Genomic DNA, 57,671 nt, shown 5'->3' with positions numbered 1-57,671 from the left:
GCTGAATGCCGCCTATGCGGCTGATGGCTACGCCCGGTTAGCCGGGGCTGGGGCATTGTTGACCACTTTCGGCGTAGGGGAGTTAAGCGCGCTTAATGGCCTGGCGGGAAGCTACGCAGAGTACGTTCCCGTGCTGCATATTGTCGGCGCGCCATGCAGCGGCGCACAGCGACGGGGCGAACTGATGCATCACACCCTCGGCGATGGCGACTTTCAGCATTTTTACCGTATAAGCCAGGCTGTAACGGCGGCCAGCGCCGTGTTGAATGAACAGAACGCCTGTTATGAAATCGACCGCGTATTACGCGAAATGCTGACGATGCGCAGACCCGGCTATCTGATGTTACCGGCGGATGTGGCAAAACGATCTGCTGTCCCTCCTGTAAACGTTCTCACACCTGACCGTGCCGAAGGGGAAAATGACACGGTGGCGGCGTTTCGCTATCGCGCGCGCCAGCGGCTGATGAACAGCCCGCGTGTGGCGCTGCTGGCAGACTTTCTCGCCCTGCGTTTCGGCTTGCAGCCGGTTTTACAACGCTGGATGGCGGAGACGCCAATAGCGCACGCGACGCTGCTCATGGGCAAAGGGCTGTTTGATGAGCAACACCCGAATTTTGTCGGTACATACAGCGCCGGAGCCAGCAGTGAATCGGTGCGTCAGGCGATTGAAGAGGCTGATACCGTTATCTGCGTTGGCACCCGGTTTGTCGATACGCTAACGGCGGGCTTCACACAGCAACTGCCGCAGGAACGCACAATTGAAATCCAGCCGCATGCTTCGCGTGTCGGGAATAGCTGGTTCAGCGGTCTGTCGATGGAGCAGGCGGTCACTACGTTGCGCGAGTTATGTCTGGAACTTTCATTTTCGCCTCCTCCGACCCCGGCGCATGCGCCCGGCGGCCATATTGAGAAAGGGGCGCTGACGCAAGAAAACTTCTGGCATACGGTACAGGCGTACTTGCTGCCGGGCGATATTATCCTTGCCGATCAGGGAACCGCCGCGTTTGGCGCGGCGGATCTTTCACTGCCTGCTGGCGCGGACGTGCTGGTGCAACCGCTTTGGGGATCAATCGGCTATGCTTTGCCCGCCGCCTTTGGCGCGCAAACCGCCTGCCCGGAACGGCGAGTGATTCTGATTACCGGAGACGGCGCGGCGCAGCTGACGATTCAGGAACTGGGGTCGATGATGCGGGATGGACAGTCGCCGGTCATTCTGCTGCTCAATAACGATGGCTATACCGTGGAGCGCGCCATTCATGGGGCGAACCAGCGTTATAACGATATCGCCGGATGGAACTGGACGCAGGTTCCGCAGGCGCTCAGTGCGAACTGTCAGGCGGAGTGCTGGCGGGTAACGCAGGCTATCCAGCTGGAGGAAGTGCTGGCGCGCCTGAAATCCCCGCAGCGGCTTTCGCTGATTGAGGTCGTGCTGCCGAAAGCCGATTTGCCGGAATTGCTGCGTACCGTCACCCGCGCGCTGGAATCGCGCAACGGGGAGTAAACGCGGTGGCCGGTTATCTGTCGTGGCGGTTGGCGGCCATCATCGGCTTGCCTGCCAGCAGGAGCCAGGCGGGAAGCATAACGATGCACAACAGCGGAAGCAGGGTGGTGTCCGGTACGACGACTGCGGCCATAAACAGACTCAGCCAGCCGTCACGGGTTACGACCAGCATCAGCCCCAGAATCGCGCATGAGACGGTAATTGCCGCCGGAACCGCTTCAACATGCGCGTGCAGCATCAGACCCAGCGCCACGCCCACAAAGACCGCCGGGAAGATACGCCCGCCCCGGAAACCGCAGGCGGCGGCGATAACCAGCGCGCCCAGCTTAACGATCGCCAGCATAAAGTAGTCCGTGGCGCCCAGCGTCTGGCTGAACGCCAGCTGCTGCATCTCGTCCAGTCCTTTAAAGAGGGTCAGCGGCCCGCCCAATACGCCCAGAATCCCCAGCATAAAACCACCGATACCGAGAATAAGTACCGGATTTTTCAGACGATGCACCAACGTATGCAGACGCGGTAAACACCATACCGCCACCATACCCGCCGCAATCGCAATGGCCGCCACCACTGCGCCGCTGAAAATATCGCTCAGCCGCATTTGCGTGTAGTGCGCAATCGGCAAGGAGAAGTGCGGATGGAAGAACAGGCTGGTGGTTAACGATCCTGCGGCTGCCGCCATCAGCGGAGCGAACAGACGATCCCACAAGGGCGTATCGTCAGAACTGTTCAGGGTTTGCGAGAAAATCAGCGCGGCGGCGACAGGGGTGCCGAACAGCGCGCCGATAGTGCCTGCGGAAGCCAGGATCGTCCAGTCCAGCGCCCCTATGCGTGGGAAAAGGCGCGCGCCGATAGCGACGGCCAGCGCGATATTCACCGCCATAATGGGATGCTCCGGCCCTAGGCTTACTCCACCTGCCAGGCCGAGAATGAGCGCGATCAGCAGGCCCGGAAGCGCGACAGGGCTCATCGGCGCTCCGATCAGCGGTTCGGTCGCCGGGTCCGGGCCCGCATGCCCAGGGCTGTAGCGGATGACAAGCCCGACCATGATCCCGGTAAACGTGAGCATGCCGATAATCCAGACGGGGGAATCATGGGCAATGCCCAGGCCGACGGGGATTTGCTCCCACAGCAGGCGCTGTAAAACGGAGGCGACTTTCATCACGGCGATCAATACCAGACTGGAGGCAATGCCAATAATGAGTGCGGGAAGCGATAATAACAGCATCGTTCTGGCTCGCGGATGGAGCATGATCTATTCCTTAATACTGAGTCATATGCTTAGTTTGCACAGCCTGCCCGACGGCATCGCTGCAAATGGTGCTGAAACGATAAAGTAATTATGTGATGCAGATCGATATTTTTGGGGAGCTCGCCTTTCGACCGTTGTTGTTATGCCCCCATGAATTTACAGTGTGGCAAAGATTTATTCTGACTTTAGCGGAGCAGTAGAAGAATGACAAAATATGCTTTAGTAGGTGATGTAGGCGGCACCAACGCGCGTCTTGCTCTGTGCGATATGACCAGCGGGGAGATTTCGCAGGCGAAAACCTATTCCGGGCTGGACTATCCGAGCCTCGAAGCCGTGGTGCGCGTGTATCTGGACGAGCATAGCGCCAGGGTGGAAGACGGCTGTATCGCTATCGCCTGCCCGATCACCGGTGACTGGGTGGCGATGACCAACCACACCTGGGCATTTTCTATTGCGGAGATGAAAAAGAATCTTGGCTTTAGCCATCTGGAAATCATCAACGATTTTACCGCCGTGTCGATGGCGATCCCGATGCTGCGCAAAGAGCATCTGATCCAGTTCGGCGGCGCGGAACCGGTTGCCGGCAAACCGATTGCCGTTTACGGCGCCGGAACCGGATTAGGGGTGGCGCACCTGGTTCATGTCGATAAACGCTGGATCAGCCTGCCGGGCGAAGGCGGTCACGTTGACTTCGCGCCGAACAGCGAAGAGGAAGGCATTATTCTCGAAGAACTGCGTGCGGAAATTGGTCATGTCTCCGCCGAGCGCGTGTTGTCGGGGCCTGGGCTGGTGAATCTGTATCGCGCTATCGTCAAATCTGATGGCCGTCTGCCGGAAAATCTGCAACCGAAAGATATTACCGAACGCGCGCTGGCGGATACCTGCATTGACTCTCGTCGTGCGCTGTCGCTGTTTTGCGTCATTATGGGCCGTTTTGGCGGTAATCTGGCATTGACGCTGGGCACGTTTGGCGGCGTCTACATTGCGGGCGGCATCGTGCCGCGCTTCCTGGAGTTCTTTAAAGCCTCTGGCTTTCGTGGCGGGTTTGAAGACAAAGGCCGTTTCAAAGCCTACGTTCAGGATATTCCGGTTTATCTGATTGTGCATGATAATCCCGGTCTGCTCGGCTCCGGCGCGCATCTGCGCCAGACGTTAGGGCAAATTCTGTAATTGAAGATCGGCAGGCCTGATACGCGTTAGCGCCATCAGGCAGGGCATGACAGTCGTTGCCTGCATTATCCGGCCTTAAACCGCGTCATTGACGCGGTTTTTTTGTGCCCGTCGCCGACCTTTCCGACGCTCGTCACATTTCTGTTTAACGGGATTATTTGTCCAGTAAAAGCATTATTTGTCTGATAACAATGCGCAGGCTCTCACCGCCATAATTTCTCTCGTTAACTATCTGGAGGAGTCTGTTATGGCGAAAAAACTCATTGCTGTTTGCGCATGCCCGATGGGGCTGGCCCACACATTTATGGCGGCTCAGGCGCTGGAAGAGGCGGCGGTTGAAGCGGGATACGAGGTGAAAATTGAAACCCAGGGGGCGGACGGCATCCAGAATCGCCTGACGGCGCAGGATATCGCTGAGGCGACGCTAATCATCCATTCCGTTGCCGTTACCCCCGAAGACAATGAACGGTTTGAGTCGCGCGATGTGTATGAAATTACGCTCCAGGACGCGATAAAAAACGCCGCCGGTATCATTAAAGAAATCGAAGAGATGATTGCGGCAGAGCAACAATAATTTTCGACAGGGATACACATATGGCCATTAAAAAACGCAGTGCAACCGTTGTGCCTGGCGCATCCGGTGCGGCAGCGGCAATAAAAACCCCTCCGGCCTCCCGTAACAGCTTCTGGGGCGAACTTCCGCAGCACGTCATGTCGGGTATTTCGCGCATGGTGCCCACGTTAATCATGGGTGGGGTGATTCTCGCTTTCAGCCAGCTGATTGCCTATAGCTGGCTGAAAATTCCCGCAGATACCGGCATTATGGATGCGCTGAATAGCGGAAAATTCGACGGTTTTAACCTCTCATTACTGAAATTCGCCTGGCTATCGCAATCCTTTGGCGGCGTGTTGTTTGGCTTTGCGATTCCAATGTTCGCGGCGTTTGTCGCTAACTCTATCGGCGGTAAGCTGGCCTTTCCCGCAGGATTCATCGGCGGCTTAATGTCCACCCAGCCAACCCAGATACTGAATTTTGACCCGGCCAGCCTGCAATGGGTAACGACCGCGCCCGTACCGTCAACGTTCATCGGGGCGCTGATTATCTCGATTGTCGCGGGCTATCTGGTGAAGTGGATGAATCAAAAAATCCAGTTGCCTGATTTCTTACTGGCCTTCAAAACCACCTTTTTGCTGCCCATTTTGTCCGCCATTTTTGTGATGCTGGCGATGTACTACGTGATCACTCCGTTTGGCGGATGGATCAACGGCGGTATCCGCACGCTACTGACGGCGGCGGGTGAAAAAGGAACGCTGATGTATGCGATGGGGATCTCGGCGGCAACGGCAATTGACCTCGGCGGCCCGATTAACAAGGCCGCAGGATTTGTCGCTTTTAGTTTCACTACCGATCATGTTTTACCCGTCACCGCGCGTTCTATCGCGATTGTGATCCCGCCGATTGGTCTGGGGCTGGCAACGATTCTCGATCGTCGCTTAACCGGTAAACGCCTGTTTAACGCGCAACTGTATCCGCAAGGCAAAACCGCGATGTTCCTGGCGTTTATGGGGATCAGCGAGGGGGCGATTCCTTTCGCGCTGGAAAGCCCGATCACGGCAATCCCTTCGTATATGGTGGGCGCGATTGTCGGCTCGACAACCGCCGTCTGGCTGGGCGCCGTGCAGTGGTTCCCTGAGTCTGCGATTTGGGCATGGCCGCTGGTGAGCAATCTTGGCGTCTATATGGCGGGGATCGTGTTAGGGGCGGTGATCACGGCGCTGATGGTCGTTTTCCTGCGTCACATGATGTATCGCAGAGGCAAACTGCTGATTGAAAGCCTCTGAAAAAAGGACTGACATCATGACGTTACGTGCATCGCTTCGCCAGTGGCTGGTGGAACAACGCCTGGATGCGGTATTGATTTCATCCCGGCAGAACAAGCAACCGCATTTGGGGATTTCCAGCAGCGCCGGGTTTGTTTTTATCACGCATAAAAGCGCGCATCTGCTGGTGGATGGCCGATATTACGCTGACGTTGAAGCGCGAGCGCATGGCGATCAACTGCATCTGTTGGCCGGGTCGCAGACGCTGACTTCCATTGTGAACCAGATAATCGACGACGAGCAATTGCAGGTCATTGGTTTTGAAGGCGCGCAGGTGAGTTGGGATTGCGCGCAACGCTGGCAGGAAAGGCTGCGGGCGAAGCTGGTGAGCGCGTCGCCGGACGCGCTGCGACAGATCAAAACGGCACAGGAAATAGCGTTGATACGCGAGGCCTGCCGGATTGCCGATTGCAGCGCAGAGCATATCCGCCGTTTTATTCGCCCCGGCCTTCGCGAACGAGAAATTGCCGCGGAGCTGGAGTGGTTTATGCGCCAGCAGGGGGCGGAAAAAGCCTCTTTTGACACCATCGTCGCCAGCGGCTGGCGTGGGGCGTTACCCCACGGTAAAGCCAGCGAAAAAATCGTCGCGGCGGGTGAATTTATTACCCTGGATTTTGGGGCGCAATATCAGGGGTATTGTTCGGATATGACGCGAACATTCCTCGTGAGCGGGCAGGATGCGCCCGTCGCATCTCATCCGCTGTTCGCCGTTTACCAGACGGTTCTTGAGGCGCAGCAGACGGCGATTGCCGCCATTCGTCCGGGCGTGTGCTGCCAGGCGGTGGATGCTGCGGCTCGTCGGGTGATTGAGGCGGCGGGCTATGGCGATTATTTTGGCCACAACACCGGGCACGCTATCGGCATTGAGGTGCATGAAGCGCCGCGCTTTTCACCAACGGATACCACCCGACTTGCCGCAGGCATGTTGCTGACCGTAGAGCCGGGCATTTACCTGCCGGGGCAGGGCGGCGTGCGTATTGAAGATGTCGTACTGGTCACGGAAGACGGCGCGGAAGTGCTCTACACGATGCCGAAAACAGTATTGCTCACGGGAGAAGCATAATGGATTTATCGCTGTTAAAAGCCCTGAGCGAGGCGGATGCCATTGCCTCCTCAGAGCAGGAAGTGCGCCAGATCTTACTGGAGGAAGCGGATCGTCTGCACAAAGAGGTGCGCTTTGACGGGCTGGGATCGGTGCTGATCCGTCTTAATGAGTCCGATGGGCCGAAAGTGATGATCTGCGCGCACATGGATGAGGTGGGGTTTATTGTGCGCAGTATCTCGTCGGAAGGGGCGATCGATGTGTTGCCGGTCGGCAACGTGCGTATGGCGGCCCGCCAGCTCCAGCCCGTGCGTATTACCACGCGGGAAGACAGTAAAATTCCCGGTTTGCTGGATGGCGAGCGTAATGGAAATGAGGTTGGCGCCTTGCGGGTCGATATTGGCGCACGCTCATATGATGAGGTGATCCAGGCGGGCGTTCGACCTGGCGATCGCGTCACTTTTGACTCTGCGTTTCAGGTGCTGCCACACCAGCGGGTAATGGGGAAAGCGTTTGATGACCGACTGGGGTGCTACTTGTTGATCATGCTGCTGCGTGAATGGCATGACGCAGCGCTGCCCGCCGAGGTCTGGCTGGTAGCCAGCTCCAGCGAAGAGGTCGGGTTACGCGGCGGGCAAACGGCCGCTCGCGCGGTTGCTCCCGATATCGCTATCGTGCTGGACACCGCCTGCTGGGCGAAAAACTTTGATTATGGCGCGGCGAATCATCGGCAGATCGGTAAAGGGCCGATGCTGGTGCTTGCCGATAAGTCGCTCATCGCGCCGCCCAAACTGACCGCCTGGGTTGAAAGCGTCGCCAGCGACTCCGGTCTGCCGCTGCAACTGGATATGTTCAGTAATGGAGGGACGGATGGCGGAGCGGTGCATTTGACCGGGACGGGAACCCCGACGGTGGTTATTGGGCCCGCCACGCGTCATGGGCATTGCGCTGCGTCCATTGCGGATTGCCGCGACATTATCCACACGCAGCAACTTTTATCGGCACTTATTACCCGTCTTACGCGTGAGACTGTCGTTCATCTTACGGATTTCAGATGAGCGTCTTGCGTTAATCAGGAGTTGTTATGTTAACGATTCAATTTCTCTGCCCGTTGCCAAATGGCCTGCATGCGCGTCCGGCGTGGGAACTGAAAGAGCAGTGTAGCCAGTGGCAAAGCGAGGTGACGTTTATTAACCATCGCCAGAATGCGCGTGCGGACGCGAAAAGCTCGCTGGCGCTGATCGGCACCGGAACGCTGTTTAACGACAGTTGCAGTCTGAACATTAGCGGCAGTGATGAAGAGCAGGCCAGGCGTTCTCTGGAGACCTATCTCCAGCACCGGTTTATCGACAGTGACAGCGTTCAGCCGACCTCTGCGGAACTGGCGGCGCATCCGCTGCCGCGCTCGCTGGTTCGACTGAATCCCGATTTACTGTATGGCGCGGTATTGGCTAACGGTGTCGGCGCTGGCGCGCTCACGTTGTGGCAAAACGACAATCTGGAGGCGTATCGCGCAATTCCGGCCAGCGCGGAAGACAGCACCCGGCTCGAACATAGTCTGGCGACGCTGGCGGAGCAGCTTAATCAACAGCTTCGCGAACGTGACGGTGAAAGTAAAACGATCCTTAGCGCCCATCTGTCGCTGATCCAGGATGACGAGTTTGCGGGAAACATTCGCCGCCTGATGGACGAGCAGCACAAGGGGTTGGGCGCGGCGATTATCGCCAATATGGAGCAGGTGTGCGACAAGCTGTCGTCCTCCGCAAGCGACTACTTACGCGAGCGGGTAAGCGATATCCGTGATATTAGCGAACAGTTGCTGCATATCACCTGGCCGGAACGACGCCCGCGTAATACGTTGATTCTTGAACAGCCGACCATTCTGGTGGCGGAAGATCTGACGCCAAGCCAGTTCCTGAGCCTCGATTTGCAGCACCTGTCCGGCATGATTCTGGAGAAAACCGGCAGAACGTCGCACACGCTGATTCTGGCGCGCGCATCCGCGATTCCGGTGCTCAGCGGGCTGCCCCTGGACGCGCTCAGTCGCTATGCCGGGCAACCTGCGGTGCTGGATGCCCAGTGCGGCGTGCTGGCGATTAACCCGAACGCCGCCGTCTGCGGCTATTACGCCATTGCGCAGCAACTGGCGGATAAGCGTCAACAGCAACAGGCGAGAGAAGCGTCTTTGCCTGCTTTCTCCCGGGATAATCAGCGTCTTGATATCGCCGCCAATATTGGTACGGCGCTGGAAGCGCCGGGCGCGTTTGCCAATGGCGCGGAAGGCATCGGTCTGTTCCGCACCGAAATGTTGTTCATGGATCGCGACAGCGCTCCTGACGAACAGGAACAGTTTGAGGCCTACCAGCAGGTACTGCTGGCGGCGGGAGAGAAGCCGGTTATTTTTCGCACGATGGACATTGGCGGCGATAAAAATATTCGCTATCTCAATATCCCGCAGGAAGAGAACCCTTTCCTCGGCTATCGCGCCGTGCGTATTTATCCTGAGTTTGCCGGGCTGTTTCGCACGCAGCTTCGCGCTATTTTGCGTGCGGCAACCTTTGGTCAGGCGCAACTGATGATCCCGATGGTGCACAGTCTCGATCAGATCCTGTGGGTTAAAAGCGAGCTGCAAAAAGCGATCGTGGAACTCAAAAGAGACGGGCTGCGCCATGTTGCAACGATCCCGCTGGGGATTATGGTGGAAGTTCCGTCGGTCTGTTACATCATCGACCACTTCTGCGATGAGGTGGATTTCTTTAGCATCGGCTCGAACGATATGACCCAGTATCTGTATGCCGTCGATCGTAATAATCCGCGCGTCTCGCCGCTGTATAACCCGATTACGCCGTCATTCCTGCGCATGTTGCAGCAGATCGTCCGCACGGCGCATCAGCACGGAAAATGGGTGGGGATTTGCGGCGAGCTGGGCGGTGAAAGCCGGTATTTACCGCTGCTGCTGGGGCTGGAACTGGATGAATTAAGCATGAGCAGTCCGCGAATCCCTGGCGTGAAAAGCCAGCTGCGACAGATGGACAGCCAGGCGTGCCGGGCGCTTGCGGCGCAGGCCTGTGAGTGTCGTAGCGCAGAGGAGATTGAAACGCTGTTGAATCAGTTTGCGCCGCAAAAAGACGTGCGTCCGCTGCTGGCGCTGGAAAATATCTTTGTGGGCGAGTCATTGAGCAACAAAGAGCAGGTGATCCAGTTTCTTTGCGGCAATCTCGGCGTAAACGGGCGTACTGAGCATCCGTTTGAGCTGGAAGAGGATGTCTGGCAACGCGAGGAGATTGTCACGACTGCCGTTGGTTTTGGCGTGGCGATCCCGCATACCAAATCACAGTGGATACGCCATTCCAGCATCAGCATTGCGCGGCTGGCGCGCCCTGTTGACTGGCAGTCGGAGATGGGCGAGGTTGAGCTGGTGATTATGTTGACGCTGGGCGCTGATGAAGGGATTAACCATGTGAAAGTCTTTTCGCAGCTGGCGCGTAAGCTGGTGAATAAAAACTTCCGTCAGTCGCTGTTCGCCGCTCAGGATGCCGAAAGTCTTCTGGCGCTGCTGGAGGCGGAACTGACGTTTTGAGTCTGCGTGTCTGAGTGAATGCCCGGTGGCGCTTCGCTTACCGGGCCTACGTGTACGCCCAATTATTCGTTTTACGTGTACACCGCATCCGGCGGTTATGCCCGGTTATCCGTTTTACATGTAGGCCGGATAAGGCATTTACGCCGCCATCCGGCGGTTACGCCCGGTTATCCGTTTTACGCGTAGGCCGGATAAGGCGTTACGCCGCCATCCGGCGGTTAACCCTGAAAACGCGCGCTGTACTCTCCCGGCGTCAGGCCAAACTGCCGACGAAACAGGCGGCAAAAATAGTCGCTGTCGTGGTATCCGCAACGTTCCGCCACCTCGCTAATCGACAGATGGTACTTCTGCAAAATGATGCGCGCCTTCGCCATTCGCACCCAGCGAACATACTCGACAAAACTCATGGTGCCGTGCTGGGTGAACAGTTTTGATAAGTGATTCGGCGTGATATTGAAAAACTGCGCCACGCTTTCTCGCGTCAGCGGCCGGGCGTAGTTGTCCTGCACCCAGTTGCACATACTGTGATAGAGAAATTCCGAGCGCGGGCGGCGTGAGTCCGGGCGAGTATTGACCACGCTACGGCACAGATGCAGCAGGCTGAGAACCAGAGGCTGAATAATATCCTGCGCCTGAGGCGAGCGGCTCAGGTGGGTCAGAGCCGTGAGCATGGCTTCCCCTTCGCCGCGCTGCTGGTGCGCTAACTCAATGCGTCGCACCGGGCGTAACAGGGAAGCGGTACGGTTATCGTAAAACGATAATCCTAACCAGGCCGGGGCAAACACCAGACTTAACAGCATCACCGGTTTATCGCTACCGGGCAGGTTTGCCGCCCTGGCGGGGATGAACAGCATCTCCCCCTCCGTCAGGGCGTGCTGTTTTTTTTCGAGCAGGTTACCGTATTCTCCGCGCAATACGATGTCGAGACGCGGTAAATCAATACACAGGCTGCCTGTGGGGAGAGCGGTATGTTGCGTGGCAAACCAGACGCGTCCCAGCCGCTGCGGGTTTAACACCAGGCCGCTGAACAGATCGGCAAAAAACTGTTGGTCTGCGGGCAAGCCTGGCTCTTTCATCACCTAATCCTGCGTCATAAATGCATTAACTGCCTGAACTCTTTCACTTTACTCCGACTGACCGGGATTTCAAATTCCAGATCTTTGAGCCGCAGGATGTACGTGTTGTTAAACCAGGGTTCGATTTCGCGGATCTTGTTCAAATTCACACAAAACGAGCGGTGGCAGCGAAAGAAATGCGACGCTGGCAGTTTGCTGCAAAACTCGGTGATATTCATCGGCATGACATACGATTCCCGCCGCGTGTAGACAAACGTCATCTTTTCATGCGCTTCGGCGTAATAGATATCGTTGATCGGCGTGACGATAATGCGCTCATCTTTGATCAGATTGATGGTGTCGTTTTCACGGGCGACAGGGCTGCCGGGAACGGCGACGACCTGCTGCTGTTGCCAGGCGGCCTCCAGTTTTTGCAGCATCCCCACGATGCGTGATTCCTGGTACGGCTTCAGTATGTAGTCAAATGCTTCCAGTTCAAACGCCTCTACCGCGTGCTCTTTCCATGCGGTAATAAACACAATAAACGGCTTATGGGCGAACTGGCTGATGTTTTGCGCCAGCAGTACGCCATCCAGCGAGGGAATATTGATGTCCAGAAAAATGGCGTCAACGCGGTTATGCTGTAGAAATTTGAGCACGTCCAGACCGTCGTCAAACGTACCGACAATCTCCATCTGGCTATGCTCTTTTATCAGCCAGCTTAATTCTTGCTGGGCCAGGAATTCATCTTCAACGATGATGACTTTCACTACTCATCTCCGGGTTAAAGCAATAACGTTGCCGGTGCGGCGGCAGGGGAGCGCTGATTGGGAACATAAAAGGCGATTTCGGTGCCCGGTTCCAGACGGCGGATGTGCAGCCCTTCACCGTATAACAGCTTAACGCGATGATGGACATTCAGCAGGCCGATTTTATTTCCCGGCATTTCATTCGCTTCCACCCGCTCAATTACTTTAGGATCAATACCGTGGCCGGTATCCCTGACGGCGATTCGCACACGGTTGCCGCATTCGGCGACGCTGATGGTCACTACGCCTTTTCCTTTACAGGGTTGAATGCCGTGGACGATTGCATTCTCTACCAGCGGCTGAATAAGCAGGCTGGGAATGCAGCAGTTCACCTCTTCATCAATATCATAAATGACGGTCAGCTTGTCGCCAAAACGAGCCTGCTCAATGGCGATGTAGTCCTTGATTTGATACAGCTCCTTTTTGATATCAATTTGCTCATCATCTTTTAATTCAATGTTATAGCGCAGATAGCGTGACAGATTAAAAATGAGCTGGCGTGCGGTGTCCGGGTTGAGCCGAATGGATGACGAAATGGCGTTCAGCGCATTAAACAGGAAATGGGGATTAATTTTACTTTGCAGCGCTCGCAGCTCTGCCTTATTTGCCATTTCCCGCAGTTGCTCCGCGCGGGACACTTCCAGTTGGGTGGAGATAATCTGCGACAGGCCGATCGCCATCTCTTGCAGGGAAGAGGTGATCTGATGCGCGTGGCAGTAGTAGATTTTTAGCGTCCCGGTCACCACGCCCTTTTCCCATAATGGGATGACCAGCATTGAGTGTATTTCCGGCGTGCGGTGCGCTTCATCATTGTTTTTAATGATGATTTTCCCGTAATTGATGGCCTGTTGCGTGGTCGGGCTGACAAAATCATCGTTATTGCGGTAGTTGGTTTCCCCCACGCCGACATAGGCCAGAACGTGTTCGGTATTAGTGATTGCTACCGCGTCGGCATGGATATCATGACGGATGATTTCGCACACCTGGCGGAGTGATTCGCTGTTGACCTGGCGAAAGAGCGGCAACGTTTTGTTAGCGATATCCAGCGCCAGCTTGGCCTGCCGTGCGGCGCTGGCCTCTTTCTCGCCCTCCACGCTTTGAACCAGCAGCACGATAAAACCGATACATACGCTGCCGAGGATCATCGGGATACCGATTTTGGACACGATATCTACGCCCAGCGCGATGGTCGGCGCCCAGACAATGACCAGAATCATGGTCAAGGTTTCACAAAGCATCCCGCCCAAAATACCCACGCGCCAGTGCTGTGCTTTTGGGATTTTCCGGTTTATCCAGCCCGCGATACATCCCGCCAGAATACTGGTGATAAAACACGGTACGGCAGTGACCCCGCCAATATCGATAAGGTAGCGGTGAATACCGGCGATCACACCCGTAATGATCCCGACCCACGGGCCAAACAAAATGCCCCCGGACATCACGGCGATGATGCGAACATTCACCAGCGAGCCTTCGACCGGTACGCCGGACCAGGTGCTGAACAGGGCGAACATCGAGAAAATCGCGGTAACGGCGAGCAGCTCTTTCGGGGAGTGCGCTGACTTATGCAACAGTTCGCGAAACAGGCGGATACGGATGAGGAAAAACAGACAGAACAGCATTAGCGCTGCCCGGTCAAATACCGCCAGCAGCATGTTGAATATTTCGTGCACGGGTGACTCTTGTGACTGGGTTAAACCACTATGATAGGTAACCCGCACCCATATGACCAGCCCGCTGATGCGGCGCTGTTAATGAGGAAAAACCATAATATTAAAAGGGGATTGATCTTTTGTTAGAGAAATGACAAGACCTCACCAGGATGAGGAACGCCTTAAGGTAATTTTATTGATATCAAAATGTTAATTAATTGATGGTTGTTATGGGCGGTATTTTGCTGAGTATTCCCGTTTTCTTTTTAGTATTCCCCTTTTAAGCCGATGAAAAATATTTTCGTTTGCCTCTCGACAGGAGGATTTTTTTCAGGCTATTTTCTAAGCATGCCACGGTCGTGGCAGCGTCGCTCGGACGGTCCGGGCGCTAACGTGAATCTGAGGATACTATGGCTGATACCCGCCCTGAACGTCGCTTTACGCGTATTGATCGTCTCCCTCCCTACGTTTTTAACATTACCGCTGAGCTGAAGATGGCTGCGCGTCGGCGCGGCGAAGATATTATTGACTTCAGCATGGGGAACCCGGATGGGGCAACGCCTCCTCATATCGTCGAGAAACTCTGTACGGTGGCTCAACGCCCGGATACGCATGGTTACTCGACCTCACGCGGGATCCCGCGTTTACGCCGGGCGATCTCCCGCTGGTATCAGGAACGTTACGATGTGGATATCGATCCAGAAACGGAAGCGATCGTCACTATTGGTTCGAAAGAAGGGTTAGCGCACCTGATGCTGGCAACCCTTGATCATGGCGATACCGTGCTGGTGCCGAACCCCAGTTATCCCATCCATATTTATGGCGCCGTCATCGCTGGCGCGCAGGTACGTTCGGTTCCGCTGGTGGAAGGCGTGGATTTCTTCAACGAGCTGGAACGTGCGATCCGTGAAAGCTACCCGAAACCGAAGATGATGATTCTTGGTTTCCCCTCCAACCCGACGGCACAGTGCGTTGAGTTAGAATTCTTCGAAAAAGTGGTTGCGCTGGCCAAACGCTACGACGTGCTGGTGGTCCACGATCTGGCCTATGCCGATATCGTATATGACGGCTGGAAAGCGCCGTCAATTATGCAGGTGCCGGGTGCGCGCGACGTGGCGGTGGAGTTTTTCACCCTGTCGAAAAGTTACAACATGGCGGGCTGGCGCATTGGCTTTATGGTGGGCAACCAGACGTTAGTCAGTGCGCTGTCGCGGATTAAGAGCTACCACGATTACGGAACCTTCACGCCGTTACAGGTGGCGGCGATTGCCGCGCTGGAAGGCGATCAACAGTGCGTGCGTGATATCGCTGAGCAGTATAAACGTCGCCGCGACGTACTGGTGAAAGGCTTGCATGAAGCCGGATGGATGGTCGAAATGCCAAAAGCCTCGATGTATGTCTGGGCAAAAATACCGGAGCAGTACGCGGCAATGGGGTCGCTGGAATTTGCGAAAAAGCTGCTCAACGACGCCAAAGTGTGCGTGTCGCCGGGGATCGGTTTCGGCGACTACGGCGACACCCATGTGCGTTTCGCGCTGATAGAAAACCGGGATCGTATACGTCAGGCGATCAGAGGTATTAAGACCATGTTCCGCGCAGACGGCCTGCTGCCTGCGGGGGCGAAATCGGTAACAGAAGGTACCGAGTAGAAAAGCAAACAGGAGCCATCTGGCTCCTGTTTTTTGCTGCATCTTTTCAATTTAGATCATCAGGGCAAAAGTACCGGCCCAAACGATGACCATAAATGAAATGCCCATAAAGAAATATTTCACGTTTCATCTCTCCGCGTCGCTTTAAGCACGCCTAAATGAACTTAAATTTACCTGTGTATAGAGAGCTGGTGCCCGCCAGAATGAGATTGAGAATGTTCTCCGTCTTTCTTGTGGCATCACCTCAGAATTCTGTGCGTTATCGCTCCAGACGGCGCTAATGTACGCCTAAAAATGAGGCGAGACAAGAGGCATTTTTTTATTTACTTTTAGTAACTTACAACTGTCGTGATTCGGCGACAGTTTAATTTCTGACGGTAATAAATTGCTATTCAGCGACGCTATTGCTGTTCAGAAAAAGTCACATAAAAACCAGGTGGTTAACAGGGATATTGAGGTGAAAAGATAGCGCCGGGCAATAAAAAAGGCCTTGCGGCCTTTTTTAAACATACAACGATGCTTCCCCTAAAGGGCGCGTTTTGAAACGACGATGGATCCAGAGATATTGCTCAGGTGCGCGCATAATCTCTTTCTCAATAATCTTGTTCATATAGGCTGCCGCCTGGTTCTCTTCTTCCGGGTAGCCTTCCATTTCTGGCGTGATATACAGACGATAACCTGAGTTATCACCTTTTCTGATCATGGTGACGGTCAGCATCGCTGCGCCGGAAAGGCGGGATAACACATAGGTGCCGTTAGTCGTTGCGACGTCTTTGACCGCGAAGAAGGGAGCAAATGAACTGCCTTTACGGCCGTAATCCTGATCCGGGGCGAACCATACGGCTTCACCTTTTTTCAGCGCGCCGACGATGCCGCGCAGATTGTTGCGCCCAATCATCGCTTTATTTGAACGCATGCGACCCCGCGTCTGAACCCACTCCATCAGCGAGTTATTGTGCGGGCGGTATGTCGCCATCATCGGCTGGCACAGCCCCATGACCCGACCGCCTAATTCCAGCGACATAAAGTGGACGCCTACGACCATCACACCGCGTTTTTGCGCTTGCGCCTGTGTGAGGTTATCCAGACCGTCCACATCAAACCATTTACGTACCCGCTTATCAGGCCAGAACCACGCCATACCCGTTTCAATAAGTGCCATACCGAGGGAGTGGAAGTTCTCCACTATCATCTTTTCCCTTTCTTCCGGCGTCAGATTGGGGAAGCAAAGCTCAAGATTCTTACGGGCGATGGATTCGCGACGTTTCAGAAAGGGACGGGCAAGTCTGCCGGTTCGCGTACCCAGGAAGCGTAAAACGGGGTAGGGAAGCAGCACCAGTAACCAGAGTACAGTAAGACCAAACCAGGTAAGCCAGTAGCGCGGGTGCAGTAGCGCACGAGAAAATTTGCATTGTGGGAACATAAATACCCTCTGTTGATACGAACAATATGTATCGCAGAAGATTCATTGTCCGCAGCGGTACACTCACGATAGTTAGGCCATCATGTACGACAATGGTTCCTGTAAAGAGTGTAAAGCTTAGTCAGGACAAAACCACGAGGGGCATGAATGCTTGGACAACTAATGTACCACCGGGGGATTAATATCAGCCAGAAATTATTAATTAAGATGCGTAAATATTTTTTGATGGGGGTGGTTTTGTTATTAATTTATTGTTTTTAAATGGTTTTTTATGTGTGTACACATGTTCGTTTTCCCTGAAAAGCCGCTTCTGGCCGGTAAGCCTGTCAGAGTCTGACGCTTCTGAATGTGATAACAATTGCTTTAAATATTCTCATTGATGGAAGCATTTAATTAAATGAGTTAACAAAGGATATTTTAAATCAAAAAACAGCGATTTTAAGAATAATCTTAACTAAATAAAAACATGTTTTATATCAATTAGATAACAAATTAAGACATTAAATAATCGATGTTCAGATTACCCCATCAAATAAATCTTTTCCACCTTAAAAAAACAATAATAAACATAAAAAATATAAGTCAGGTAATTAATTATACCTATATAAATCATGTGGTTAAAAAGGAAATATCGGTTTTTTCTATGATTTTTATTTTCCTGCATTGATCGCTATGAACGATCATCATTTGAATTTTAATAGTTAGCGCCTATCAAAATTAACTATACGATCGTTGTAATCGATCAATGTTTGTTGCTTGTGATAAACTCGCCACGTTCTGAGAAGTATTGGTTGTTTAACGATTTGGATTTCTTGTCTGGCAAGAAATCGATATTTGCTAGTCGATGCGTTGGGGCGAATGGTGTCTTTTTAATGTTTTGCCACGTATCAATGCGGCGTTTTGAATAATGGTAAAATTATGAATAAAGTGTTTAAAGTCATCTGGAACTCCAGGCTGAATATATTTGTCGTGGCATCTGAATTAGCGCGTGGTTATTGTAAAAGCACGGCCGGGAGCACCAGTTTTGGCAGTCTTTTAAAATACCCATTAATGAGTGCGCTGGCTGTTTCGATTTCGTGTATTTTAACGACTGGCACATTCGCCGCCGATTTACAGGTTTATGATTTCTCTCCTCAGGATCCGTTTGAAGAGATTATTTCTGGTTCCACGCATTTGACAGGCGGTTTTTCTGGAATACAGCGAGGAGAAACAGGATATACCTGGACAACGCTTGGTCAGGCCAGAGAGGATGGGTTAATTACTGGCGATTCCGGGCAATGGGTGGATAAAGATATCTTCCGTATGGGCTCGCAGACCAAATCTATAAATTACACCGACCCCGTTACCGGTAGCACGGTAACGATGAAAGTTTATGATAACAATGATATGCAGACCGAAGCGGCCAAAGATTTCCGGGTTGTCGTTTCTCAACCCGTCGGAAAAGATGGTCAGTATGTCGATCGTAATTTGTATCAGGTTGGGGCGGGCGCTTCTCTTGATGTCGATGTCGGTCAGAAAACGGGGAATTGGGTCGGTGCTGCGGATAACCAGTTCAACGTTATCATGAAAAGTTCGGTAAATACGCAAAACTTATCGTCTGCTTATCATGTCACTAATGGCGGCAGCCTTAACTACCAGTCTAAAACAGTCGTTCAACTGGGGAATAGTGATAACAATATAAAAGACGCCAGCAATGCACTGGCATGGATGACGGCGGCTGATTTTGTTGGTGAGTTTGACAGCGTTATTGGTAAGCAGAATATTACCAACATTGATGAGTTCAAGGCGTATAACGATGCGTTGATTCAGGCGCTCCAGGATGGGCAAATTCAGCTAACGGAGGCGCAATATGCTGATGAACTGAATAAAGCCAGGGATACCTCACTGCACGGGATCTTCGCTGATACGGGGAGTATTGCGGCTGATGATGCCATCAGAGCCTTTGTTAACAGGGATGCGGTATCCTATATTCATGGCGTGGGCAGCGGCACCAATGTGGTTATCGATAAGGATGCCAACATTCAGTTAGTGGGATCGGATGCTACGGTTGTTAACCTGGAAAATGGCGCCAGACTGACAAACAACGGCACCCTTGGTACCGCAGGTAATACTTATCGCGGCGCTTATATCATTGCTGCGAGAAATACGTCTTTTGTTGATAACAACGGCGTTATTGATGCGGGCACGAACCCCGAAATGGCGGATTTTTTCTCAAGTGGGGCGGCGGGCGTAGCGCAAGGTGCGCATACTGCCATTCTGGCTAATGGTTCCTCTGTAATTAATAACAACAGCAGCGGCGTGATAAATGTTGCGGCCAGAGGTAACTATTATGGTAATACCGGCGTGTTGATGAGCGGTAATGCCACGCTTAATAATGATGGTGCTATTAATATTGCAGCGAGTAATGAGGCGAACAGTATATTAGGTAATGGTGCCAATATCGGCGTCGTTACCCAACAAAACACCACCTTTAATAACCGGGGCACATTGTATATTGGTCGCCTGGCGCAGCGTGCACCTGATGATGCAAACACGGATATCGCGATCAAGCAGCAGTCAATTGGGGTTCATCTGTACGGTAATGGTACTTATAACGGTTCCGATACTTCACAGATTATTATTGGCAGTAAAGTCCAGAATGCGACAGCGATTGATGTTGGCGGGAATGCAACTCTCGATCAAAAAGGGAGCATTAATATCAATGGTGCTGTAACCGGGGAGTCCGTTTCTTCGAATATTGGTATTATTGCACGCGCAGGAACCCAGGCCGCTAAAGTCGTTCATGATGGCATCATTAATCTGAACGGCCTGAACAGTACCGGGATACAGGTGCTGGAAAATGGTCAGATAACCAGTTCGGGCACGATTAATATTAATGGTGGACTGGACCCAGTAACCCACTATGCCAACTATGGTATTTACGTCCAGGGTGAAAAGGCGCTGGCAATATTGTCTGGCACCGTAAATTTAAGTGGCGATGGCGCTATTGGGGTTCATGCGCGTGATAAAGGTGAAATTGATGTTACCGAGAATGGTACTGTCAATTTCAAAGATGGCGTTAATCAGACGGGCTATTATATTTTTGGCGCGGGTTCTACTATCAAAAACGCGGCCTCCAGCGTTCAGGACGCGTCAACCCAGAATGCCACGCTGTACCGCGTTGACGGAGGCGCCAGCTTCTATGGTTCTGCCGATAGCTCAGCGCAGCTAAACGCTTCTGGTGATGGCGCAACGATTATTCGGACAACCGGTGCTGGTAGCCACTTTGATTCCGGTAAACTTGCTCTTAGCGTCACGGGGACAGGAGCGACGGGCATCCGAATTGAAGGAGGCGCGACGGGCGAAATTACCTCGGATGCGGTTATTGTCAGGGTGGCCGGGAAAGATACCACTGCCGGCATTGTTGATGGTAACTATTACAACCTTGATGGCTCCGTTAATGATGCGCAAAAAGGTGACTCCGTATTAACCAGTTATGCGGTGCTGGAGACAGCAAACACGGCAGACGGCGCATTTGGCTACATCGCCAGAAATGGCGGCCGTCTGATCCATGAAGGCTCGATTAATTTCACGGCTGACAACAGTACCGGGATACTGGTGGATGGCGGGATCCTGGAAAACCATTCTGATGTCACTGTGAATGGCGTGGCGGTTAATATTCAGGGCGCTAACTCAGAGGTGACCAACAGTGGCGTGGTGACCGCAACGGATGGCCAGGCTGCCTATCTGGTTGGGAACAACGCCACGCTGGCGCTGAATGGTAACGGTGAAACCCGGGCGGCGGGCACCGCTCACGGGATCTTACTGGATACTGGCGCGAAAGGCCTGACGGTTGATGGTGCGACTATCACAATGGATAGCGCTGGTAGCGGCAACGCAATTGAAAACAAAGCCGCGATTAGCGGTATTCAGTTGAAAAATACCACGATTAATGTCGGTAATGGCGTGGGTGTTCACACCGGCGCATCGATGGCGCAAACCAACTCCGGCACGATCAATATTAATGGCAGCGGTACAGGGATACTGTTTGAGAACGTGGCTGATGGCTCTGACACCGATCAGACGCTGGATATGTCTGACTCCAGAGATCTGGTGATCAATGTGAACGGTGCTCAGGGGAACGGGATTATTACCCGAGCATCCACCGACCTGAAAACCGGTGCCAGCGTTAACGTCCTGGACAGTGACGGGAAATCAGCGCTGGTTGTCCAGGGGACGACGAAGAATGTAGAGCAATCCGGCAAACTGATCTCGGTGTCTGACAAGGCGGCGGTGGTCGATTTGAATAACGGCGTACTTGAGAGCTTTATCAATAAAGGCGATATCCTGGCGCTGGATGCCAGCCACACTGCGCTGGAAATGAACAGTGGTAACGGGATTACCTTCACCAATGCCAGTGGGGCAAATATTGTCGGTCAGGTGAATCTGCTTAATGGCGACAATACGGTGATCCTTGAATCAGGAAGCACTGCGACTGACATTACCAGCGGCAGCGGCAAAGATAACTTCATTCTGAAGAATATCAGCGAGAATGAAAGCGGCTCATTGTTCACGTCATTAAATGGCGGCAGCGGCGACGACACATTACAGCTTGAGAATTCGTCATACACTTTAACCCGTGCTGATGCCATTAACGGCATGGAGCATATTGCGCTGGCGAATAATTCTGTTTTTACCCTCGACAACGTTGCACTGGGGCTGGGTGACGACGAACTTGATGGCGCGGGAACCGGATACACCATTGACGGTTCCAGCCAGCTTAGTATTAAGAATACGGCGGATGTGACTTTTAAAAGCCATCTTGCCGGGACGGGAGTTGTTGCCGTTGATACGGCGAATAACCACTTCAACTTTGATGCTAATAATGCCGCAGATGGTTTTGCCGGTACGCTGGCGCTTACTAACAGCCGTTTTGAACTTGACGGTCTGAATACTCAGGCGCTTAGCAACGCTACGCTGCAAGCTGGAAATGGCAGCATTACCCATGTCGGCAGCGGCGAGCAGAATATCGGCGGTCTGGATTTCAAAGGGGGGACCGTACAGTTTGACGGCGTAACTCCGGGTAACCCAACGGCTTTAGGAACGATTCACGCTGGCGCGATGGATCTCTCTGGTCGCGGTACGGTTCAGGTTGACAGCGGAACGGTCAGTAACGATCGTCCTCAGGCTGATACGCATCGTCCAATACTGGAACAGGATGACGCGCAGGCATTGATTAAACTGGCGACCTCTGACACCGCCGTTCAGGGGGGCGCCGGTAACCTGGTGCTGAAAGATAAAGACGGTAATGTGATCAGCGATAGCATCACTGCCGATATCGCCCAGAATGGCGTGGTGGTGGCGAAAGGAACGTATGACTATCGTCTGACCGGCGGTGACAGTGATGACGGACTTTATGTCAGCTATGGCCTGACCCAGGTCGATTTGTTGGGTAAAGACGCCGATGCGCTTATCCTTGATGCGAACGGGAAAAGTGGCAACGCGGCTGACCTGAGCGCCAGAGTGACCGGTAGCGGCGATCTGGCGTTTGACAGCCAGAAAGGCCAGACGGTGACGCTGTCGAATATGGACAATGATTACAGCGGCGTCACCGATGTGCGCAGCGGTAATCTGGCGATGCTGAACGATAACGTGCTGGGAAATACCCGCGAGCTGAAACTGGCTGGCGATACCGGGTTTGATATGCGCGGTCATTCACAAACCATCGGCAAGCTCACGGCTGAAAGCGGCTCTCTGACCGATTTGAACGGCGGTCATCTGACGTTGACAAACGGTGGTGAAGCGTCTGGCGTACTGACGGGCGACGGGGAGCTCACCGTTGCAGGCGGAACCCTGAATGTCTCCGGGGCGAATACGGGGCTGAAGGCGACGACCACGATTGCTCAGGGCGCGACGGCGGTGCTGGATAATACGCTAGGGCTGGGAACCGGAGATATTGTTGCCGCCGGACTGCTTAATCTGAGCAACGCCACGGGCGTGCTGTACAACAGCATCAGCGATGCCGGGAAAGTCGCACTGGATGCCAGTGATGTGGTGCTTGCTGGCAACAATAGCCATTTTGCCGGGACCTTCGACATCGACAACGACTCCACGCTGACGGCCTCTTCCGCGCAGCAGTTAGGCACCTCCGCGATTCAGAATGCCGGTAAGTTTGTGCTGAACACTCACGAAAACTGGTCGCTGGAGAACGGTGTTACAGGTAGCGGGAGCGTGGTGAAGAATGGCAGCGGCAACGTCACGCTTAGCGACAGCGCCCAGTGGACCGGCGCGACGGATATCAATGCCGGTGGTCTGACTCTGGGCAGCGCGGATAACGCGTTCACGCTGGCCAGTCATCAGGTCAATATCGGGAAAGACGGGCGCTTATCCGGGTTTGGCGGCGTAGCCGGAAATATGGCTAACCAGGGCACGCTATTGATTGGCGATGACGTCAGCGCGGCTCGCAGAGCGGTTTCTTCACCTGTCAGCTTTACCGTAGGCGGCAATCTGACGAACAGCGGCGATATCTGGACCGGAAGCAAAGGTAAAGATGCCGGTAATCAGCTTGTGGTAAACGGGAACTATCAGGGAGATGGCGGTCATCTTCATCTGAATACCGCGTTGAATGATGATAATTCCGTCACGGATAAACTGATTGTTAAAGGAAACACCTCTGGCACAACCGGCGTCAGCGTGACGAATGCTGGCGGTTCTGGCGCGCAGACGATCAATGGCATTGAAGTGATTCATGTTGATGGTCAGTCCGACGGTGAGTTTACGCAGGACGGCAGGATTGTGGCCGGGGCGTATGATTATTCACTGGCCCGTGGTCAGGGCGACAACAACGGTAACTGGTATTTAACCAGCCATAAGACAGATCCAAATCCGGGGCCGGGCCCGAAACCTGAACCCGATATCCGTCCTGAACCGGGCTCCTGGACAGCTAACCTGGCGGCAGCCAATACGCTGTTTGTTACGCGGCTTCACGATCGTCTTGGCGAAACGCAGTACATTGACGCGCTGACGGGCGAGAAGAAAGTCACCAGCATGTGGATGCGTCAGGCGGGCGGGCATAATGCCTGGCGGGACAGCTCCGGTCAGCTTAAAACCCAGAGTAACCGCTATGTGATGCAGGTAGGGGGTGATGTTGCCCGCTGGAGCGGCGACGGACTGGATCGCTGGCACCTTGGCGTCATGGCCGGATATGGACACAACAGCAGCAACACGCGCTCCTCATCGACAGGGTATCGCTCTGACGGTTCCGTGAACGGCTACAGCGCCGGGGTGTATGCAACGTGGTATGCCAATGATGAAACGCATCAGGGCGCTTATCTGGATTCATGGGCACAGTACAGCTGGTTTAATAACAGCGTCAAAGGCCAGGATATTCAGAGCGAATCGTACAAATCCAAAGGGATCACCGGGTCGCTGGAGCTGGGGTACACCCACAAGCTGGGTGAATTTGCAGGAAGTAAGGGCTCTAAAAATGAATGGTTTATCCAGCCGCAGGCGCAGGCCATTTGGATGGGCGTCGAAGCTGACGATCATCGTGAATCGAATGGCACACGTATCAGCGGTGAAGGGGACGGCAACGTTCAGACCCGACTGGGCGTCCGTACTTTCCTGAAAGGCCACAGCGCGATTGATGAAGGCAAAGCACGCGAGTTCCAGCCGTTCGTGGAAGTGAACTGGCTCCACAATACGCGCGATTTCGGCACAAAAATGGATGGTGTCAGCATCCGGCAGGAAGGCGCGCGTAATCTGGGTGAAATAAAAACGGGCGTTGAGGGGCAAATTAATCCACAACTCAATGTCTGGGGGAATGTCGGCGTCCAGCTGGGCGATAAAGGATACAATGACACCTCAGCAATGATAGGGATTAAATATAACTTTAAATAGCAGAAAGGGGGCGTCGTGCCCCCTTTTTCTGTCGTGAGTTCTCATCTTTATAACATTAAAAAACAATTTTCTTCAGGAAGAATAGAGTGAGGGATGAATGATTGTAATCTCAGAAAATAGTTTTTTCCATCTTGGGGTTAGCGCATTAGTAGAAAGAATGGCATTGAATACCACCCGTAATTTGATTGTGTTTGATACGGGGCGCGATTGTCTCTATATGCTTGATACTGAAGAGGCAAAGATGCCTTTTTTCCATGAACCGATTTTGATTTTTTCACATTGTCGGCGTATTTATCTCACCGAGAAAAACAGAAAATTCAAAATCGAAACGCTGCTATCAAAAACGAAATCTCATCCCGCTGTCAGACGGAAGCGAGAAGTATTAACCGTAAGTGAGTTACGCGTCATAAAAAAAGTTTGTCAGGGGATCAGTCAACGACGAATTGCAGAACAGTTCAAGGTCAGCGAAAAGACGATCAGTAATCAAAAAATGAACGCCTTGCGAAAGCTGAGCATCAATAAAACAACAAAGTTTTTCGTTGAGTATCTGGCCTGGCTGAGATTGTGGCATGAGTATGTTGAGTATAAAAACAATCAAATGCGAAAACCGGTTAAACTCTCTGTCATCACGCCTGAAACCTTTACAAAAAGGCAGAGTGAGGTTTTAATAGAGGTTTAATCTACGTAAGCTAGGATGACAATGAGTCTTGCTTATATTTAAAGGGACTTTTACAGAACTCAATGAAACAACATGCTGGGGGATTGGTGGGAAACAAGCTAGTTTTTGTGATCGTATTCTTAACCATCACTATAACCGGCATGGTGACTTTTTGGCTGGGTGCGTCCAGCCGGGTAGATAATGACAAAAGAGCATTAATCCAGCGCGTAGATTCGCTGCTGTTTGAAGCGAAACAGATATCAGATTCGTTGACCGCGCATTTAACAGAACGCTGCTCAGATGAAACGGTGCGTATGCTGACGAAACAGATACACCGTTATCCGCATATTGGGGGCATTTTCCTGTTGCAGGATTCGCGGGTATATTGCTCATCCGGGATGGCGAAACCTGAACTCAGCAATTTAACCGCAGGGGAGAACGGTAATCGGCTATTTTTAGTTGATGAAACGCCGGCATTTCGCGGGGAGCCTGTATTAGCCTACGTTACTGTGAGAGGAAATAACGCAATAGTGGTGACGATCAGTACCTACTGGTTTAAGTCGCTGCTTGCAGACAGTCGTTTACTTGTTAACGTGAATGGAAATATTCTCTCCGATGATAAGTTAATCAGTACAAACAGTATTGATTTTCAAAACTCCGCCTGGCAACAATCTAATATGTTTGATTATCAGGTAATGGAATACCCGGAACATACGGGCATTGCTTCTGTTCTTAACTTTATTTTTATTCTCTTTTTATCCGCAGCGATTGCCGTCCCTGCCGCTTTTCTGTTTAACTATACGCTACAACGAATCGCGATGTCCCGGTATATACAACTTCGCCGGGGGCTGCGCAAACAGCAGTTCGTTCCTTATTACGAACCCGTCATGAATTGTGCTTCCGGGGCATTATATGGCGCAGAAGTGGTCATGCGATGGAAGAAGGGGAACGATACATCCGTTATTAATGAAGAGATTATCTCTCTGGCAAATAAAACCGGGATGATATCTCCATTAGTTAACTTTATTTTACGACAGGTGGAAAAAGATATACTCTCTTTACGCCTCAGACTGCCGAGAACATTCTACATTAATTTCCGACTTAGTGAATCGATGATCGCTATGCCAGAACTTATTGATTCGTTTGTTGAGTTTCAACAACGCTTGCCCAGCGATGTAAAACTGACGCTGGAATTTCCTGAGGTTGTTTATCGTGATACAACGCTTGAGTTTGATTCAGTTCTCAGGAGGTTACGTGTTGAAGGCATTAAAATTAAAATGAGTTCCTTATTTTTAGAGCGTTTAAATGCTGACCGTAATTTATACCTTCCGGTTGATGCTGTCAGAATTGAAAAGTCAATTACCGGATTAATCTCGGACTCCAAAGAACCTGTCGCGAGTGTTGATGATATTATTCGTTCGGCGGTAAATAAAAATTATACGATTATCGCGGATGGTATTGAAAATGATCAGCAGTACCACTATTTATCACTGCGCGGTGTTGTTTTACAACAGGGGAATTACTGGTCAATGCCATTGTCCAGTTTTCATTTAATGCAGTATATTATTCAGAGCGATAAAGTATTACTGTGTTAATTTCTGATAATAATGCGAAATTTATCGATATATCATGCGCATATTACATGGAGTAATATGCGCATGTATATATCAGGACTTAAGTTGTAGCGCGATCTCAACCACATATTTACCCTGGTGGCGAGCGATATCCAGTTCACGACTGTCACGAATGACCCATCACGGATTACCGCCATTGCTGAATGTTTTTTATTCGTCAACCGTCTTTTTCTGCACGTCCAGCCAAGCCACGAGCAGAAAGCCGCCAACAAGACCCAGATGCTCAAAAAATGCGTTGGCGGTGCTGAATCTCTCCATGCCTGCCGGAAGTTCCCAAAAGCGCAGCGCCAGGAACGTCGCGACAAGGGTGAACCCCGCCAGTGCCAGCGAAGCAAGCCAGCGCAGGCAACCCGTCAGGAGCATGATTGACGCGCCCAGCTCCAGCGCAATAACCAGCGCGGCAAACAACGGCGCAGGAGACAGGCCGAAATGGTTCATCTCGCCGATAGCGCCCTGAAAATCCAGCAGCTTATTGATCCCGCCCTGCAAGTAGGCCGCGCATAGCCCGAGATAAGCCAGCCAACGGCATACCGCCGCCCCGATAAGGGGGCGAACGGCATGCGTCAGACGTTGTGAAAATGTCATGTCAGGTTCCACGGTCAGACAGCCCAGCAGGAGCAGCCAAGCGCGCCAAAGAACCCTTTCAGATCCGATACCGGCAGGCTGGATGTCCATGCGCCAGCATGATCGTGCCCGTGCAGGCCGCAGCCGTGAGAGCAACCGCAGGAGGCCATCGCCATTTGTCGTACGGCAAGCGAGTTTTTCCCCGCGCCTTCTGGCTCTCCCCATGCGGCGTAGCCTTTGAAGGTGCGCGTTGGCGACCAGTCCGGCATCGCGGGAGGGACAGGATTGTCATCCAGGGATTCGAAAGGACCCGCCCCCCAGACGATTTTTCCGCCCACCATCGTTAATTCTGAAGACAGGAAGGAGATCTCATCCTCGGCGCAGGCAAAAAAGTCTTTGTCCGGCACAATGAGGTCAGCGAACTGACCGGCCTGAATACGGCCTTTTTTACCTTCTTCATTGGAGAACCAGGTGACGTTCTCCGTCCACATTCGGAGCGCTGTTTCCCGATCCAGGCAGTTACGACGCGGATAAAGCTGCATGCCTCCCACGGTTTTCCCGGTGATCATCCAGGCGAGAGAAACCCACGGGTTATAGGATGCTACGCGGGTGGCATCCGTACCGGCGGACACTTTCACCCCTTTTTCCAGCATACGGGCAATGGGCGGCGTGGCTTCCGCAGCGCCGGCACCGTAACGCTCAACGAAATATTCACCCTGATATGCCATACGGTGCTGAACCGCAATACCGCCGCCTAACGCCGCGATACGATCGATTGAACGCTCAGAAATTGTTTCGGCGTGGTCGAAGAACCAGTTAATCCCTTCAAGCGGGATATCCTGATTGACCTTCTCAAAAACATCGAGGGCGCGAGAAATGGTCTCGTCATAGGTGGCATGCAGACGCCAGGGCCAGCGGTTTTCCGCCAGAATGCGAACAACTTCTTCCAGCTCGCCTTCCATTTCCGGCGGCATATCCGGTCGCGGCTGGCGGAAGTCTTCGAAATCCGCCGCCGAAAATACCAGCATTTCACCGGCGCCGTTATGGCGGAAGTAGTCGTTACCCTGTTTGTAGGTGACGGAGCGGGTCCAGTTGAGAAAATCCTCTTTCTCTTCCTGGGGTTTCTGCGTGAAGAGGTTATAGGCCAGGCGCACGGTCATCAGATTTTCATCTGCAAGTTTCTGAATAACGGCGTAGTCATCGGGGTAATTCTGGAATCCGCCACCGGCGTCGATGACACCGGTTACGCCCAGACGATTCAGCTCACGCATGAAATGGCGGGTGGAGTTAACCTGGTAGTCAAACGGCAGTTTGGGGCCTTTGGCCAGCGTGGCATAAAGGATGCCTGCGTTGGGGCGTGCCAGTAATAATCCGGTAGGATTGCCTTTCGCATCGCGGGTTATCTCGCCTCCGGGTGGTTCCGGCGTCTCTTTTGTATACCCGACGGCACGCAAAGCCGCGGCGTTCAGGAGCGCGCGGTCATAGAGATGCAGCAGAAACACCGGGGTGTCCGGCGCAATGGCGTTGATCTCTTCGATAGTTGGCAGACGCTTTTCCACAAACTGATGTTCAGTAAAACCGCCAACCACGCGAACCCACTGCGGTGCCGGGGTGATGGCTACCTGCCGACGCAACATATCCATCGCGTCAGCCAGCGAACGTACGCCATCCCAGCGAAGCTCCATATTGTAATTAAGCCCGCCGCGTACTACGTGCGTGTGGTTATCAATCAGCCCGGGTAATACCCGTTTGCCTTTCAGGTCGACGACTTTGGTTGCCGGACCTGCGAAGGCCATAATTTCAGCGTCGCCGCCAACCGCGAGAAACTTCCCGTCTTTGACTGCGACGGCGCTGGCGGTTGGGTTGCTTTTATCGAGAGTGGTAAACAGACCATGATGCAGAATAACGTCTGCGACAACATGTTGTGTCATGAGCGTTTCTCCTCTGAGGAATGACTGTCTTCAGCTGCCTGGCGGCCGGGGAGCTGCCCGAAGATATGGCTGATGGCATGTGTTTTGGTACAGGCTGAAGAAAAGGCTGTGCCGGACAGAAGTTGTTTGCCTACCGGAATAACTTGTTCGCCGACCAGCATTCCCAGCAAGCCAAGGAGGGCTATCAGCGGTGGGGCGGGGGAGCGGACATTCAGCAAACTGTAAATAATGCCGACAAGAAGTCCGGCACCCAGAGAAAGGATATACATTTTCATGCGGACCTCATCAGGACAGGCGCAATGCGTGGTGCATTACGCCTGCCGTAAATCAGTTGGAGGTGTTATTTAGCCGGGTTTGGGCCGATACGTTCGCCGTGTTGTACGCGCTCAGGCGCTTTATGAACCATAGTATAGGCATAATCGACGCCCATGCCGTAGGCGCCGGAGTGTTCACGCACGATATCCATAATGCCGTTGTAGGTCTCTTTACGGGCCCAGTCGCGCTGCCACTCAAGAATGACCTGCTGCCAGGTTACCGGTACGATGCCTGCCTGAACCATACGATCGATAGCGTATTTGTGCGCATCAACGGAGGTGCCGCCGGAAGCATCAACAACCATATAGATTTGATAATCCGCGTCTTTGACTGCACACAGGGCAAACGTGGTGTTACAGACTTCCGTCCACAGACCGGAAACAATCACTTTCTTACGACCATTCGCCGCCAGTGCATCACGAACGTTCTGATCGTCCCATGAGTTCATTGAAGTACGTTCCAGGATGTTGTTTTCCGGGAAAACGGCCAGGAGTTCGGGATAGGTGTTACCGGAAAAACTTTCGGTTTCTACGGTCGTGATGGTGGTGGGGATATTAAACAGTTTTGCCGCTTTGGCCAGGCCAACAACGTTGTTTTTCAGTACCTGACGGTCAATAGATTGTACCCCGAAGGCCATCTGGGGTTGCTGGTCGATAAAAATCAGTTGACTGTTCTGCGGGGTGAGGACATCAAGGTAATGAGACATATCACTTTCTCCTGAACTAATATAGTGTAAGCACAACATGATTAGAAATGCGCATTCCCGAAGAGAATAATGCCGTGTTATTCCTTCCTGACGTTCAACATTTTCCCGTCGCATTTATTTCATGTTACGGTATACGTGCTGTCAGCAATGTTCGTTCCTTATCCGCGTACTCTTCCTTTTTATTTGTTATCCATCCGTCATCTGATTAATGACAGGGGAATATCTTTACCATCATTTTGATCTGTCGGTCAGAATGTGACGACAGATTCAGTTTAGAAGTTTTATGGCTAACATCAATGTTCAAAAACATTACTCACTGTCTTTTAAAATGTGACAATCATATTTTTCTCATGTCTTGTTTAAGAATTTTATACAACATGTTTAAGAAAACTTTTGGAAACTTATTATTTATTAAATATTGTTCCTTGTCATGACTCATGGGGTTTACGATTTCACCACCGGTAAACTATTATAGGGACTGTATTCATAACAGGACAATCATACGTCCCGTATCTGGTGACAGTAATGCATTTAGAAGATATTCGAATTTTTGTAACCATCGTAAATATGGGAAGTTTTACAGCAGCAGCCGAACACCTGAGTCTATCCAAACAATTTGTCAGCAGAAGAATGGTCGCGCTGGAGAAAAAAGTTTCAGCCCGATTACTGGTGCGAAATACCCGAAAGTTGTCCGTTACGGATACCGGCCAGGCTTTTTTTCATCATGCCCGGCGCATTCTGGAAGAGGTTCATGAAGCCGAGCAGGTTATCTCCGCCCGGCAGCAAAAACTGGCCGGGTCATTCAGGATTAGCCTGCCGATGACATACGGCATCAGGCGACTTGCCCCCCTGATTGTTGAATTTCAGACGGCGCATCCAGAACTTACCGTTCATATTGATATGAATGACAGATATGTCGATGTGGTGGGCGAAGGCTACGATATGGTTTTGCGCATCGGGAACCTGATGGACTCTACCTTAATTGCTCGCTGTCTGGGTAAATTACCGATGGTGATTTGCGCCAGCCCGGATTATCTCCGTTTGCACGGTACGCCTCTGGCGCCTTCTGAACTGGCGCAGCATAGCTGCCTTTTGTATGGTCGGGAGGGGCAATTCGGCTGGAAATTGACGGAGGAAAATTCACCGAATACGTATGCCGTCAGAGGCAATCTGAGCAGTAATAACGGGGACGTGATCCGCGAGGCCGCAGAAGCGGGGGCCGGTATTGCGCTTTTGCCGCTTTTTATCGTTGAAGACTCGCTGCAACAAGGCGCTTTAGTGCAGATATTGTCTGATTACTCGCCGCCTCCGCTGACGATCAGCGCGCTGTATCCAAAACATCGCCAGCGCAGCGCAGTGACCCGGATCTTATTGCCATTTCTGGCCGAAAGAATTGCCGGCATCGTCGACCCGATTAAAAAAATATGAGTGATGTAGGGGCTTATGTTGTCAACTAAATCAGGATAGTGAATATGTTATTTGAGTATTGATGGGCTCAGGCAGTGACATAAAATGGCCGTGTCAAGCCGACGCTGATAACTATCATATGATCATCAAAGTGATGTAATCCCTGGTATTCCAGAAGGGATAAGATGTTCGTTGCTCTTTAAAATTATGCTTGCCTGATGTTCGGTTGAAATTAAACGCGTTCTCTTTTTTCTGTCATATCGCGTCTGACTTGTCCTGGCGTTTTCCCAAAGTATTGATGGAATCGTCTTGAAAAGGCTTGCTGACTGGAAAAACCTACGATAAAGGACACATCCATTATCGGTGTCCTGGTTGTCGATAAAAGTTCAAAGGCCTTATTTAATTTTAACTCTGTCACATACTGACCAAGGGTTACGCCGGTATGCGACTTGAATATTCTCTGGAGGTGCCAGGGAGAATATCCTGATCTCGCGGCTATATCAGTAATTCGTAATGGTTTGTCTGTATTGTTGTGGAGCCATTCAAGTAGAACGTCGAGCACACTTTTGTACATGATAATACATCTGCCATTTTCGGTTATTGATTATGTATCAACGTATCATAATCATAATGCTTATATCGAACTTTATTGTGCAGTTTTTTTGATGATAACCAGCAATAAAATCATGCAGCATCGGCAACCTTGTTGTGTATGTTGGTAGTGTCTTATGAGCGCTTTTATTTTGAGGATTGAATATGAAAAGAATTGGCATCAATGGTTTCGGTCGTATCGGTAGACTGGTATTACGCCGGATTCTGGAAACTGAACTGAATGTGGAAATTGTCGCTATAAACGATCTCACCTCGCCGGATGTTTTGGCTTATTTGCTGAAATATGATTCAAACTATGGTCCCTTTAACGGCACGGTTTCCCATGCTGACGGTTCAATTATCGTCAATGGTAAAGTCATCAAAGTATTTGCTGAGAAAAATGCGGGTGATATCCCCTGGGGTAGCCTGGGTATTGATGTTGTTGTGGAATGTACCGGTTTTTATACTTCAGCAGAAAAAGCAAATGCCCATATTGAAGCCGGAGCGAAAAAAGTGCTTATCTCCGCGCCTGCTGGCGATATGAAGACCATCGTTTATCATGTGAATGATGAAACGCTCACTTCTGCTGATAACATTATTTCCGTTGCGTCCTGTACGACAAACTGTCTGGCTCCGGTGGCAAAAGCCCTGAATGACGCCTTTGGTATTAACGTCGGCACGATGACGACGGTACATGCTTATACCGGCACCCAGGCTCTGGTGGATGGTCCCCGAGGTAAAGACTTCAGGGCTTCTCGTGCTGCGGCGGAAAATATTATCCCGCATACGACAGGGGCGGCCAAAGCGATTGGTCTTGTTATTCCTGAACTTAACGGGAAACTGAAAGGTCATGCCCAGCGTATTCCGGTAAAAACGGGTTCAGTGACGGAGTTAGTGACCGTCCTGAATAAGACCGTCACCGTTGAAGAGGTCAATAACGCGCTGAGAAATGCAACAGTTGATAATGAGTCATTTGGCTATACGGATGAGCCAATTGTATCGTCTGATATTATTGGCATCCATTTTGGTTCCGTTTTTGATGCGACCCAAACGGAAGTAACAGAATTTGACGGCGTGCAACTGGTCAAGACGGTCGCCTGGTATGATAATGAATACGGGTTTGTGACCCAGTTGGTCAGAGTATTGAAGAAGTATATTTCCCTCTGATTTTTGTTGAAAAGAAGCCCCTGCACAAAAATGCGGGGGTTTTTAAATGGTGATATAAATTTAGGTTATGTCGGATTTTTATTGTTGATGTGCGCTGTCGTTCAGGTAATGAAAACGGCAAACATGGCTTCGTACTGCGTAAGAAAAGGAACCGGACAGAAAAGGAATAGCAGGCATGGTAAGCGTGACATATTTTATACCGCTGAGTGGAAGTAATCCGTTTGCTTCAGTAGACTTTTCCTACAGGGTTTGAATAGCGAAACGCGGCAGGTGACGTCATCACCATGTATCGGCCTGCCTGAGGCTGTGGTTTGCAGGGACAATTGTTCAGGATAATGCGACTTTCCGTTAGTCAGGCATTATCTGTTGAGGAGTTATCTGAAAATGAAAGCTGCGGCTGACAATATTCTGTTTCCTGCTCTTGAGCAGACGTTCATGGCGGTTGTCCTCGTCGACGAGCGTAACCGGGTTCTGTTCTTTAACGAAGCCGCAGAGAAATTGTGGGGCTATTCCAGGGATGAAGTGCTTGGCCGGGATATGAATATATTAATTCCCGGGCCTCTGAAGCATGTTCACGGGGATTATGTCCACCATCACCGCGACGGGGGAAATTCCCGGGTTGTCGGGATGAATCGTGAACTTCAACTGGAACGAAAAGACGGCACGCAGGTCTGGACCAGCTTTTCGCTCTCCAAAATAGACGTGGATGGCCGCATCCACTACATGGCCGCCGCCAGGGACGTCAGCAAAGAGGTAGCCAGGCGCGAGCAAAACCGTCTGTTGTTGCTTGCCGTCAATAACACGGACAGAGCCGTGGTTGTTCTGGATGAACAACGCCGTATTGTCCAGACCAACCGTGCGTTCACCAGTATGTTTGGATATGGCGCAGACGAGGCCATGAACCAGGTATTCCCTGATTTCCTGCTGTCTTCAGGAAACAGCGATGATGCGCTAAAGCGTGTGGAAGAACATCTGCGGGGAAGTCGCTGGTTTCAGGAAGAACTCCTCACCGCGACCAGAAACGGCAGGGAGGTCTGGAGCCGGGTTTCGGTAAACCCTGTCCTCAATGAGCGTGACCACCGCCAGACCCGTAACCTTGTCGTAACCTTCGTTGATATTACGGAAGAACGTAATATTCGTAATCTGGAACGGGATGTACTGGCCGCGCTGACCAGCCGGATGACTTTCCAGGAAACGGGTGATTACATCTGCCAGCGAATTGGAAATATTGCGCCAGGCGTACTGGTCTCGGTATGCCGGATCGTCGATAACCGGATGCGCCCGTGGGCAGCTCCCGGTTTTCCAAAAGAATATGGTGAATACTGGGATGGCGTGGCCGTCGGTGAAGGCGTGGCAAGCTGCGGTACTTGTGCTGCGCGTGGCGAGCCCGTCATGGTTCAGGATATCAGCACCGATCCTCTATGGGCTCCCTATAAACATCAGATGTTGCCTCATGGTTTTCGGGCATGCTGGACATACCCTGTAAAACGTCGAGATGGTTCCGTGGCAGGGACGTTTGCTTTTTATTTCAGGACACAGAATGAGCCGGATACGTTTCTGGTTCGTATTGCCGATGCCAGCGTTCATCTTTGCGCTCTGGCGATTGAGCGGGAGGAAGGACGCCAGCAAATCGACCGACTGGTTCGGTTCGATGCCCTTACGGGGCTGCCCAATCGTCAGTATCTCTATCACCATCTGGATAAACTGCTGTCGGGTAATGAACCGGAACTCGCCGTGTTTTTCCTCGATATTAACCGCTTTCGTAAGGTGAATGAGTCACTGGGGTATTCCGCTGGCGACCAGGTGATTATCACGCTGGCTAACCGCTTGCAGGAGAGGTTCGGGCCGCATCACTTTATCAGCCGGGTGGGTGGCGCGCAGTTTGTCGTGGTGGCGAGCGCCTGTCGTGTTGATGAGGCCTCACACCTGGCTGAGCTTATGCAGCATATCGTTGGCGCTGAAATGAGCGCCGCCGGGCAGACCTTCGAGCTTAAAGCCTGTATTGGGATCAGCCATTCCATTGGCGGCGACAGGGAAACGCTGCTGGCCCACGCCGAGAGCGCGATGGAGCGGGTACGTGAAAGCGGTGGAAGCTATCAGTTTTTTAACCCGGAACTGAATCAGGCCGTCATGCAACGTCTGAAACTGGGCATGGCGCTGCGAAATGCGATTACGGAGGGTCATTTGCGGCTGGAATATCAGCCTCAGATCAGGGCTGCGGACGGGCAGGTATACGGTTTTGAAGCACTGACCCGATGGCACGATCCGCACGCTGGCGACATCTCTCCAGGGACGTTTATTCCTCTGGCTGAAGAGACGGGAGAGATAGAGCATATCGGCCTCTGGGCGCTGCGTGAAGTCTGCCGACAGCTTTTTGAATGGCGGGAAAAGGGCACGAATGTGTCGGCGGTATCTGTAAACCTGTCTGCCCATAACTTCCGTAAGCCTGATTTACCCCGTTATATCGCCGACCTGCTGAATGAATATCAACTGCCCGGCAATGTCCTGACCATTGAAATTACGGAAAGCGCCATGATGGAACTGACGGACGAGATGCTTGCGCGGGTCAGGGAGATTCGTGCGATGGGCGCGGGGGTCTCAATGGATGATTTTGGCACCGGCTTTTCCAGTCTGGCCAGCCTGGCGTATCTGCCGGTGACGGAGGTCAAAATTGATAAAAGCTTCATTGACCGGTTCGCCCGCGATCGTCGCGTCAATGCGCTTGTCGAAGCGGTTGTCAGTATTGGGCATAACCTCGACCTGACGGTTGTGGCGGAAGGTGTGGAAAATACCCATCAGCATCAGCAACTGAGAAAAATGGGCTGTTCCGTACTTCAGGGATTTCTTTTTTCCCGACCATTGTCGGCGAATACGTTACCGGTATGGCTAGAGGCTTACCGTTCACCCTTGCAGGATGCACAATCATGAAGAAAAAACTGTTACAGATGCTGAATTTGCGTCTGCTTATTATTGCTTTTGCGTTTCTGATGACCCTCCTTACTCTTTTCAATAGTTTCTATTCAGCCTGGCGTGTCCAGAAGCAGGTACTTATTGAGAATGAACTCAGTGAAAACCAGGCATATGCGGAGAGGATTGCTTCCACTATTGATTTGTATCTGGCGGTTTTCATGGAGCGTCTGGAATACAGTGCGAGCGTCATCGGTCAGCATTTCGATGATGAGAGCATTATCGCTGGTGAAATGATGAGGATGCAGCGGCGAGATTTTGGTTTTGATTCCGTTACGCTGGTGGATGAAAAAGGCAAAATTATTGGCGTGCTGCCTGAATCCCTGAACCTGAAGGGGAAAATGCTGACCACGCCAGGCGGCGTCGAGGCTCTCAAAGAAATGCAGCCGACGGTCAGCAGCGCCTACAATTCACTGTCCGGTAATCTGGTGGTGTATATTTCACATCCCGTCAGGAATGCGCAGGGGAAATACCTCGGTTTTATTGGCGGCGCGATTTATCTGCAAAGAAGCAACGTTCTTTCTGCGCTCATTTCTAATCATTTCCGCAATGATGACAGCTATATTTATGTCGTTGATAAAAATGACCAGCTCTTATATCACCCCGATCCGGCCCGCAGAGGGGAAAAAGAGGAAGGCAATGCCGCAGTGAAAGCCGTGGAGCAAGGGCTGAGCGGCGCGATGGAGGTGACAAACTCCCGTGGCGTGGAAATGCTGGCGGGGTATGCCAGTATAAACACCTCGGGCTGGGGCGTTGTGGCGCAAAAACCAAAAGATAAAACCCTTACTGCGCTTGATGGGCTCATGTGGCAAATGATACGCGGCGTTGTACCGCTGGGTATTGTGGGGTTGTTTATTCTCTGGTGGCTGGGGAATGAAATCGTCAGACCATTGCGTCAACTAGCGGATCACGCCATTTCGATGGACAGCGATGAGTCCGCAGAAAAAGTACGAAACGTTCGATCGTGGTATATCGAAGCCTCCCGACTCAGGCGCGCGTTGCTTCAGGGAATGGAATTAATCCGGGAGAAAATGAAATGGCTGAACGATCAGGCCAGCACTGACCCGCTTACCGGCCTGGTCAACCGACGGGCGGCAGAAAACCTGCTGGCTGAATACGAACATCAGCAGCGACAGTTTGCGGTGATTTCTCTGGATATCGATCGCTTCAAAGCCGTCAACGACACGTTTGGTCATGACATTGGCGATGTTACGTTAAAAGCGCTGGCGCAGCTGCTGAAGCGAAGCTGTCGTAAAAATGATACCGCCTGCCGTATGGGAGGAGAGGAGTTTATGATGTTTTTCCCGGAGACGTCGGTAGAGGCTGCGGCGGATATTGCGGAGCGGCTGAGAAAAGAGGTCGCCGCCGCAAAGATAGAGACGGTAGGGCATATCACCATTTCTCTTGGCGTGACGGTGTGGCCGTCGGGCGTTGACTCTGTCTCTCAGGCGCTGAAACGGGCTGATGAATTGATGTACCAGGCGAAACAGGCGGGCAGAAACCAGGTGGTCGCCGGATAAAAAAGCAGGCGAATACCTTATTCGTATTCGCCTGTTATTGAATTATTTGCCCGTGTATTCAAAGACGATAATAGAACCCGGGTTACTCAGATTATGCGTTGGATGGTTGGATTCATCCATCACATTACCAAAGTTATCCGTCGCCACGTAGATTTTACGGGTGTCCGGGCTGACCAGCACCATGCGGTAACGGTTTGCCGTGTGGAAATATTTCGCGACGTCACCCTGAACATCTTTCTTATCGGCATTCAGCAGAACGCGGTACAGCGCGCCATTTTTCATGGAGCTGATAATCACCGAGTTTCGCCAGCCTTTAATTACGCCGTTTTCCGGGTAGTATGCCACGCTGGATGGCGCAATTGTCGGCCAGCAGATATATGAAGAATCCGGGCCGCAGCTGGCGTCGTTATAGGTAAAGCCTTCTTTGACCGTAAAGAACGTTTTAATCGGCGCTTTAAAGTCTGCGGCTTTCCACTCTGTTTCTTTCTGGACAGGAACGCCTGCCGGAATATGGTTAGGGTCCCAGGTCAGAGACGGGCAATTCGCCGCTTCAGAGTAGTTGGCATAAACGTAAGCCTGATCGTCCTGGAAACCGGCAACGTGTGGCCAGCCATAGTTGCCGCCGGGTTCGAGGATATTCAACTCGTCATCGGAGGATGGCCCTTGTTCGGATGCGTAAAGGGTATCACCAATAAATACCAGTCCCTGAGGGTTACGGTGTCCGTAAGTAAACAGGTGGCTTTTGATGCCTTTAATAACAGGGTTATCATCTGGAATGGAGCCATCGGTATTCAGACGCAGCACTTTACCGGCATAGGCGGCATAGTCTTTATTCTTCAGTTCATCCTCAGTGGGAATACGCTGAGCTTCGATAGGTTTACAGAAATTCGCGCCCTGGTTATGCCCTTGTTCACCGATGGTATAATATAACTTCCCGTCCGGGCCAAAGCGCAGGCGTCCACCGTTATGGTCATTGCCCGCCGGGAATCCAGCCAGGATCTCTTTTTCATTACCCAGCTTCTGGGTTTTTTCGTCATATTCCAGGCGAACGATTTTGGCGTGTTCCTTGTCGCCGTTCATATAGGTATAGGCCGTATAAACATAATTATCGCCACCCGGTTTCATGAAGTTCGGTGACAACGCCAGGCCCAGAACGCCTTCATGCTGCGGCCCGGTATGAACCCCGCTCAGCGTAATGGCGACTTTTTTCTCACCGGTTTTCGGGTTGATACGATCGATAGAAGCGGCTTTACGTTCGGTTACCCATAAATAATCATCCGGCCCCCACACCATATCCCACGGGGCATCAAGCCCGCTAATGAGGACATGCGCGGAAAAAGGTTCTGAGGCTTGTATCTCGGTTTGTTTTGAATTTGCGGCCTGTGATGAGGTTGCGGCATAACTAACGCCAGATATGGCAAGGGCTAACGTAACAGCCTGACTGATGCGCTTTATTTTATTATTCATCATTGCGTTCCTGTATATGATAAATAGTTTCGACGGATGTCGAAATTTTCAAAGATGTAACAACTATTGTCCTTGAGAGGTAATTTGTCAAGTTGCGCCAGAAGCCGATAATTTATTAAAAATGAATCTGTTGCGATAAGGTGGAATAAGTCGATTTGGGTGTATTGGCATTGGAGTGTTGTTTAACGTGTTGTTTGTACTGAATGTTTTCTCTGGCAGTTGTTAGAGGTTCATTTGTTGGCTTCTCACAATATCGCGATATGAATTTATTGTCTCATTTTTTGAAATTCACTGTCCGACATGTGTTGTTAATGTTGATTTTCACCCACTGGATTATGTGGTTGTGTTCTATAATGAGAGTGATGTCCATGAATAATCTCTATTTTTCAGTGATAACACTTTATTTAAGGATTATCAGGCACATTTCTACCGGAGATGGTATTGTCTGAACGCGGATTTTAATTCTTGTTATTTATTTTTATAAAAGGTAATGTCATGAGATAAGGGACTGTATCTAAATATTCCCCATAAATCTTCTTTTCCTGTTTTGCATTTTGATTACGATATCGTTGATACCTGTGACAAGTAAATGATTACCGGTCATCTTAAGCTGGAGGGCATATTTATATGGCAGAACAACATTCATCAGCATGGTCACCTTTACGTAACCGTGTTTTTTTCATGTTATGGATAGCCACACTCTTTTCCAATATCGGGACCTGGATGAATGATGTTGGCGCCGGTTGGTTGATGACCAATTTAAGCCCGGACCCTGTCATGATTGCCGCTATTCAGGCAATGACCACGCTGCCCGTATTCTTGCTGGCGTTACCGGCGGGGGCCATTGCGGATATTTTCGACAAGAGAAAGTTACTTATTCTTGTTAATATTATGATGCTGTGTGCCGCATCTCTGCTCGCAATTATCGTCTATTTTAATGTTGTCAGTATCGGATGGTTATTATTCATCACGTTTATTCTCGGATCCGGCGCCGCGTTTTTAGGCCCGGCATGGCAGGCCATTGTACCTGCTATTGTTGAACCTCATGAATTAAAATCCGGGATTGCGTTAAATAGTATGGGTATTAACATCAGCCGGGCGATCGGGCCCGCGCTGGCCGGTATTTTGATTTCACAGGTCGGTCTTTATCTTCCTTTTCTTCTGAATGCGTTGAGTTTTATTGCGATTATTGCTGCGGTATGGTGGTGGAAAGGAGAAGAAAAAACGAACGGGAGTCTTCCGGCTGAATCTGTTGTTGCCGCAATGGTTTCAGGTTTGCGTTATGCCCGTTACAGCCCTGAATTAATGAGAACAATAATAAAGGCTGCCAGCTTCTTTGTTTTTGCCAGCGCGTATTGGGCAATGCTCCCGTTGGTGGTGAGACTCTCACTTCAGGGAGATGCAACATTATATGGCGTGTTAACAACCAGTATCGGGATCGGCGCTGTCTGTGGCGCATTCAGTTTGCCCGCGCTGCGTAAGCGACTCAGTGCCGGCGCTCTTATTACCTCAGGAACATTCGGTACTGCTGCCGTATTACTGATATTCGCCGGAGCAGCATCTCAATATGCCGCCATTTTCGCCAGTATTGTGGCTGGTTTCAGCTGGATTATTACCTTGTCAACGCTCATGATATCAGCCCAGACAGCGCTCCCGGACTGGGTTCGCGCAAGAGGGCTGGCCTTATACCTGACCGTGTTTTCCGGGTCAATGGCATTCGGTTCTCTGGTCTGGGGACAAATTGCCTCGCATACGTCAGTAACCACAGCATTACTTTCTGCCGCAATCGGTATTGTCGTTGTCTGGTTATGCGTATTAAAGGTAAAAATTGACCATGACAATATTAACTTGCAGCATTCAGATCACTTTAGCCTTGCTGAGGACGGTCTTAATGATATTACCGGCCATACCGGTCCGATGCTGGTGTCTGTTTATTATCATGTCGATGCTGAAAAGAATGGCCAATTTATCAGTTTGATGAAAAAGTTAAAAAATATCCGGTTAAGGGATGGCGGTTACGCCTGGGGACTGTTTGTGGTTCCTGAGAAATCCAATGAATTTATTGAAACATTCATGGTGTCGTCATTGGCTGAACATCTGCGTCAGCACGACAGAGCGACTGTCGATGACAGACAAATACAGCAACAGCTGGATGACATCATTCTGGATAAAAAAGCAACACACTATTTTTCTGCGAGTGTAGCGGAATCCTTTGTCATACAAGAGGAATAAGAATAAGCGTTCAGCTTATACCGTCTGGTGAATACTCGAACGTTGTGGGGCGGCAGGACTGAATCACGCATCATCCTGTCTGCCTCGTGGCAATGTAGAAATGCAAAATCACAAGACGATGGCTGATTGTGGTGGTTTTACTGAACCCGGCTGATGTCAGGAGAGGTATGTATGGTGTCCCCTGCAGGAATCGAACCTGCAACTAGCCCTTAGGAGGGGCTCGTTATATCCATTTAACTAAGGAGACGAGGCGGCACGAGTATAGCGTTTTTTACCCTGCACAGTAAGTATATCGCCGCCTGACTGCTCAAACAGTCGCCATTCAGGACTGTTTTTTCTGCTTTTCTGCTTTCTTTCCGGCACGCAGCCTGGCCTCTTCTTTGCGTCTGGCGCTCATATCATTACGGATCTGCGCATGGCTCATAAGCGCGAAGATGAATGTACCGCCGCAGATATTCCCCGCCAGCGTGGGCAAAGCAAAGGGCCAGAAAAAGTCGCTCCAGTGCAGCGTGCCGTTAAACACCAGATAGAGGATTTCAACCGAACCCACGACGATATGGGTCGTGTCAGCGAGGGCGATAAGCCAGGTCATCAGAATGATCACCACGATTTTTGCGGCGCCGGCAGCAGGAAACATCCATACCATTGTGGCAATGATCCAGCCGGAAATAATGGCATTGGCAAACATCTCGCCAGGGCTGTTTTTCATCACATCCATGCCGATTTTGACAAACGCATCGCGCGTTTCTTCGTCAAATATAGGCATATATTCAAAAGCCCATGCGGCGATGCCAGTACCGACCACGTTGCCCAGCAACACCACGCTCCAGAGACGCATCAGCAGACCTGCGTTGCCCATCGTCGGGTTTTGCATCACCGGCAGAACGGCGGTGACGGTATTTTCAGTAAACAACTGCTGGCGCGCCATGATGACGATGATAAAACCAAAGGTATAACCCAGATTCTCAAGTAAAAAACTGCCGGGGACGCCGTCCAGCTGTACGTGAAAAATACCTTTCGCCAGTAGCGAGGCGCCCATTGAGAGCCCTGCGGCAATGGCTGACCACAGCAGCGCCATGGCGTCACGCTCCAGCTCTTTTTCGCCGTCCTGGCGGATATGTTCGTGAATCGCCATCGCGCGTGAGGGGAGGCGATCCTCGTCGACCTCTATCTTTTTCCCGCGTTGTTTTTCTTCGCTTTCGACTTCGAGTTCGTCACTGTGTTGATCAATTTTCTCTTCGCTGAATTTATCCATTGTGAGACCTCGTGATGAACACATTTGTCTAAAGCGTAGTGGCTTTTATCCGACTGAAGGCAGGGCAAACTCTGAAATCGCAAAAAAGGCGACGCGCGTTTTTACCCGCCCGGTTAGAATGAAACCCGCCATGAGCCAGAGTTACAGGCTATGATCAAATCAACAAGAATCAGTATATAGACATCATTTGACGTGCTGTTACAATCGCTCACACCTAAACAGGCGGATACGGTCTCGTTCCGTCATGGATGGCAATCAGCGATAGCCATAATCAACAGGGAGACATTTATGAAGCTTCGCCTGTCGGCGCTTGCGCTGGGGAGCACACTGCTGGTGGGATGTGCAAGCTCCGGTACAGAACAGCAGGGGCGTTCAGATCCGCTCGAAGGATTTAACCGCACCATGTACAACTTCAACTTTAACGTGTTGGACCCGTATGTCGTTCGACCGGTCGCTGTCGCCTGGCGTGATTATGTTCCGCAGCCTGCCAGAAATGGTTTGAGTAATTTTACCAGCAACCTCGAAGAGCCTGCGATTATGGTGAACTATTTCCTACAGGGCGATCCCTATCAGGGCATGGTGCACTTCACCCGCTTCTTCCTGAATAGTATTTTGGGGATGGGGGGCTTTATTGATGTTGCGGGGATGGCGAATCCAAAACTACAGCGTGTTGAACCGCACCGTTTCGGCAGTACGTTAGGCCATTACGGCGTGGGGTATGGCCCCTACGTGCAACTTCCGTTCTATGGCAGCTTCACGCTGCGTGAAGATGGCGGTGATATGGCCGATACCCTTTATCCGGTACTTTCCTGGCTCACCTGGCCGATGTCTATTGGTAAATGGACCATTGAAGGAATTGAAACCCGCGCGCAACTGCTGGATTCCGATGGTCTGCTGCGTCAGTCTTCCGACCCGTATATTCTGGTGCGTGAAGCATACTTCCAGCGTCATGACTTCATCGCTAACGGCGGGAAGCTTAAACCGCAGGAAAACCCGAATGCCCAGGCGATTCAGGACGATCTCAAAGAGATTGATTCTGAATAACCACACGAGGCCAATAAAAAAGGTGAGTCTTTTGACTCACCTTTTTTTACGTCTGATGAAAATCAGAATGCGTAGTTAAAGTTCGTACCGAACAGCCAGGCTTTACCGTCAGACTTGAAGGAGTAAGCTGCCGGGCCTTCCCCTTCGGTGAATTTCACGTTCTGGCCGTGCATATAAGATGCGCCAACGTCAATAGAAGCATCTTCATTGAAGGCGTAAGTTGCACCCGCGCTCAGCCACAGACGGTCCTGATCGGGAATAGAAATGGAGCGTTTGTTTGCCGGAACCGGGCTATCGTCATACGCGATACCGGTACGGAAAGTCCAGTTTTTATCGTAGTAGTAGGTCGTACCCAACGCGATACGGTACGCATCCTTAAAGCTTTCATCTTTATAGAAGAGCGTCTGGCCGTCGTCGCCTTTGGCTTTTAACTCCTGGAACTGGCTCCAACTGGTATAAGTCAGGCTATAGTGGATAGCCCATTGCGGCGCGACGCGGTTATAACCGGAGATTTCCCACATTTCAGGCAGGTTCAGGGTTAAGGAACCATTCTGTGTTGCGCCGCCAGTGCCGTATGGCAGGCTTGAAAGCCCCATACTGGCGAAAATATTGTTCAGATTTGGGTTAATGGAGCTTTTGTAATCGCCTTCGAAGTCGATTTTTACTTCAGAGCGGTAGGTCAGGCCCCAACGGTTATCCTTGTCGAGTTCATACAGGATGCCTGCGTTCCAGCCGAATCCCCACTCATCACCCTTCAGGTGGGCGATCTGGGAGTCAGGGGAGTTAATGCCATCCGTCCACTGAGAGGGTACGCCTTGTCCAACCAGCTGTTGTGAAAGCACCGGACCGAGGGAACCCGCGTAGCGCTCAATTTTAGCCTTCGCGTAAACCGCATCAAAACCAACCCCGAAGCTCCAGCTATTATTCAGGCGATAGGCGCCGCTGAGGTTCAGGTTCACCGTTTGCAGGTCTGTTTTACCGCCATAGATACCGGCTGAATAATCTTTATTGAATTCGGTGGCGAGGCCATAGTTGGAGGTAATGGATGCCCCCCAACCGAACTGATCGTTGATCGGCGCAACGAAGTGCAGGTTAGGAACCCACGCTGTTGGCGCAATATTATTCGCGTTGGCATTTTGCCCGGTTAAGTTAGAGCGGCCGGTCACATTGACATCTGGATCGATATACACAGCACCCGCAGAGAAGGTGGGGCGATCGAACATCATAATTAACGCCGGGTTGCGGCTAACGTTACCGGCATCATCTGCGATAGCGCCTTCACCCGAATAAGCCCGGCCAAGGCCAGAGGAAGAAAATTCGTTTAACTGAAAGCCTGCAGACCAGGCCTGTGTGGAGACGATTGCCACTGCGACTGCGAGAGCAGACTTTGTAAACAGGGTTTTCTGGCTCATGACCATAACCTCATCGATTTATTTTTATACAAACTATGTTACATACCGTAACAGGAGCGCGAAGTGTAGGGTCTGAGGTACGACAGAGAAATCAGACCAGTGGCGTGAGTATAGGTCTGACCAGCTGGAATGTTGCAAGTATGTTTATAATATTTTTCAATTGTGATCGTAGAAACGCGATCCAGCTGGCAAATTTGAGACCTGGCGCACTCACTCGATTGGGCGATTTTTGTTTTAGATCATTTTTAAGTGTGATTTCGGTCACTTATCCCATTTTGCGTCATTAACGACTGGAGAGCCTTTTTCCACGAGCGTAAAATATCCTCAATATTTATCTGGCACTTTGAGTGCAAATACAGAGGAAATCTACAATGAGTAAATGCAGTGCTGATGAAACCCCGGTTTGCTGCTGTATGGATGTTGGCACCATTATGGACAACTCCGATTGCACCGCGTCTTACAGCCGTGTGTTTGAAAACCGCGCGCAGGCCGAAGAGACGCTGGCGGCTCTGACAGAAAAAGCGCGTGGCGTGGAGTCTGAACCTTGCCAGATTACATCCACCTTTACCGAAGAAGCTGAAGGCGTGCGTCTGGACATCGACTTTGTCTTCGCCTGCGAAGCTGAAACGCTGATCTTCCAGCTGGGTCTGCGTTAATCCCCTTCTTTGAATGCCCCTGTCAAATTCTGGCAGGGGCATTTTCGTAACCCTCTGTTACTATCCTCTGTGTCTTAGCTCTCACTTTCTGGCGTCTCCGCTTGGCGAAATGTAAAAAATTGGTTAAGACTGTGATCAGGTCAGACCACTTATTTTATTTTTTACAGGGGAATGTTATGAGTCAGGCTTTACCACTGGTTACCCGCCAGGGCGATCGTATCGCCATTGTAAGCGGATTACGTACGCCGTTTGCTCGTCAGGCCACCGCTTTTCATGGCATTCCTGCTGTTGAGTTGGGAAAAATGGTTGTTGGGGAATTGCTGGCGCGCAGTGAAATACCTGCCGAGGTTATTGAGCAACTGGTTTTTGGCCAGGTGGTGCAAATGCCTGAAGCTCCCAACATCGCCCGGGAAATTGTGCTGGGTACGGGGATGAATGTTCACACCGATGCCTACAGCGTAAGCCGGGCGTGCGCGACCAGTTTTCAGGCGGTAGCGAATGTTGCGGAAAGCCTGATGGCGGGGACGATTCGCGCGGGGATTGCTGGCGGCGCGGACTCCTCTTCCGTGTTACCCATTGGCGTCAGCAAAAAGTTGGCGCGTATACTGGTGGACGTCAATAAAGCCCGCACGACCGGGCAAAAACTCAAACTCTTTTCCCGCCTGCGTCTGCGAGACCTGATGCCTGTTCCGCCCGCGGTCGCTGAATATTCCACCGGGCTGCGGATGGGCGATACGGCCGAGCAAATGGCGAAAACCTATGGCATTACGCGTGAGCAGCAGGATGCGCTGGCGCATCGTTCCCATCAACGTGCCGCACAGGCCTGGGCTGAAGGTAAACTGGCGGATGAGGTAATGACGACATATGCGCCGCCGTATAAAGAGCCTTTTTCTGAAGATAATAATATTCGTGGCAACTCTACTCTGGCAGATTATGCGAAGCTGCGCCCCGCGTTTGATCGACAACATGGGACGGTCACGGCGGCGAACAGTACGCCGCTGACGGATGGCGCGGCAGCCGTCATCCTGATGACGGAGTCTCGCGCTAAAGAACTTGGCCTGGCGCCGTTGGGCTATCTGCGTAGCTATGCGTTTACCGCAATTGACGTCTGGCAGGACATGCTGCTGGGCCCGGCCTGGTCGACGCCGCTGGCGCTGGAGCGGGCCGGATTAACGCTGGCCGATCTCTCGTTAATTGATATGCATGAAGCCTTTGCCGCTCAGACGCTGGCTAACATTCAACTGCTTGGCAGCGAGCGTTTTGCTCGCGACGTACTGGGCAGGGCGCATGCGACCGGGGAAGTGGATGACAGTAAGTTTAACGTCCTCGGCGGGTCGATTGCCTATGGACATCCGTTTGCCGCAACGGGGGCGCGGATGATCACGCAAACCCTGCATGAGCTACGCCGTCGGGGAGGCGGTTTTGGCCTGGTGACCGCGTGTGCTGCGGGGGGTTTAGGGGCGGCAATGGTTCTGGAGGCGGAATAATGGACATGACATCAGCGTTCACGCTTAACGTGCGTCTGGATAACGTCGCGGTCGTCTCTATTGATGTCCCCGGTGAGAAAATGAATACCCTGAAGGCGGAGTTCGCGACGCAGGTTCGCGCCATCCTGAAACAGATTCGGGAAAACAAGGCGCTGCGCGGTGTGGTTTTTATTTCTGCGAAGCCGGATAACTTTATCGCGGGGGCGGATATCAACATGATCGGCAACTGCAAAAGCGCGCAGGAAGCTGAAACGCTGGCGCGTCAGGGCCAGCAGATAATGGCTGAAATTCAGGCGCTGTCTGTTCCGGTTGTCGCCGCCATTCACGGCGCGTGTCTCGGCGGTGGGTTAGAGATGGCACTGGCTTGCCATCGGCGCATTTGTACTGATGATGCGAAAACCGTGCTGGGTCTGCCGGAAGTGCAACTGGGGCTGCTGCCAGGGTCTGGCGGTACGCAGCGATTACCGCGCCTGGTTGGGGTGAGTACGGCGCTGGACATGATCCTCACCGGTAAGCAGTTACGGCCAAAACAAGCGCTCAGGGTTGGTCTGGTGGATGAAGTCGTGCCGCACGCCATCTTGCTTGAGGCCGCCGTGGAACTGGCGATTAAAGGGCGTTCCGCTCAGCGGAATTTACCGGTGCGTGAGCGTATTCTGGCCGGGCCGCTTGGGCGCACGCTGCTGTTTCGCATGGTCAGTAAAAAAACCGGGCAGAAAACGCAGGGTAATTACCCGGCGACAGAGCGAATCCTTGAGGTGATTGAAACCGGGCTGGCGCAGGGAAGCAGCAGCGGATACGACGCGGAAGCGCGGGCGTTTGGCGAGCTGGCGATGACGCCGCAGTCGCAGGCGTTGCGGAATATCTTTTTTGCCAGCACCGAAGTGAAAAAAGATCCGGGGAGCGATGCGCAGCCTGGCCCGTTAGCCAGCGTAGGCGTGCTGGGCGGAGGTCTGATGGGCGGCGGTATTGCTTACGTGACGGCCTGTAAAGGCGGCTTGCCGGTTCGCATCAAAGATATTAATGCCAAAGGCATCAACCACGCGCTGAAGTACAGCTGGGATCAGCTTGAAACCAAAGTTCGCCGCCGCCATATCAAAGCGGGCGAACGCGACAAACAGCTGGCGCTAATCTCCGGCTCAACGGATTACCGTGGCTTCTCGCATCGGGATCTGGTTATTGAAGCGGTGTTTGAAGATCTGGCGTTAAAACAGCAGATGGTGGCGGAAGTCGAGCAAAACTGCGCTCCTCACACCATTTTTGCCTCCAACACCTCATCTTTACCCATCGGCGACATCGCGGCTAACGCGGCCAGGCCTGAGCAGGTGATTGGTTTGCACTTCTTTAGCCCGGTAGAAAAAATGCCGTTGGTGGAGGTCATTCCTCATGCGACAACCTCCGCGCAGACGATCACCACGACCGTTAAGCTGGCGAAAAAACAGGGCAAAACGCCGATTGTGGTCAGCGATAAAGCCGGGTTCTACGTTAATCGTATTCTTGCCCCGTATATCAACGAAGCAATACGGCTGCTGACCGAAGGTGAACGCGTCGAAGCGATCGACGCCGCGCTGGTCAAGTTTGGTTTTCCGGTCGGGCCAATCCAACTTTTGGATGAGGTTGGCATCGATACAGGCACTAAAATTATACCTGTACTGGAGGCCGCTTACGGCGAACGTTTTAGCGCGCCTGCAAACGTTGTTGCCTCAATTTTGAATGACGATCGCAAAGGCAGAAAAAATGGTCGCGGTTTCTATCTTTATGGCGTGAAAGGGCGTAAAAGCAAAAAACAGGTCGACCCTGCAATTTATAGGCTTATTGGTACGCAAGGGCAGAGCCGACTTTCTGCGCAGCAAATGGCTGAGCGGTGCGTGATGTTAATGCTCAATGAAGCGGCGCGCTGCTTTGATGAGAAGGTGATCCGCAGCGCGCGTGATGGCGACATCGGCGCGGTATTTGGTATTGGTTTTCCGCCGTTTCTTGGCGGCCCGTTCCGTTATATGGACACTCTCGGCGCGGGTGAAGTGGTTGCGGTTCTGCAACGACTGGCTACGCAGTATGGCGACCGGTTTACCCCGTGCGAGCGCTTATTGCGGATGGCTGAACGCGGTGAACGTTTCTGGAACAGTGGGGAAACAGACCTGAAGGAATAAGGTCATATCAGGACGAGACCGCACCGAATGACTGTGTGGTGGTCAATTTGTAAACAAAGATTGACTATACTTACGCCATTGAGGTAAAAAACAGCGTTTCATTCGGTGAATGGATAAGGCACAATGCCGGCCACCGCATTTTTATCATACCCGTCAGGGTTTTTGCTAAGAATGTGGGTGATTCTGGTTAACAAAAGCGGTGCAATATGCAAGTTTTTATCATGCGTCACGGCGACGCGGCCCTCGATGCCGCCAGTGATTCGGTTCGTCCCTTAACCTCGTGTGGTTGTGACGAATCCCGCCTTATGGCGAACTGGCTGAAAGGTCAAAAAGTGGATATCGAACGTGTTCTGGTGAGCCCGTTTCTACGAGCCGAACAAACGTTGGATGTGGTAGGGGAGTGTATGAACCTGCCTGGCAATGTGGACGTTTTGCCGGAGCTTACTCCTTGCGGCGATGTCGGTATGGTCAGCGCCTGGTTGCAGACGCTGGCGAATGAAGGCGTCGCATCGGTGTTAGTGATCTCTCACCTGCCTTTGGTGGGGTATCTGGTGTCTGAACTCTGTCCTGGCGAGACGCCGCCAATGTTCACTACATCTGCGATTGCCAGCGTAACGCTTGATGAAAGCGGCAAAGGGATTTTCAACTGGCAGATGAGCCCGTGTAATCTGAAAATGGCAAAAGCGATTTAACGTTATTATCGTCGGTTGGATACCGTGCCTGATGGCGCTTCGCTTATCAGGCCTACAGCCTGCACTGATCCCGTAGGCCGGATAAGGCGCCTGATGGCGCTTCGCTTATCAGGCCTATAGCCTGCACTGACCCCGTAGGCCGGATAAGGCGCTTGCGCCGCCATCCGGCAATCGGCATTGTCAGGGAAGCTCCGGCGGCAACCACTCTTCTACTTCAATCAATACCAACAGCGCAGCGTCCCCGCCGTACTCTTTTGGCGCCTGATGGAAGGCCATAACGTGCGGATGTTGCGCCAGCCATAACGGCGTTTGTTGCTTAAGAATATGCTTTCCGTGGCCGTGCATCACACAGGCGCAAAAGATATGCTCGCGGCGACAGGCGGCAATCAGCGCCCCCAGCTCTTGTTTGGCCTGCTGTTGCGTCAGACCGTGCAAATCCAGGAACAACTCCGGCGAATAGTCGCCCCGACGCATTTTCTTCAGTTCGAAATGGCTGACGTCGGTACGTACATATTTCACCGGGCCGTCGGTATTCAATAACGGTTGAAATTCATCGGAGAAATAGTGGCTGGCATCAGCCTGCTCCTGTATCAGACGTTTGACCGGGACTTCTGTGATTTTTTTACGTTGCGGTCGGTGGACAATGGTGTCCTGCTTAATCTGGCGGGTGCCGGTCATTAACTGCCGGAACAACGCCTGGTCCTCCACGCTGAGCGATGTTTTCTTTTTCATTCGAACGTCTCATCTTTTATTTTGCGTTAGTTTACCCGACTCAGGGGACATTCGTTCAGCCAAAACGCAATTTTCACGCTCTGGCGCCGCGTGAGTGCTGATTTATCGCCGTCTTCGTGGCAAACTAGCCGCCGAATTTAATGCGAGCATGCCCTGGAGGAATACGTGGATAAAATTTTCGTCGATGAAGCAGTGAGTGAGCTGCATACCATTCAGGACATGTTGCGCTGGGCGGTAAGCCGGTTTAGCGCGGCGAATATCTGGTATGGTCACGGCACGGACAACCCGTGGGATGAGGCCGTACAGCTGGTACTGCCGTCACTTTATCTGCCGCTGGATATTCCAGAAGACATGCGCACCGCGCGTCTGACGTCCAGCGAACGTCACCGCATTGTTGAACGGGTCATTCGCCGTGTCAACGAGCGTATTCCGGTGGCCTACCTGACCAATAAAGCCTGGTTCTGCGGCCATGAATTCTATGTTGATGAACGCGTATTAGTGCCACGTTCGCCGATTGGCGAGCTGATCAACAACCGCTTCGCGGGGCTTATCAGCGAGCAGCCGCACCACATTCTGGATATGTGTACCGGCAGCGGATGTATCGCTATCGCCTGTGCTTATGCTTTCCCGGAGGCGGAAGTGGATGCCGTTGATATCTCCAGCGACGCGTTAGCCGTAACCGAACACAACATTGAAGAGCACGGTCTGCTCAACCATGTCACGCCGATTCGCTCCGATCTGTTCCGCGATCTGCCGAAAGTGCAGTATGACCTGATTGTGACGAACCCGCCGTACGTTGATGCGGAAGATATGTCCGATCTGCCGAATGAATATCGTCATGAACCTGAACTGGGCCTGGCGTCCGGCACTGACGGTTTAAAACTGACCCGCCGTATTCTGGGCAACGCGCCGGACTACTTGTCCGATGACGGTATTCTGATTTGTGAAGTCGGAAACAGCATGGTACATCTGATAGAACAATATCCCGATGTACCGTTTACCTGGCTGGAGTTCGATAACGGCGGCGACGGCGTCTTTATGCTGACGAAAGCGCAGCTCATTGCGGCTCGCGAGCATTTCAGCATCTATAAAGATTAATCAACGGTCAACAACACAACAACGATAACGGAGCCGTGATGGCAGGAAATACACTTGGACAACTCTTTCGCGTAACGACTTTTGGTGAATCACACGGGCTGGCGCTCGGTTGTATCGTTGATGGCGTTCCGCCGGGCATTCCGCTAACGGAAGCCGACCTGCAACACGATCTCGACAGACGCCGTCCGGGAACCTCGCGTTACACGACCCAGCGTCGTGAACCGGACCAGGTGAAAATTCTCTCCGGCGTCTTTGAAGGCGTGACGACGGGCACCAGCATTGGCCTGTTGATTGAAAATACCGATCAGCGTTCACAGGATTACAGCGCCATTAAGGACGTTTTCCGCCCGGGTCATGCCGACTATACCTACGAGCAGAAATACGGTCTGCGCGATTACCGTGGCGGCGGTCGTTCTTCCGCCCGTGAAACGGCGATGCGCGTCGCGGCTGGCGCGATTGCTAAAAAATATCTGGCGGAGAAACACGGCATCGTCATTCAGGGGTGTCTGACCCAGATGGGCGATATTCCGCTTGAAATCAAAGACTGGCAGCAGGTTGAACAAAACCCGTTTTTCTGTCCTGATCCAGATAAAATCGACGCGCTGGATGAACTGATGCGCGCCCTGAAGAAAGAGGGCGATTCGATTGGGGCAAAAGTGACCGTCGTGGCAAACGGCGTTCCGGCAGGGCTTGGCGAACCGGTCTTTGACCGTCTGGATGCGGACATCGCTCATGCGCTGATGAGCATCAACGCGGTAAAAGGCGTGGAGATTGGCGATGGGTTTGATGTGGTCGCGTTGCGAGGCAGCCAGAATCGCGATGAAATTACCAAAGAGGGCTTCCTGAGCAACCATGCGGGCGGTATTCTCGGCGGTATCAGCAGCGGGCAACAAATTGTTGCACATATGGCGCTGAAACCCACTTCCAGTATTACGGTGCCGGGACGTACGATTAACCGCTTCGGTGAAGAAGTCGAGATGATCACCAAAGGGCGTCACGATCCCTGCGTTGGGATCCGCGCCGTGCCGATCGCTGAGGCCATGCTGGCGATCGTGCTGATGGATCACCTTCTGCGCCAGCGCGCGCAAAATGCGGATGTAAAGACTGATATTCCACGCTGGTAATCAATGAAAAAAACGGCACTCGCGTTGCTGGCTCTTCTGGTCAGCAGCGTCAGCCTGGCGGCGACGCCCTGGCAGAAAATTACGCATCCTGTTCCCGGAAGTGCGCAATCCATCGGCGGCTTTTCGAATGGCTGCATTGTTGGGGCAGACACGCTTCCCGTGCAGTCCGAACACTATCAGGTGATGCGTACCGATCAGCGCCGCTATTTTGGTCATCCCGATCTCGTGATGTTTATTCAACGACTGAGCACTCAGGTCAGCAATCTTGGGTTTGGAACGGTGTTGATCGGCGATATGGGGATGCCTGCGGGCGGGCGGTTCAACGGCGGACATGCCAGCCACCAGACCGGGCTCGATGTCGATATTTTTCTGCAACTGCCGAAAACACGCTGGACGCAGGCGCAGCTACTGCGACCTCAGGCAATTGACCTGGTCTCCCGCGACGGCAAACATGTGGTGCCTTCGCTGTGGAAGCCGGGAATTTCCAGCCTGATAAAACTGGCGGCGGAAGATAACGACGTCACGCGTATTTTTGTTAATCCTGCCATTAAACAGCAGCTATGCCTGGATGCCGGAACCGATCGTGACTGGTTGCGTAAAGTGCGACCCTGGTTCCAGCATCGTGCGCATATGCATGTACGATTACGTTGCCCTGCCGACAGCCTGGAGTGCGAAGATCAGCCTTTGCCTCCGCCTGGCGATGGATGCGGCGCAGAACTACAAAGTTGGTTTGAACCTCCTGAACCTGGAACAACAAAGCCTGAGAAGAAGACACCGCCACCGTTGCCGCCTTCCTGCCAGGCGCTACTGGATGAGCATGTACTCTAATGGACAATTTTTTAAATCTGTTTATGGTGTCCCCGCTGTTATTGATTGTTCTTTTTTTCGTGGCAATGCTGGCTGGATTTATTGATTCGCTGGCGGGGGGAGGCGGCTTATTAACGATCCCTGCATTAATGGCGGCAGGCATGTCGCCAGCACAGGCGCTGGCGACCAATAAATTGCAGGCCTGCGGCGGCTCACTCTCCGCATCAATCTATTTCATTCGTCGCAAAGTGGTTAATCTTGCCGATCAGAAACTCAATATTCTGATGACGTTCATTGGCTCAATGAGCGGCGCGTTACTGGTGCAATATGTCCAGGCGAGCATTTTGCGGCAGATTTTACCGGTGCTGGTTATTTGTATTGGACTTTATTTCCTGTTGATGCCGAAACTCGGCGAAGAGGATCGTCAGCGTCGGCTTTATGGCCTGCCTTTCGCGCTGGTCGCCGGGGGCTGCGTCGGATTCTACGATGGCTTCTTCGGCCCGGCTGCCGGATCGTTTTACGCGCTGGCGTTTGTGACGCTGTGCGGGTACAACCTGGCAAAATCCACCGCCCATGCCAAAGTGTTGAATGCCACCTCGAATATTGGCGGCCTGTTGCTGTTTGCCATTGGCGGTAAAGTCATTTGGGCGACAGGTTTCGTGATGCTGATTGGCCAGTTTCTGGGCGCTCGTATGGGCTCACGACTGGTGTTAAGCAAAGGACAGAAGCTCATTCGCCCGATGATTGTCATCGTCTCTGCGGTGATGAGCGCCAAACTACTTTATGATAACCACGGACAGGAGATTCTCCACTTGCTGGGGATGAACTAATGAACAGTACGCATCATTACCAACAGCTAATTGATATTTTTAACGGCTGCTTTGCCGACGATTTTAATACCCGTCTGATTAAAGGCGATGACGAACCGGTCTATCTTCCTGCTGATGCGGACGTGCCGTACCACCGGATTGTTTTTGCGCACGGCTTTTACGCCAGCGCGCTGCATGAGATTTCGCACTGGTGTATTGCCGGAAAGGCGCGTCGTGAGCTGGTGGATTTTGGTTACTGGTATTGCCCGGATGGGCGTGATGCGCAAACCCAAAGCCAGTTTGAAGACGTGGAAGTGAAACCGCAGGCCTTTGACTGGTTGTTTTGCGTGGCGGCGGGTTATCCGTTTAACGTCAGTTGCGACAACCTGGAAGGGGACTTCGAACCGGATCGCGTGGTATTTCAGCGCCGGGTTCATGCCCAGGTGATGGAGTACCTGGAAAAAGGCATTCCTGAACGCCCGGCCCGGTTTATTAAAGCGTTACAGAATTATTATCACACGCCTGACATTACGGCGGAACAGTTCCCGTGGCCGGAAGCGCTCAACTGAGGCCGACGCCACGTTTACAATGAGGAAAGAAGATGATCGCGGAGTTTGAATCACGCATTCTGGCATTAATTGACGATATGGTAGAGCACGCAAGCGATGACGAGCTGTTTGCCAGCGGATATCTGCGTGGCCACCTGACGTTAGCAGTTGCAGAACTGGAAGGCGGTGATGACCATTCCGCAGAAGCGGTGTATGCCAACGTCACCAGCAGCCTGGAAAAAGCGATTGGCGCAGGCGAGTTGTCGCCGCGTGACCAGGCGTTAGTGAAAGAGATGTGGGATAACCTGTTCCAGAAGGCCATTAACGCGTAGGCCGGATGCGTCGCCATCCGGCATTTTCACCTTGCCGGGTGGCGTTAACGTTCATCCAACGGATGGACTTATTTCACCGCTTTTCCCTTCAATAACTTCCGTACCCACAGACGATTCGGGTTTAACGCCGCCAGCGTGTCAGCATCCATCGGAATGGGCTCTTCACTCATTTGCGCCGCGAGAATTTCCGCGCAGAGCGGGGCTGAACACAACCCGCGCGATCCGAGCGCTCCCAGCATAAACAAATCAGGATAAACCGGCGCGCGTTCGGCAGCGTCTTTCTGTCTGGCAAGGGCGGCGTATTGTGCGAGCGTTGCATCATAGTCCGGCACATTTCCGACCATCGGCAGATGATCGCGCGTGGCGCAGCGTACGCCACAGCGCGCCGCTTTTTCGCTGACATCAACCTCTTTTGCCCATGCGGCATTCGGGAAGCAGTCGATCAAGCGCTGGCGATTCTGCTGCTGATCGTCTTCACGATAGGCAGTTTCCTCACTGCCGCGATGGTAACTGGCGCCAATGCAGTGCTGATGAGTGGCAGGGTTTTGCGGCGTGAGGTATCCGTCGTAGCACAGCACCTGGCGTAATGCGGAAAGCGCAGGCGTCGTCGGGATATGGCTTACCTGACCAGCCACCGAATAGACCGGTAACGGACGCGTCTGGTCAACGTGGTTAATCTGATGCCCGTTTGCCAGCACGACCACCTCATGTTCAACTGCCTTACCCTCTGCAAATTGCAACTGCCAGCCTGTGGCCTGGTGCGAAAGGGCGGTGAGCGTGTGTGTATAATGCCTCCGCAGCCCTTGTGTGGCCGCCAGCGCCAGCACCGCAGCGGTTAATTGTGCGGGGCACAGCCAGCCGCCAGCCGGATACGTTATTCCGCGACAGTGTGTCGCCACGCCTGTTTCCTGCTGCGCCTGGTCTGGATCTACAGCCACTGCGAGCGCATCGGGCAACGCCAGCGACAGCATCTGATCGATTTTATGCTGGCTCTTTTCGTCCCAGCCCAGTTGCGTGACGCCGCACCAGTCATGGTCGAAAGTCACCGGCAGCGCGTCATACAGACGCCGCGCGAACGTAAACGCGCTCGGGAAAAAGAGGTTAATCGCCGCATCGTGTTTGCTGAGCAGGGGATAAAACGCCCCCTGGCGATTGCCGGATGCGCCTTGCGCGGGCTGCTCATCTGAACAATAGAGCGTTACCTGCCAGCCGCGGCGCAGAAGCGCCAGCGACAGCAGCGCGCTGGCGATGCCGCCGCCGATGATTGCGACGTCTCGTTTGGCGCTGCCGCTGCGGGTGAACCACGGCGTCGGGGAGGGGGACGTCAGCGTGTGCGCCATGACGCCGCAAAGCATTTCACGCTTGCGGCCAAAACCTTTGCGTTTTTGCATCGTGAACCCTGCCTCCTGCAACCCCCGGCGCACGAATCCCGCAGAGGTAAACGTCGCCAGCGTTCCGCCGGGGCGAGCCAGTCGCGCCA

At 52.3% G+C, this 57,671-nt stretch carries 43 protein-coding genes and 1 tRNA gene (2 of these 44 cut by a window edge); 27 read left to right on the top strand and 17 right to left on the bottom strand.

Going from position 1 to position 57,671, the window contains the following annotated elements; all coding sequences use genetic code 11:
• On the top strand, positions 1 to 1,501 hold the 3' portion of the coding sequence (locus OGX81_RS11155; RefSeq protein ID WP_104868382.1) for an alpha-keto acid decarboxylase family protein. It extends 155 nt beyond the left edge of the window; 1,501 of the gene's 1,656 nt are visible here — the last part of the coding sequence; its start codon lies off the left edge, out of view; its stop codon occupies positions 1,499 to 1,501.
• Between the two features lie 13 nt (positions 1,502 to 1,514).
• Here the strand turns inward: OGX81_RS11155 and OGX81_RS11150 are convergent, their stop codons facing one another.
• Entirely contained in the window at positions 1,515 to 2,750 is a 1,236-nt protein-coding gene (locus OGX81_RS11150; RefSeq protein ID WP_104868383.1) for an ion channel protein, read from the bottom strand.
• A gap of 204 nt (positions 2,751 to 2,954) precedes the next feature.
• On the opposite strand from OGX81_RS11150, the gene glk reads away from it, so the two are divergent.
• From glk to ptsP, 6 genes are all read left to right on the top strand, one after another.
• Positions 2,955 to 3,920: a glucokinase gene (glk, locus tag OGX81_RS11145; RefSeq protein ID WP_049011635.1), complete on the top strand. Its 966-nt coding sequence runs from the start codon at positions 2,955 to 2,957 to the stop codon at positions 3,918 to 3,920.
• 247 nt (positions 3,921 to 4,167) lie between these two features.
• Positions 4,168 to 4,494 (top strand): PTS fructose transporter subunit IIB, encoded by a 327-nt coding sequence (locus tag OGX81_RS11140; protein ID WP_047462211.1) that lies wholly within the window; start codon positions 4,168 to 4,170, stop codon positions 4,492 to 4,494.
• Positions 4,495 to 4,514: 20 nt separating this feature from the next.
• On the top strand, positions 4,515 to 5,762 hold the full coding sequence (locus OGX81_RS11135; protein ID WP_047462213.1) for a PTS fructose transporter subunit IIC: 1,248 nt from the start codon (positions 4,515 to 4,517) through the stop codon (positions 5,760 to 5,762).
• Positions 5,763 to 5,778: 16 nt separating this feature from the next.
• Positions 5,779 to 6,864 carry an aminopeptidase gene (gene ypdF, locus OGX81_RS11130; RefSeq protein ID WP_024130141.1) on the top strand — a complete coding sequence of 362 codons (1,086 nt, stop codon included), beginning with the start codon at positions 5,779 to 5,781 and terminating at the stop codon, positions 6,862 to 6,864.
• Entirely contained in the window at positions 6,864 to 7,901 is a 1,038-nt protein-coding gene (gene ypdE / locus OGX81_RS11125; RefSeq protein WP_047462219.1) for an aminopeptidase, read from the top strand. Before ypdF ends, ypdE begins: the two co-directional genes overlap by 1 nt.
• A gap of 26 nt (positions 7,902 to 7,927) precedes the next feature.
• Positions 7,928 to 10,423, top strand: coding sequence for a phosphoenolpyruvate--protein phosphotransferase (ptsP, locus tag OGX81_RS11120; protein WP_104868385.1), 2,496 nt, complete (start codon positions 7,928 to 7,930; stop codon positions 10,421 to 10,423).
• A 218-nt stretch (positions 10,424 to 10,641) separates the two neighbouring features.
• Here the strand turns inward: ptsP and OGX81_RS11115 are convergent, their stop codons facing one another.
• Genes OGX81_RS11115 through ypdA form a run of 3 tightly spaced genes read right to left on the bottom strand, consistent with a single transcriptional unit; the run spans position 10,642 to position 13,960 of the window.
• On the bottom strand, positions 10,642 to 11,499 hold the full coding sequence (locus OGX81_RS11115; RefSeq protein WP_012131402.1) for an AraC family transcriptional regulator: 858 nt from the start codon (positions 11,497 to 11,499) through the stop codon (positions 10,642 to 10,644).
• A gap of 14 nt (positions 11,500 to 11,513) precedes the next feature.
• Entirely contained in the window at positions 11,514 to 12,248 is a 735-nt protein-coding gene (gene ypdB, locus OGX81_RS11110) for a two-component system response regulator YpdB (RefSeq protein WP_012131403.1), read from the bottom strand.
• Between the two features lie 14 nt (positions 12,249 to 12,262).
• Positions 12,263 to 13,960 (bottom strand): two-component system sensor histidine kinase YpdA, encoded by a 1,698-nt coding sequence (ypdA, locus tag OGX81_RS11105; protein WP_104868386.1) that lies wholly within the window; start codon positions 13,958 to 13,960, stop codon positions 12,263 to 12,265.
• 389 nt (positions 13,961 to 14,349) lie between these two features.
• Here ypdA and alaC point away from each other — a divergent pair, with 389 nt between their 5' ends.
• The gene (gene alaC, locus OGX81_RS11100) at positions 14,350 to 15,588 is read left to right on the top strand and encodes an alanine transaminase (RefSeq protein WP_012131405.1); all 1,239 of its coding nucleotides are present in this window, start codon (positions 14,350 to 14,352) and stop codon (positions 15,586 to 15,588) included.
• A gap of 51 nt (positions 15,589 to 15,639) precedes the next feature.
• Here alaC and ypdK read toward each other — a convergent pair whose 3' ends face one another.
• Positions 15,640 to 15,711 (bottom strand): membrane protein YpdK, encoded by a 72-nt coding sequence (ypdK, locus tag OGX81_RS11095; RefSeq protein WP_010723117.1) that lies wholly within the window; start codon positions 15,709 to 15,711, stop codon positions 15,640 to 15,642.
• Positions 15,712 to 16,090: 379 nt separating this feature from the next.
• Entirely contained in the window at positions 16,091 to 17,011 is a 921-nt protein-coding gene (lpxP, locus tag OGX81_RS11090) for a kdo(2)-lipid IV(A) palmitoleoyltransferase (RefSeq protein WP_012131406.1), read from the bottom strand.
• 918 nt (positions 17,012 to 17,929) lie between these two features.
• Between lpxP and OGX81_RS11085 the strand changes: the two genes are divergently transcribed.
• The 3 genes from OGX81_RS11085 to OGX81_RS11075 all read left to right on the top strand — a co-directional run bounded on the left by OGX81_RS11085 (position 17,930) and on the right by OGX81_RS11075 (position 27,142).
• Complete coding sequence (locus OGX81_RS11085; protein WP_104868387.1) at positions 17,930 to 24,889, top strand: autotransporter outer membrane beta-barrel domain-containing protein; 6,960 nt, start codon at positions 17,930 to 17,932, stop codon at positions 24,887 to 24,889.
• A gap of 97 nt (positions 24,890 to 24,986) precedes the next feature.
• The gene (locus OGX81_RS11080; protein ID WP_012131411.1) at positions 24,987 to 25,568 is read left to right on the top strand and encodes a LuxR C-terminal-related transcriptional regulator; all 582 of its coding nucleotides are present in this window, start codon (positions 24,987 to 24,989) and stop codon (positions 25,566 to 25,568) included.
• A 62-nt stretch (positions 25,569 to 25,630) separates the two neighbouring features.
• Complete coding sequence (locus tag OGX81_RS11075) at positions 25,631 to 27,142, top strand: EAL domain-containing protein (protein WP_104868388.1); 1,512 nt, start codon at positions 25,631 to 25,633, stop codon at positions 27,140 to 27,142.
• Between the two features lie 189 nt (positions 27,143 to 27,331).
• Here OGX81_RS11075 and OGX81_RS11070 read toward each other — a convergent pair whose 3' ends face one another.
• The 4 genes from OGX81_RS11070 to OGX81_RS11055 all read right to left on the bottom strand — a co-directional run bounded on the left by OGX81_RS11070 (position 27,332) and on the right by OGX81_RS11055 (position 30,697).
• A complete protein-coding gene (locus tag OGX81_RS11070; RefSeq protein WP_104868389.1) occupies positions 27,332 to 27,766 on the bottom strand; it encodes a DoxX family protein in 435 nt (144 codons plus the stop codon).
• A gap of 14 nt (positions 27,767 to 27,780) precedes the next feature.
• The gene (locus OGX81_RS11065; protein WP_012131414.1) at positions 27,781 to 29,676 is read right to left on the bottom strand and encodes an amidohydrolase; all 1,896 of its coding nucleotides are present in this window, start codon (positions 29,674 to 29,676) and stop codon (positions 27,781 to 27,783) included.
• Positions 29,673 to 29,951 carry a XapX domain-containing protein gene (locus OGX81_RS11060; protein WP_012131415.1) on the bottom strand — a complete coding sequence of 93 codons (279 nt, stop codon included), beginning with the start codon at positions 29,949 to 29,951 and terminating at the stop codon, positions 29,673 to 29,675. Before OGX81_RS11060 ends, OGX81_RS11065 begins: the two co-directional genes overlap by 4 nt.
• Before the next feature lie 65 nt (positions 29,952 to 30,016).
• Entirely contained in the window at positions 30,017 to 30,697 is a 681-nt protein-coding gene (locus OGX81_RS11055) for a hydrolase (RefSeq protein ID WP_012131416.1), read from the bottom strand.
• Between the two features lie 525 nt (positions 30,698 to 31,222).
• Between OGX81_RS11055 and OGX81_RS11050 the strand changes: the two genes are divergently transcribed.
• A complete protein-coding gene (locus OGX81_RS11050; protein WP_104868390.1) occupies positions 31,223 to 32,125 on the top strand; it encodes a LysR family transcriptional regulator in 903 nt (300 codons plus the stop codon).
• Positions 32,126 to 32,336: 211 nt separating this feature from the next.
• Here OGX81_RS11050 and OGX81_RS11045 read toward each other — a convergent pair whose 3' ends face one another.
• Positions 32,337 to 32,678 (bottom strand): helix-turn-helix transcriptional regulator, encoded by a 342-nt coding sequence (locus OGX81_RS11045; protein ID WP_071818848.1) that lies wholly within the window; start codon positions 32,676 to 32,678, stop codon positions 32,337 to 32,339.
• Between the two features lie 182 nt (positions 32,679 to 32,860).
• Between OGX81_RS11045 and gap the strand changes: the two genes are divergently transcribed.
• The 3 genes from gap to OGX81_RS11030 all read left to right on the top strand — a co-directional run bounded on the left by gap (position 32,861) and on the right by OGX81_RS11030 (position 38,349).
• On the top strand, positions 32,861 to 33,862 hold the full coding sequence (gene gap / locus OGX81_RS11040; protein ID WP_012131419.1) for a type I glyceraldehyde-3-phosphate dehydrogenase: 1,002 nt from the start codon (positions 32,861 to 32,863) through the stop codon (positions 33,860 to 33,862).
• A 384-nt stretch (positions 33,863 to 34,246) separates the two neighbouring features.
• Entirely contained in the window at positions 34,247 to 36,790 is a 2,544-nt protein-coding gene (dosP, locus tag OGX81_RS11035; protein WP_104868391.1) for an oxygen-sensing cyclic-di-GMP phosphodiesterase DosP, read from the top strand.
• On the top strand, positions 36,787 to 38,349 hold the full coding sequence (locus tag OGX81_RS11030; protein WP_104868392.1) for a sensor domain-containing diguanylate cyclase: 1,563 nt from the start codon (positions 36,787 to 36,789) through the stop codon (positions 38,347 to 38,349). Before dosP ends, OGX81_RS11030 begins: the two co-directional genes overlap by 4 nt.
• A gap of 42 nt (positions 38,350 to 38,391) precedes the next feature.
• On the opposite strand, the gene OGX81_RS11025 is transcribed toward OGX81_RS11030, so the two are convergent.
• Positions 38,392 to 39,819 carry a glucose/sorbosone family PQQ-dependent dehydrogenase gene (locus tag OGX81_RS11025; RefSeq protein ID WP_071260195.1) on the bottom strand — a complete coding sequence of 476 codons (1,428 nt, stop codon included), beginning with the start codon at positions 39,817 to 39,819 and terminating at the stop codon, positions 38,392 to 38,394.
• A gap of 624 nt (positions 39,820 to 40,443) precedes the next feature.
• Here OGX81_RS11025 and OGX81_RS11020 point away from each other — a divergent pair.
• Positions 40,444 to 42,048, top strand: a complete 1,605-nt coding sequence (locus tag OGX81_RS11020) for an MFS transporter (protein WP_024130144.1) — start codon at positions 40,444 to 40,446, stop codon at positions 42,046 to 42,048.
• A gap of 172 nt (positions 42,049 to 42,220) precedes the next feature.
• Here the strand turns inward: OGX81_RS11020 and OGX81_RS11015 are convergent.
• Together OGX81_RS11015 and OGX81_RS11010 are read right to left on the bottom strand one after the other, a co-directional pair.
• A tRNA-Arg gene (locus OGX81_RS11015) sits at positions 42,221 to 42,295 on the bottom strand.
• A gap of 75 nt (positions 42,296 to 42,370) precedes the next feature.
• Entirely contained in the window at positions 42,371 to 43,303 is a 933-nt protein-coding gene (locus OGX81_RS11010) for a formate/nitrite transporter family protein (RefSeq protein ID WP_012131426.1), read from the bottom strand.
• Positions 43,304 to 43,591: 288 nt separating this feature from the next.
• On the opposite strand from OGX81_RS11010, the gene mlaA reads away from it, so the two are divergent.
• On the top strand, positions 43,592 to 44,347 hold the full coding sequence (gene mlaA / locus OGX81_RS11005; protein ID WP_024130145.1) for a phospholipid-binding lipoprotein MlaA: 756 nt from the start codon (positions 43,592 to 43,594) through the stop codon (positions 44,345 to 44,347).
• Positions 44,348 to 44,409: 62 nt separating this feature from the next.
• On the opposite strand, the gene fadL is transcribed toward mlaA, so the two are convergent.
• Positions 44,410 to 45,759: a long-chain fatty acid transporter FadL gene (gene fadL, locus OGX81_RS11000; RefSeq protein WP_024130146.1), complete on the bottom strand. Its 1,350-nt coding sequence runs from the start codon at positions 45,757 to 45,759 to the stop codon at positions 44,410 to 44,412.
• A gap of 371 nt (positions 45,760 to 46,130) precedes the next feature.
• On the opposite strand from fadL, the gene OGX81_RS10995 reads away from it, so the two are divergent.
• The 4 genes from OGX81_RS10995 to sixA all read left to right on the top strand — a co-directional run bounded on the left by OGX81_RS10995 (position 46,131) and on the right by sixA (position 50,741).
• The gene (locus OGX81_RS10995; RefSeq protein WP_024130148.1) at positions 46,131 to 46,415 is read left to right on the top strand and encodes a YfcZ/YiiS family protein; all 285 of its coding nucleotides are present in this window, start codon (positions 46,131 to 46,133) and stop codon (positions 46,413 to 46,415) included.
• Between the two features lie 176 nt (positions 46,416 to 46,591).
• Positions 46,592 to 47,902, top strand: coding sequence for an acetyl-CoA C-acyltransferase FadI (fadI, locus tag OGX81_RS10990; RefSeq protein ID WP_012131431.1), 1,311 nt, complete (start codon positions 46,592 to 46,594; stop codon positions 47,900 to 47,902).
• Positions 47,902 to 50,049 carry a fatty acid oxidation complex subunit alpha FadJ gene (gene fadJ, locus OGX81_RS10985; RefSeq protein ID WP_104868394.1) on the top strand — a complete coding sequence of 716 codons (2,148 nt, stop codon included), beginning with the start codon at positions 47,902 to 47,904 and terminating at the stop codon, positions 50,047 to 50,049. Before fadI ends, fadJ begins: the two co-directional genes overlap by 1 nt.
• Before the next feature lie 206 nt (positions 50,050 to 50,255).
• On the top strand, positions 50,256 to 50,741 hold the full coding sequence (gene sixA / locus OGX81_RS10980; RefSeq protein WP_047462281.1) for a phosphohistidine phosphatase SixA: 486 nt from the start codon (positions 50,256 to 50,258) through the stop codon (positions 50,739 to 50,741).
• A gap of 180 nt (positions 50,742 to 50,921) precedes the next feature.
• Here sixA and smrB read toward each other — a convergent pair whose 3' ends face one another.
• Entirely contained in the window at positions 50,922 to 51,473 is a 552-nt protein-coding gene (gene smrB, locus OGX81_RS10975) for an endonuclease SmrB (RefSeq protein WP_104868395.1), read from the bottom strand.
• 165 nt (positions 51,474 to 51,638) lie between these two features.
• On the opposite strand from smrB, the gene prmB reads away from it, so the two are divergent.
• The 6 genes from prmB to OGX81_RS10945 are packed head-to-tail and all read left to right on the top strand — an operon-like array spanning position 51,639 to position 56,191.
• A complete protein-coding gene (gene prmB, locus OGX81_RS10970; protein WP_012131438.1) occupies positions 51,639 to 52,571 on the top strand; it encodes a 50S ribosomal protein L3 N(5)-glutamine methyltransferase in 933 nt (310 codons plus the stop codon).
• A gap of 38 nt (positions 52,572 to 52,609) precedes the next feature.
• Positions 52,610 to 53,695 (top strand): chorismate synthase, encoded by a 1,086-nt coding sequence (aroC, locus tag OGX81_RS10965; RefSeq protein WP_012131439.1) that lies wholly within the window; start codon positions 52,610 to 52,612, stop codon positions 53,693 to 53,695.
• A 3-nt stretch (positions 53,696 to 53,698) separates the two neighbouring features.
• Entirely contained in the window at positions 53,699 to 54,523 is an 825-nt protein-coding gene (gene mepA / locus OGX81_RS10960) for a penicillin-insensitive murein endopeptidase (RefSeq protein ID WP_104868396.1), read from the top strand.
• Entirely contained in the window at positions 54,523 to 55,332 is an 810-nt protein-coding gene (locus tag OGX81_RS10955) for a sulfite exporter TauE/SafE family protein (protein ID WP_012131441.1), read from the top strand. The genes mepA and OGX81_RS10955 overlap by 1 nt, the downstream gene beginning before the upstream one ends.
• The gene (locus OGX81_RS10950; protein WP_012131442.1) at positions 55,332 to 55,880 is read left to right on the top strand and encodes an elongation factor P hydroxylase; all 549 of its coding nucleotides are present in this window, start codon (positions 55,332 to 55,334) and stop codon (positions 55,878 to 55,880) included. The genes OGX81_RS10955 and OGX81_RS10950 overlap by 1 nt, the downstream gene beginning before the upstream one ends.
• A gap of 32 nt (positions 55,881 to 55,912) precedes the next feature.
• Positions 55,913 to 56,191: a YfcL family protein gene (locus tag OGX81_RS10945; RefSeq protein ID WP_012131443.1), complete on the top strand. Its 279-nt coding sequence runs from the start codon at positions 55,913 to 55,915 to the stop codon at positions 56,189 to 56,191.
• Between the two features lie 68 nt (positions 56,192 to 56,259).
• Here OGX81_RS10945 and mnmC read toward each other — a convergent pair whose 3' ends face one another.
• A protein-coding gene (gene mnmC, locus OGX81_RS10940; RefSeq protein ID WP_286487569.1) for a bifunctional tRNA (5-methylaminomethyl-2-thiouridine)(34)-methyltransferase MnmC2/FAD-dependent 5-carboxymethylaminomethyl-2-thiouridine(34) oxidoreductase MnmC1 crosses the window boundary here: on the bottom strand, positions 56,260 to 57,671 show its 3' portion. Its footprint extends 589 nt past the window's final position; the window shows 1,412 of its 2,001 coding nt (coding positions 590-2,001); its start codon lies beyond the right edge, outside the window; the stop codon is at positions 56,260 to 56,262.

Source organism: Citrobacter sp. CK206 (genome assembly GCF_030333125.1).
GTDB lineage: Bacteria > Pseudomonadota > Gammaproteobacteria > Enterobacterales > Enterobacteriaceae > Citrobacter_B > Citrobacter_B koseri.
The sequence above is the reverse complement of the archived record's forward strand: the minus strand, read 5'-3'. Positions and strand labels throughout refer to the sequence as shown.

Excerpts from the sequence above, each read along its gene's own strand:
- OGX81_RS11150 (WP_104868383.1), bottom strand. The coding sequence starts at position 2,750 with ATGCTCCATCCGCGAGCCAGAACGATGCTGTTATTATCGCTTCCCGCA.
- sixA (WP_047462281.1), top strand. The coding sequence starts at position 50,256 with ATGCAAGTTTTTATCATGCGTCACGGCGACGCGGCCCTCGATGCCGCC.
- OGX81_RS10945 (WP_012131443.1), top strand. The coding sequence starts at position 55,913 with ATGATCGCGGAGTTTGAATCACGCATTCTGGCATTAATTGACGATATG.
- lpxP (WP_012131406.1), bottom strand. The coding sequence starts at position 17,011 with ATGTTCCCACAATGCAAATTTTCTCGTGCGCTACTGCACCCGCGCTAC.
- smrB (WP_104868395.1), bottom strand. The coding sequence starts at position 51,473 with ATGAAAAAGAAAACATCGCTCAGCGTGGAGGACCAGGCGTTGTTCCGG.
- ypdE (WP_047462219.1), top strand. The coding sequence starts at position 6,864 with ATGGATTTATCGCTGTTAAAAGCCCTGAGCGAGGCGGATGCCATTGCC.
- dosP (WP_104868391.1), top strand. The coding sequence starts at position 34,247 with ATGAAAGCTGCGGCTGACAATATTCTGTTTCCTGCTCTTGAGCAGACG.
- mlaA (WP_024130145.1), top strand. The coding sequence starts at position 43,592 with ATGAAGCTTCGCCTGTCGGCGCTTGCGCTGGGGAGCACACTGCTGGTG.
- ptsP (WP_104868385.1), top strand. The coding sequence starts at position 7,928 with ATGTTAACGATTCAATTTCTCTGCCCGTTGCCAAATGGCCTGCATGCG.
- OGX81_RS11055 (WP_012131416.1), bottom strand. The coding sequence starts at position 30,697 with ATGTCTCATTACCTTGATGTCCTCACCCCGCAGAACAGTCAACTGATT.
- OGX81_RS11135 (WP_047462213.1), top strand. The coding sequence starts at position 4,515 with ATGGCCATTAAAAAACGCAGTGCAACCGTTGTGCCTGGCGCATCCGGT.
- OGX81_RS11020 (WP_024130144.1), top strand. The coding sequence starts at position 40,444 with ATGGCAGAACAACATTCATCAGCATGGTCACCTTTACGTAACCGTGTT.
- OGX81_RS10995 (WP_024130148.1), top strand. The coding sequence starts at position 46,131 with ATGAGTAAATGCAGTGCTGATGAAACCCCGGTTTGCTGCTGTATGGAT.
- ypdF (WP_024130141.1), top strand. The coding sequence starts at position 5,779 with ATGACGTTACGTGCATCGCTTCGCCAGTGGCTGGTGGAACAACGCCTG.
- OGX81_RS10950 (WP_012131442.1), top strand. The coding sequence starts at position 55,332 with ATGAACAGTACGCATCATTACCAACAGCTAATTGATATTTTTAACGGC.
- fadI (WP_012131431.1), top strand. The coding sequence starts at position 46,592 with ATGAGTCAGGCTTTACCACTGGTTACCCGCCAGGGCGATCGTATCGCC.
- OGX81_RS11075 (WP_104868388.1), top strand. The coding sequence starts at position 25,631 with ATGAAACAACATGCTGGGGGATTGGTGGGAAACAAGCTAGTTTTTGTG.
- OGX81_RS11045 (WP_071818848.1), bottom strand. The coding sequence starts at position 32,678 with ATGTACAAAAGTGTGCTCGACGTTCTACTTGAATGGCTCCACAACAAT.
- OGX81_RS11010 (WP_012131426.1), bottom strand. The coding sequence starts at position 43,303 with ATGGATAAATTCAGCGAAGAGAAAATTGATCAACACAGTGACGAACTC.
- OGX81_RS11065 (WP_012131414.1), bottom strand. The coding sequence starts at position 29,676 with ATGACACAACATGTTGTCGCAGACGTTATTCTGCATCATGGTCTGTTT.
- alaC (WP_012131405.1), top strand. The coding sequence starts at position 14,350 with ATGGCTGATACCCGCCCTGAACGTCGCTTTACGCGTATTGATCGTCTC.
- OGX81_RS10955 (WP_012131441.1), top strand. The coding sequence starts at position 54,523 with ATGGACAATTTTTTAAATCTGTTTATGGTGTCCCCGCTGTTATTGATT.
- OGX81_RS11060 (WP_012131415.1), bottom strand. The coding sequence starts at position 29,951 with ATGAAAATGTATATCCTTTCTCTGGGTGCCGGACTTCTTGTCGGCATT.
- fadL (WP_024130146.1), bottom strand. The coding sequence starts at position 45,759 with ATGAGCCAGAAAACCCTGTTTACAAAGTCTGCTCTCGCAGTCGCAGTG.
- OGX81_RS11025 (WP_071260195.1), bottom strand. The coding sequence starts at position 39,819 with ATGATGAATAATAAAATAAAGCGCATCAGTCAGGCTGTTACGTTAGCC.
- glk (WP_049011635.1), top strand. The coding sequence starts at position 2,955 with ATGACAAAATATGCTTTAGTAGGTGATGTAGGCGGCACCAACGCGCGT.
- OGX81_RS11070 (WP_104868389.1), bottom strand. The coding sequence starts at position 27,766 with ATGACATTTTCACAACGTCTGACGCATGCCGTTCGCCCCCTTATCGGG.
- OGX81_RS11085 (WP_104868387.1), top strand. The coding sequence starts at position 17,930 with ATGAATAAAGTGTTTAAAGTCATCTGGAACTCCAGGCTGAATATATTT.
- OGX81_RS11140 (WP_047462211.1), top strand. The coding sequence starts at position 4,168 with ATGGCGAAAAAACTCATTGCTGTTTGCGCATGCCCGATGGGGCTGGCC.
- gap (WP_012131419.1), top strand. The coding sequence starts at position 32,861 with ATGAAAAGAATTGGCATCAATGGTTTCGGTCGTATCGGTAGACTGGTA.
- OGX81_RS11115 (WP_012131402.1), bottom strand. The coding sequence starts at position 11,499 with ATGAAAGAGCCAGGCTTGCCCGCAGACCAACAGTTTTTTGCCGATCTG.
- OGX81_RS11050 (WP_104868390.1), top strand. The coding sequence starts at position 31,223 with ATGCATTTAGAAGATATTCGAATTTTTGTAACCATCGTAAATATGGGA.
- mepA (WP_104868396.1), top strand. The coding sequence starts at position 53,699 with ATGAAAAAAACGGCACTCGCGTTGCTGGCTCTTCTGGTCAGCAGCGTC.
- OGX81_RS11030 (WP_104868392.1), top strand. The coding sequence starts at position 36,787 with ATGAAGAAAAAACTGTTACAGATGCTGAATTTGCGTCTGCTTATTATT.
- fadJ (WP_104868394.1), top strand. The coding sequence starts at position 47,902 with ATGGACATGACATCAGCGTTCACGCTTAACGTGCGTCTGGATAACGTC.
- OGX81_RS11080 (WP_012131411.1), top strand. The coding sequence starts at position 24,987 with ATGATTGTAATCTCAGAAAATAGTTTTTTCCATCTTGGGGTTAGCGCA.
- aroC (WP_012131439.1), top strand. The coding sequence starts at position 52,610 with ATGGCAGGAAATACACTTGGACAACTCTTTCGCGTAACGACTTTTGGT.